We start from the raw sequence: 57,671 nt of genomic DNA on the forward strand, positions 1-57,671 counted from the left end.
GGGAAGCCGTTTGCAATTGTCCTATATTTGGATGGAGGTAAGCCGCGCCCGCTTACGGGATACGTCTTGAAAAACTGGGAGAGTGTGTTACCTGGCGCCGCTCCCTTCGAAATCCTGTCGATTAGGGAATTCTTAGAAGATCTTCGACATTACAGCAAAGAGAGCGAGGAATCATCAAGAACGTTCTTTGTGAGATTGCATACCTTGAGTGTTGGGCCTGTTCGAGCATTTGTTTCAGGGGCTTGCACGCTTGAGGACTTAGATACTATCTGTCCCATGTTGTTTGGGGTGGACGACTGCGGTCGCTTTTGGCGGGAGCGTTTTGATCCAATAAAGCCTCCGTCTATAGCATAATGTTTATTTTCTAGACGTTTAATTAATGATTGACTCATTTCAGGGCTTCCTAAGCCCAAGCGCAACATCAGCCCTGTTGCTGCAACGCTGACTGGCGTATCCAATGCAGCTCTCGGCTGGCCTGAACCACACACACGAGCCATCGTTGATTCACAACCTGCCTTTTGGCTTTCTGTCTTTGGGAGGCATTGAGTCTTTCGCCACGCCAGATCCTATCTACTCGGTCCTGACCTATATGCCAGTCTGCTCGCCGCAACAGAGCAGCGATGAGCGCTAGCCATCGCGACCATCGGTCTAGCCACGCCTGCTACTCATCCTGCCCAGGCATGGATGAAACCGCCTCTAACGCGAAGTCGGTGCACTCTCTGCCAATTATCCGCCAATTCTCGCTGTGCCCACAGGTAAACCAATATCGGTCATCTGTCGATAGTGACCGTAGGTGAGCCAGATATGCAGAAATTCCGCCCCCTTATTCGGACTACAAGTATCAAATTCGTCATCGCAATAGACAGTGTGCTAGCAGGGCTGCTCCTATCAACATTGCTTCTAGCTGGCTGTGGAACTGGTCTATCTACGCTACCAAGCTCTTCGACGGGAGGCTCAAATAGCTCCTCCGGAAGTAGCCCCTCACCGTCCGGGGGCAATTCTTCGCCGTCTGGCACCACTCCAGTTCCTTCCGTTATTGTGGTGCAGCCGACAAGCAGCTCCGTCTTAACAAACGGGATAGATATGTTCACCGCAATGCACAATGGTCAGCCGGTTCATGGAGGCCAATGGAATGTCTTGGGAGGGACAAATAATGGTTCCATCGATGCCAATGGCACCTTTCATGCGCCGGCCTCAGTGCCGAATCCGAATATCGTCTCGGTTGCGTTTACCACAGATAGCCAAACCTTTACTGGAACCGTTTCAATCGACAACCCGGTACCTACCATTACTTCCATCTCGCCAAGCTCACTTACCAAACTCACAACATCCATCCAGATAACTGGGTCGGGCTTTGTTCCTGATTCATTGGTCACGGCTAATTCTATCTCTGTCCCGACAACCTTTATCGATAGCACCCATCTGTCAGTAGTCATTACGCTGCCGAATCCTACCAGCACAACACTACAGATCGGAGTGTCAAATCCAGATTCCGGGGGGACAGGCGGCACTATCGCTTTGCAGGCACTCTTTCCGACAATAAACATTCAGCCTGCCACTTTGTCCGGAGGCCCCGTGACTCTATCAATAAGTGGGTCTAATTTTTCCGCAGGAGACGTCGTGTTCCTCGGCGGCAAGCCACTAATAACAACACTCAATTCATCAACGCTGATAACAGCAACCGGTTATCTCGCTCCATGGACGCAGGGAAATGTCATGGTGGAGATTACATCCGGCGATGGTGTTACGCCGATCGCAAATCAATCAGTGCCCATTGCGCCAACGGCAGTGACTTACGATGCGGCAGCTCGTTTCACGACGCAGGCGGCATTTGGACCAAATCCGACGCTAGTAGAGCATGTTCAGAAAATAGGCTTCGATGCATTCATCACTGAACAATTCCAGCTGGCACCGGTGTCTTTCATCTCAGATGCGCCTCACACGTATATTAGTGCCGCCACCAGCTCTGCTAATCAAGGCAATTCCTTACTTAGGCAGCGAGTTGCTTTAGCCCTTCAATCATTTATCGTGCCCCAGGGGCAAGCCGTTGATTCGTCAAGCACCTTCTTCGAAGACAAGCTAGAGGCTGATGCATCCGCCAATTTTAGGCAACTGTTAGATGACATATCTTTAGATTTAAACATTGCACATCTATTGAATCTTGCTGGCAATAACGCATCAACAGACCCTCTATATCAGCCAAATCAAAATTTTGCTCGTGAGCTGATGCAGCTCTTTTCAATAGGCCCATTCCTGCTCAACGATGATGGGACCTTACAACTAGACGCCAAAAAGAATCCCATTCCAACTTATGATCAAAACACTGTCATCGATATGACGCGTGCTCTGACCGGCTGGAATTATCCCAATCCTGTAAACCCGCAATATACTGCCTGGGGAGAAGACTTCTCGCAGCCACTAGTGGGCATTGACTCCAATCATGACCATGGCGCCAAGTTACTTTTCGGATCGGTAATTCTGCCTGCAGGTCAATCCATCGATGCGGATAGAGCTGCTGTCCTGAACGCAATTTTCAATCACCCTAATCTTCCCCCTTTTATTTCTCATCTATTAATTCAGCATCTGGTCAAAAGTAATCCGAGCCCTGCTTATATCCAGAGAATCTCTAGCGCTTTCGAGGATGACGGTAGAGGAACGCGAGGGAACATGGCGGCGGTTGTACGTGCAATACTTCTTGATCCCGAAGCAAGAAGCGGGGATGCGACGCCTTCCCCCAGCGATGGTTTTCTGCAAGAGCCTGTTCTATTCGAGCTCTTCGCAATGAATATTATGCAAAGCTACGGAACTGACGACCAGCCGAACTATGTCCCCAAATCTCTTGGCGAAACTTTGTGGAATGCTCCGACCGTCTTCGGGTTCATGAGTCCTTCCTATTCTATTCCAGGAACATCCATCAATAGTCCTGAGTTCGGGTTGTTCAACAACATAAGCGCACTTCAGAGAAGTGATGTCTTGTGGGGAATGGTAACAGGTCAACTTGGAGGATTTAGCTCAAGCTATACCCAAACGTCGTGGCTATTCACCCACTTCACCACTGTGCCTGATATGGTGGAAGCTCTTAATCATCTTGCATACCACGGTCAGATGCCGCAACAGTTGAAAACGAATATTATCAACTACTGTTCTCAACTAAATCGGTTTGACATTGATCTTCAACTCGAATCGGCACTTTTCCTGGCTCTAAATGCAGATTCATACAATGTGGCCCACTGAGGAGAGAGATAAGTATGATGATGTCCCGTCGTAAGTTTGCCAAACTTGCTGCGCAGGCTGGATTTGCAGCTGTGAGCGCACCTCTGTGGATGCATGAGACTAGTAAGCATGCGTTTGCTCAGCTATCCAATTCATATAAAGCTATTGTGGTAATCACACTGGTGGGCGGCAATGATGGCAATAATATGCTCATTCCTCTCGACAGTGTTGAGTATCAGCAATACGCCTCTCTGAGGCCGCCACTTGCTCTCTCTCGATCGACTTGTAATGTGTTGTCGTCAAGCTCATCCGGGTCTACGTTTGGACTTCATCCGGCACTGAGAAATGTGGCGTCACTTTATAACAGTGGTAAAGCACTCGTCGTTGCGAATGTGGGCCCACTAGCGCGGCCGGCTACGAAAGCTCAGCTATTGCAAGATACGTCGCTAATTCCAGAGGCTCTGTTGTCACATCCTGCGGCAACTGCTCAGTGGGAAAGCGCCTCCACAGTGGCCCTTCCTTCAACGGGGTGGGGAGGACGCATTGCAGATCTCATCGTTTCACAATCTGGCTCCTTGCCACCTGTGCTGAATGCCGGACCAGCAAGCATATTTACCGTTGGAAATGCTGTTCAGGGGATTGTTGTCCAAGGAGGACGCACGACGACAGCGTTTCCCGCAGGAATGATCCCAACAATTCTCGGTATCGCAGAAAACGATAGTCAATCCTCAAATTTGATTGTGGCTGAAGCCGCTAAGCTAAGGAGCCTTGCGATGAATCAGCAAGCATTGCTGACGCAGGCGCAGAGTGCTGGCTCTACTCTCAAAACACAATTCCCCAATACGGCATTCGGCGTGGCCCTCCAAACGATTGCCTCAACCATTTGTGGGAGGTCTGTCATCGGTGCGTCCCGGCAGATATTTTATTGTCAACAAGGAAACTATGATACTCATGCAAACCAACTTGGGACCCACAACATGATGCTTAGTGACCTGGACTCTTCACTAGAGGCTTTCATTCAAGCATTGGGGGAGATGGGATTGGCGGACCAAGTGCTAATTTGTACGCATTCTGATTTTAACCGCACAATGGTGTCAAACGGGTCAGCTGGTTCGGACCACGCTTGGGCGAATCATCAGTTAGTTATAGGGGGAGGAATTCGCGGAGGTCGCATCATTGGCAATTATCCGGATCTGGATATTAACGGCAGCTTAGATTTAAACGGCTATGGAACCTGGTTGCCGACACTCTCGGCGACTCAGATGACTGCTGGAATCGGTGCATGGATGGGACTGTCGAGTCCGCAACTGGCAACAGTTTTTCCTGATCTGGGTAATTTTCCTGATGGAGCAATAGGTCTGATTTGATCAGGGAAAGTACAAAGGCGGCTTCATAAATGCTTGAGCATGGTGCGTAGCCGTTTGAGTCACACGACAGTGCTGTCTGATGCGACAAGGCTTGTTGCGCGAGTTGGTGCGAGGGTGCTGGCGTTTGTTCAAGATCAAGGGCCAAGACTTCCGGGCGACGGAATTAAGGCATTCGTCGCAAATCAATGGGCGGCTGAACGGAGCTGTAGTGCATTTTCCATCACGCATATCTGGCGGTAAGTCCCAGTTGTATCCTTTGCGCCGGAACGCCGCCCGCTACCATCCAGGATGATTCGATTCGTCCGCGTAGGGTACCAACCTCTTGACCGTCGCCCTCCTGGTCGGGTCTTCGAGTGTCGGATGGTGAGCACGACACCCTCGCGGGTGATGCGCACGTCTTCCCTGTCCAGGCCAACCAACTCCGATCGACGCAGAGCGTTCTCAATCGTTGAAACATCGATTCGAGTCTGGGCGATGCATTTTGTGACAGGGCGGCGATTCACTGGAGAACCGGCAAAGTTTGGCACGAAAATTTGCTCGGAGCGCCGAACTAGGGGTATCATGAAGATTATTTTCAACTAGAGTATTGACGTGTTGATACATCCCGATTCTCTGCATCTTCCTTCAAAAGACCTCTCAAGAGTTCGCTTTCCCCCGCTTTATATTGTGCTCCTTGAGCAGGACGATCATTACCGAAAGATCTTCGAAAAGATAGCTAGCGGGCTGAGATTCATCGTCTCTAGCGCCAAAGACGCCGTGGCGGCTCGTGCCCTTTTCAAAAGGCAAACAGTAAACATATTGCTCGTTGATCCGTCTTGTCGAGCGGATCATGGGTATCCGTTTATTGAAGAAGTAAAGCATTTGCACCCCGACACCGAGATCGTCGCTGTGGCCCCTGAAGGCAGTTCTATGAATATGATGGACGCCATGCAACTGGGAGCAATCGACTATTTGATCAAGCCAATTGATCCCAAACATCTGGCTGCTGTCTTGGAGCGGACCCGCCAGCAACTTCATGCTGCAGTGAGTAGCAGAAGATTACGAGAGCGGCTTCGCTCACGGAGAGACAGGGGAATGTTGGTTGGCCAATCGCGGCCACTACAGAGCATCCGCCAATTTGTTTCGAGTGTAGCCAATTCGACCCATCCCGTCCTGATTTTGGGGGAAATGGGATCGGGTAAGAAACTGGTGGCTCAATCGATACACCTCAATAGCGATCGGGCTTCGAAGTCTTTTATCAGAATTGAATGCAACTCTCTGTCGCCGGCACTCCATGGCAGCGAGCTTTTTGGGCATGAGAAACTGGCCTTTCGCGAGGCTGATTCGGCTCAGAGCGGTTTGTTGGCCGCCGCCGAGAGCGGTACAGTGCTGCTCGATGAGATTACGGACCTTTCTGTCGAGATGCAATCGGCTCTGTTGCAAGCCTTGCGGCGGAAGATGGTCAGCCCGATCGGGTCAAGCCAATCGCGCCCAATATCGGTACGAGTTCTTGCTACAACATCCCGAGACATAAGGCTAATGGTCGACCGGGGACGTTTTCGAAAGGATCTCTTTTCCTTCTTAAATGTCTCCAGCTTGAGAATCACCCCGCTGAGAGAGCGAACCGAAGATATCCCCGAGACCGTGCAATACATTCTTGATCGAATTTCGCGTGGAGCGACTTCGCCGCATTTGGTCTCTCATGAAGTCCTCACGGCTATGACCCAGTACAATTGGCCCGGAAACGTTAGGGAGCTTGAGGATGTTCTTGAGTATGCATGTTCTCGTTGCTCCAACGGGTCGCTGAGTCTCCGGGATCTTCCTTTGCAGTTTCAGGAGCCGGGTAGCCGAGCGCATGCCGACTCCCAGTCTTATTTGGACAAGCAACGTCTTCCTCGTTCAGAAGACGTTGGTCCCTCCATTGCCGAGGCGGAAAAACGGGCGATTGTTTCAGCGTTGAAATACACTCACGGCGACAAAAACGAGGCTGCGCACAGGCTCGGTATTGGGAGAACGACTCTCTATCGGAAGCTCAGGGAATACGGATTGGACGAGGAGAAGGATGACCAGCGCTGAAACGAGTGGGAACGCCAGAATATTTTGGAAGCCTATAACTTGGGCGCTCAGCCCGAGGAACATTCGCCGACAGGACCTTCTCCTCGAATTTAAGGGTATTACATCGTCATCGGCAAAGAGCACAAGATCTCCGGTCACGACGAAGACGTCGCGGCCATTACGAGACTCCGGCGTCAGGACAAGTTTATTGACGCGCTTGAATATCTCCTGCTTGGCCCTCTTGGGATCTCCCAGGAACACCTCGACCAATTGCTCCGCGCGCCGAGACAGGAATTCCTTGATCTGTTCCCGGGAAACCGATGGACGATTCGGGACCTGAAAACCCTCTCTGACCATTCTCTGATCGGAGTGAGCGTCGCGATTTCGCTGCTGAATTCGGGGGCTATTGCACCGCTTCAGCAGCGGGGACGGGGACTGTCTCATCCTAACCCATGGGGCAGGAGCAAACTGGGACGCTCCACTTCTCGTAGCATTCGCGGATGCATTTTGCATCGCTGGGTTCACAATCCTCCGTTGCAATCTCCCGTTCCGCCAGGAGCGACCCCATGGTCCACCACCACGCACCAGCGCCGACCGTGATCAAAAGGGACTTCGAGCGGCAATTGCTTCTAATGTAGACGAGAGATCTCGGCCGTGTGTTCCTCGGCGGTCATTCCTATGGAGGAAGGCAGGCATCGATGCTGGCTTCTGCTGAACCTGGCCTTATTGACCGGCTACTGCTGCTCTCGTACTGGAACGGACCGTTCCTCCTTATCCTTAATCCTGAAGCCCATCTCCGGCTTCGACCGGACGGAGATCACCTTGCCCTTGAAGTCGACGTTACCCCACGTGCAGTACATGACCTCCTGTTCCCGGAAACCGGTGCCCAGGAAGAACGAACAGAATGCGCTCTTCCGGATTCGCGGCGGCAAACAACGATGCCAGCTCATCGCCGTCGTACGCCTCGACTTCCTTCTCGTCATATTTAGGTTTGTCTGCTGCCCTGAGCAGGCCAACGATGCCGTGCGCCTTCAGCAGTGTACCGATGCGCATGATGTGGTTATAGATAGAACGGTCACCCAGGCCCTTTTCCTGGAGAAAAAGACATATGCTCGAGCAGGTCCTCGCGGGCGACGTCCTTGATGGCCTTCCCGGGGAACCTCGACTCGAAGAGGTTCAGCATGTGTTCACACGCAGCTATGGGTTTGGGAGACCGGAATCCCCTATCTCCTCTAAGTAAGACTTGGTGGCATTTTTCAGAGAGATCGACGAAAGAGGGTCTGGTTTGGACGTGGTGCGGTCCGAAGCAATTGGCGCTTTCGGGCTTGTAACTGGCGTCGGAGTTGGGCGTCCCAAGGCAATCGACTGAAGGTCGTGTTCCGTATTGCGCAGGGCGGTGATCGCTGCATCCGGATCCTGGCCTACCTGCTGCCAGACACGGCTTGCCGCCACGAAGGAAGCGGAGATAGTAGGTACTTTCAGAGTGGTGTTCGGGCTGTCCCTCGACCAGGGCGTAGCTTGCCCGCAGAGTGCGATTCTTGTTCCAGACGGGATCCAGGAAGGCGTCACGTCCGTCGGGGAGACGAACTCGGATGTAAAGGCGAACCTTGGGCTTTCTCACTGCTCAGCTCCTCTAGGGGTAATACCAAGAAGGAGCGAGTGACACCGCCTATCTTTTTCGACCGTGGGGAAAACTGTCACAGTCAAGGTCAATGATGATTCGAAAGGATTTAGGAGGTCTGGCGGAGAGTGGGGGATTCGAACCCCCGATAGAGCTTTTGACCCTATAACGGTTTAGCAAACCGCCGCCTTCAGCCACTCGGCCAACTCTCCGTCCTGTTTTTCTGCGGCTCTCGTGATTATAACTTGGGGAGGGGCGATGTGGCCTGGCCGCCTCGATTTTAATCCCTCTAGCGCAGAGGAGAGAGGTGGAGGCAGGTTGGCGAGAGGCTCGGGCACTGCAACGAAGATGCGGCTTCTCCCCCTGATTGCAGCGACCTACTTCATGGTCTCCGGCGGCCCGTACGGGCTGGAAGACATCATCGGCAAAGCGGGCTACGGCCGCGCCCTCCTCATTCTTATGCTCGTGCCTCTGCTCTGGAGCCTGCCGACGAGCCTCATGGTCGGCGAGTTGGCCTCAGCGATACCCTGCGAGGGAGGCTTTTACCAATGGGTCCGACGGGCCATGGGACCGTTCTGGGGATTTCAGGAGGCATGGCTCAGCCTCGCCTCCAGCATCTTCGACATGGCGATCTACCCGACGACCTTTGTGCTCTACCTCTCGCATATCGCTCCCGTCCTCACTCAGGGCTCGCGCGGACTCCTCCTCAAGCTCGCGATCGTCGCCATCTCCGCCACATGGAACCTGCGCGGAGCAGTCGCCGTAGGGCGTGGCTCGCAGCGCATGATGGCCGTCTCGCTCTCGCCGTTCGTCGTTCTCATCGCGCTCGCTCTCTGGCATGGCCTTCGTCACGGCATCGCTCCTTCGTCGGGCGGACCTCCCGCGCAGGTTGATCTCGCAGGAGCCATCCTGGTCGCACTCTGGAACTACATGGGCTGGGACAACGCCTCCACCATCGCGCAGGAGGTCGAAGACCCACAGCGGAACTATCCCCGCGCCATGCTCAGTTCCGCGACGGTCGTCATGTTCGTCTACACGCTACCTCTGGCTGCAGTGTGGCTGGCGGGAATCCCTTCGGTCCGCTTCTCGACAGGAGCATGGGTGGATGCTGGGATGCGGTTGGGCGGCTCCTTGCTTGCGCTCACCGTCGTACTGGCGGGCTCGCTCGATGGCCTAGGCACCTTCAACGCGCTTACGCTCTCCTTGACCCGCCTTCCCTACGCGATGGCCGAGGACGGCCTTCTACCTCGCATTCTGACATTGCGATGGGCGAATGGGGTACCGTGGGTCAGCGTACTTGCCTGCTCACTAGGGTGGGCGCTCGCGCTGAGCTTCACCTTCGAGCGGCTCATCGCGATCGACCTCGTCCTCTACGGCGCCGCGCTCATGCTTGAGTTCGTGGCGCTGGTTGCGCTGCGCCTCCGGGAGCCCGCGATGCCTCGTCCCTATCGCGTTCCCGGAGGAATTGGAGCCACAATCGCCATCGGAATCGGCCCAGCACTCCTGATCGTATTTGCTCTCTGGGCAGCGCGCGACGAGAGAGTCGCCGGCCTCCCGGCCCTGGCCTTCGCGACGATGGTAGCGCTGGCCGGGCCCCTGGTCTATCTTCTGATGACCAGCGTCGCTCGCAGGCGGCAGCAAAAAGACAAAGGCCGCTGACGGCAGGAGCCATCAACGGCCTGTTGCTCTTTGAAACCCGAAATTACTTCTGCGCGCCAGCCAGGGCAGGCAACTTCGCCTTGTTGTCGATGAAGCGCTGCTGCGCCTCGAGCACTTTGTTCCGGGCAAAGGACGCGTCGCGCCACCCCTTTACCTCGACCCGCTTGCCTTCCAGGTCCTTGTAGATCGAGAAGAAGTGCGTGATCTCACGCAGCATATGCGGGTAGATCTCGGAGAAGTTCCAGACGTCCTTGTACCGCGGGTTGCCTTTGCCGACACAAAGAATCTTCTCGTCGCCCAAACCCTGATCCAACATATCAAGGAGACCTATGGGGCGCACTTCCATTACGCAGCCAGGAAAGCTCGGCGCATCGACGAGCACCAGCACATCGAGCGGGTCGCCGTCGTCGCCCAGCGTGCTCGGGATGAAGCCGTAGTCTCCCGGATAGTGCACCGGCGAGTAGAGGTTGCGGTCCAGACGAAATACGTGCAGTTCCTTGTCGTATTCGTACTTGTTGATGCCCTCATGGGGAATCTCGATGACCGCGTTGATCACCTCGGGTGACTCTGGGCCCACGGGTAACTCAAGATAGTTCAGCATAACGTTGGGTTCTCTTTTCGCTTCCTGATGGTTATGGAGCTTGCAGGGGTTTGGACCTTCCCTCGTTCAGGCCACTCAGTTGCCTTGGCAGATGCTCCCGGGCCTGACCGCGGGCAAATGCCGCGTCTTGTCTATAATCGGTCAAGATGAAGGCTCATGTCTATGTCACGCTCAAACGCACTGTGCTCGATGCTCAGGGGCAAACGATTAACGACGCTCTGCGCCGTATGCAATATCGCGGCGTCTCCGACGTCAGGCAGGGCAAGTACTTCGTATTGACCCTCGACCCTGGCCTTGATCGCGCCGCTGCCCAAGTGGAAGTCGAACGTATCACAAAAGAGGTATTGACCAATCCGGTTATCGAGGAATTCACTCTTCATTTAGAAGACTGAAAAAAAAGGTTCACGCGTGCCTCTTCCGGCTACACTGAAGAGGGCAAACGAACCCTCCGGGTTAGCATCTAACCAGCAATCCCTGTACGCAGGGAAAGCAAACTCCGGAAGCAACGCAGTCCGTTTGACGACTCAAGGCTCGACCTCATCCTTCGGGAGAGAAAGTGAAGTTACTGGGAGGATTTCCCGGATGCACACACGGCCAACCTTTAGCCGGTTTTTACTGTTTTTTGCGGCATTTTTAATACTTACTTCGCCGCTCACCCTCCATGCACAGGCAACCGCCGCAGCTTCCAAAAAAGGAGACCTCTCGGTCTACTCTGGCTATTCCGCGGTCTGGCCCCAGTATCTCAATGCACCCAACATAAACAGTGGCGTCTCTTTTGGAGTGGAGTACACCCGCCATCTGCGCTGGTACCTCTTGCCGTCCTTGGTGGCCCGCGGCAAAGTCGCGCCCGGCAATACAGTCGGCGAAAGGACATGGGGCGGAGGCATCAAGGTGGAGCACGAGTTCAGATCCTTTCGCCCTTACGCCAGCTTCATCCTCAGCTCTGGAAACATCACGTTTACGCACCCGGTCATCGATTACCGTGGCAAGCGCTATACCTCTGACAACTCCATCGTCTATGCCCCTGGTGGAGGCGTCGATGTCGACATCACAGAGAAATGGTCGGGGCGCGTCGACTATCAGTACGAGTACTGGAACATCGGAACCAATCAGTCGTTCTATCCCAGCGTCCTGAGCTTTGGCGTCGTCTATCGGATTCCCTTCCATCCCTTCTAGCGCGAAGGCCACAGACTCGCAGAAGACAAGGGGCAGGTGCTACGCTCGAAAGGGAGAACCTCTTGAGCAACGCATCTGTAAAACACGTCACTGCCCAATCCCCTGCTGGAACCCCGACGGTGGGCAGCCGTTTTGTCCGGGCCTGTCTCCGCCGACCTGTCGACCGCACTCCCGTCTGGCTTCTCCGCCAGGCTGGCCGCTACATGCCCGAGTACATGGCCGTCCGCAAGCACCACTCACTGCTTGAGATCTGCCGGACCCCCGAGATCGCCGCCGAGGTCACCATCACCGCCGCAGAGCGGCTCGGCGTCGACGCCGCCATCATCTTCGCGGACCTTCTGCTTCCCTTCACTCCCATGGGACTCGAGTTCGAGTTCCTCGCTGGCGAAGGCCCCATCGTACACACTCCTATTCGCTCTGCCGATCAGGTCCGCGCCCTGCGCACCGACCGCGCCGACGAGCTGAACTACGTCGCTCGCGCCATCGAAAAGGTTGCCGCCCACTTTGCCGCGCCGCGCGTAGACGGCGCCCGCGGCCCTGACAATCAGGATCAGCTCGGCATCATCGGATTCTGCGGCGCCCCATTCACGCTGGCCAGCTACATGATCGAAGGCGGCTCTTCGCGCAATTACATCGAAACCAAGCGCATGATGTACGGCGACTCCGTGGCCTGGCCGTTGCTGATGGAGAAACTCGTTGCTGTGCTCACCGCCTTCGCGCGCCAGCAGGTCGAGGCCGGCGCCGATGTCATTCAGGTCTTCGATAGCTGGGCCGGCGCTCTCAGCGTGCCGGACTATCGCCAATACTGCCTCGCGCCGACCACGGAGCTCGTGCGCCGCATCCAGGCCATGGGAGTTCCGGTCATCTACTTCGGCGTCGACACTGCAACGCTTCTGCCCTCCATGCGCGAGACCGGCGCCGACGTGATCGGCCTCGACTGGCGCACTCCCCTCGACGCGGGCTGGGAGGCCGTCGGCGAAGGCTGCGCTGTGCAGGGCAACCTCGATCCCATCACTCTCTTCGCTCCCGACGACGTCCTTCGTGCGCGAACCCGCGAGATCCTCTCAGCGGCGGCAGGCAGACCCGGCCATATCTTCAACCTCGGCCACGGCATCGTCCCTGGCACTCCGGTCGAAAACGTCATCAAGCTCGTCGAGTGGGTCAAGGAGTACGGAGCGCAATGAACACGAACAGCGCGGTTCTTCTGCTCGCACACGGTACGCCGAACGTACTGGGCGAGATGGCCGAATATCTCAGCCGCGTCACCGGAGGCCGCGCCCTTCCGCACGACGTCGTTGAGGAGTTGCAGCACCGCTACGCTCAGATCGGCCTCGGCGAAACCCCAGGTGCCGAGCCCCCTCCGCTTACAAAGTGGACGCTCGCGCAAGGCCGCCTCCTCGAGGGCTTGCTCGACGGCACGCCGGTCTACGTGGCCATGCGCAACTGGCACCCCTTTATCGCCGATGTCGTCGCGAAAATGCGGGCAGACGGAATCACGCACATCAAAGCCATCTGCCTGGCGCCGCAGAACTCACGCACGAGCATAGGCCTCTATCGCCAAGCCCTTCTCTCTGCCACCGCTGACATGGAGGTCGACTTCGTCCCAGCCTGGGCCGACCATCCCCTGCTCGTGCAGGCCTTTGCGGAGAAGCTCTGGCCCGTCTGGGCGCTCGCCTGCGCTCAGTCCGGCCGCCGCGTCCCAATCCTCTTCACAGCGCACAGTGTCCCTTGCCGCACTGTGATGACGGGCGAGGCCTCCATTGAAGGAGCCCGCCCGGGAACCCTCGCGCAAAGCACGCCCGACCCCTACGCCGTTGAAGCCAGGCGCACCGCGGCCCTCGTCGCCGAGCGCCTCTCCGTCGTCGGCCTAACCGAGCGCGACTGGCACTTCGCTTTCCAGAGCCAGGGCATGAGCGGCGGCCCATGGCTTGGCCCGACCGTCGAAGACACCCTCAACGCCCTCAAAGATGAGGGCCACGTCGGTGTTGTCATGCAACCCATCGGCTTCCTCTGCGATCACGTCGAGATCCTCTACGACATCGACATCGCCTTCCGCGAGATCGCCGGCGAGCTTGGCCTGCAGCTCTGGCGCGCCGAGAGCCTCAACGACTCCCCCGTCCTCGCCCAGGCGCTCGCCCAGATCGCCTCCGCCAACACCTCCGCGACCTCTGCCAACCAGGATGAAGCCGCGACACCGAACGCTGTATGATGCTGCACCATCAGGCGGAGCTCATGGCCGATATCTCAGTTCTCTCGTCCGACCCCATCTCCGCGAGGATGCGATGAAGCGCGTCGCGATTGCTGGCGGTGGAATCGCGGGGTTGGCAGCAGCCTATGAACTCGCGCAGCTTGCCCGCCGCGGAGAGCCTGTGCAGGCCGTGCTGTTTGAGTCTTCGCAGCGCTTGGGCGGCATCGTCGAGACAGTGCGCGAAGCTGGCTTCGTCATCGAAGGCGGCCCCGACGGCTGGGTAAGCGAAAAGCCCTGGGCGCGCCAGCTCGCAGAGGAGCTCAACCTCTCGAGCGAACTGATCCACTCCAACGACACCACCCGCAAGACCTACGTCCTCCGCGACGGCGATCTCAAAGCAATGCCGGACGGCATGCGCATGATGGTTCCTTCTGACCTGACTGCACTCGATACGTCGGACCTCTTCAGCCCGCGGGCCCGGCAGTACTTCCGCGACGAACCCTCCCGTGCCGCCGAGCTGCGCGCCTCCGCACCGATGCACGACGAGAGCGTCGCCGAGTTTGTGCGGCGGCACTTCGGCAATGAAGTGCTCGAGACCATCGGCGCCCCGTTGCTGAGCGGTGTCTTCGGAGGCGATGTCGCCACACTCAGCGTTCGCGCCGTCATGGCTCCCTTCGTCACAATGGAGCGCGAGTACGGCAGCCTCGTCACCGCGCTACAGGCACGCGCCGGGAACTCAACCCCTGCCCTCTTCACAACGCTGCGCAGCGGTCTTGGCACGCTCATCGACCGCATTGTCGCCTCCATCCCGCAGCAGTGGATTCACCTCAACACCGAGGTCTCCGCCGTCGCGCGCACAGTCGAAGGCTGGCACCTCACCACCAACCGAGGCGACGAGAGCTTCGACGCCCTCTTCATGGCAGCCCCCGTTCACATCGCACAATCGCTGCTTAGCCCCATCGACGCCCGCGCCGCCGAACTGATGCAAATGGACGCCAGCTCAGCCGTTGTCGTCGGATTCGCCTTTGCCGACGCCACTCACTCCCTCAAGCTGCCCCCTGGCTTCGGCTTCCTTGTCCCGCAAGGCTCAGGCAGTCTTCTCCTCGCATGCACTTTCATGGATCAGAAGTTCCCCGACCGCGTCCCTGAAGGCGGGCGCCTGCTCCGCGCCTTCTTCGGCGGTGAATCGGCCCTGCGCCTGATGCGCTGCCGCAACGACGAGATCGCCGCCATTGCGCGACTTGAACTCGCCCGTATCCTCGGCCCGCTGCCCGAGCCGCAGGTCACGGTCATCCGCCACTTGCCCCGCTCGCTCCCGCAGTACGCCGTGGGCCATCTCGAACGCATGGCAGAACTCAACGAGCGCGTGCGCGCCCTGGGCTCACTGTGGCTGCTCGGAAACGCGTATCGCGGCGTCGGCCTGCCCGACCTCATTCGAGACGCCCGCGCCGCGGCTCAGTCGCTCGTCGCCTGCGCCGTCTCCTGAATGGCGCCGTCAGTCTAACTACTCGCCACCACCGAAGTGATACGTGATGCCTGTGCTGATACGCAGATTGTTCTGCGTATTGTTCACAGCATTGGGAATGCGCGTGTAGACGTAGTCCACCTGGATGATGTTGGCCCCGAGCCGGGGCTTGATCCTCGTTCTCACGCCTCCGCCGGCCAGCACGCCAAACGACTGGCGATTGATCGTGAACTGAAAGTTCACATCCTCCTTCGCTCCACCCAGGAGGACTTCGCCATAGGGCACATACCTGCTCGGGTTGCGGTACGTAAACCGTGGGCCGAACAGATAGTTGATGATCAGAATATTCTGCCCGCTATTGTTCACATTGCTTGCATGGGCAACGGTAATGTCTGCCAGCGCGCTCCACTTCCGCGTGACGTTCATCAGGAAGGTGCCGCTGCCTCCGTACATGGAGAAGCAGCCGCAGTGGCCCGGAGGGGCGTTCGCGTGGAGGTAGTCGAAGTTACCTCCCACCTCGAACCTCTTGATGTCATCGAAGCGCAGCATCATCTGAGCATGGAGCGCCCACGGAAGAGCCAGGAACAACAGCAGCAGAGCGGCCTTTACGAGTTTCATCCTTCTTCTCCTACTCGACCATCAGGGTCGCGGTGGCTGCGTGCTGAACCGTGCTCTCGGTTCCTGTCACCGTCACTGTATAAGGTTTCGGATCGAGCGCGAAGTAACCACCTGCGCACCCACTCAATGCAGCAACCGGCAGGAGTGAACCAGCAAGCAACAGCAGCATCATCAGCAAGCGCGGCATTCTGCGCCTGTACTTACGTGCTGCGCCAAGGCCAGCAAGGCCAAGCATTCCCAGTGCAACCGGTACGTCACGCTGCGCTGGCCACGGGCCTTGCGGCTGGTGGTTCCGCGCGCTCAGCGAGCTGCTCGTCTTGACGTTCAGCGTCACGGTCGTGCTGCCCGCGCCCGCGGCTGCCTTGGAGGGCGTGAACGTGTAGGTCGATCCTGCCGGCAGGCCCGTCACCGTCAGGTTCACGTCGCTCATGAAGGTAGTCGAACCCACAGGTGCCAACGTGAACGTGTAGCTGGTCGAGTCACCGGGGAAGACCTTCTGGGTCGTCGCCCCACTGTTCTTGTTCGTGAAGTCCTGAACGATGTTCGTCACCGGAGCCGACGAGCTCGTCGAGAAGATGGTGTCGCCCGAGTACACCGCCGTGATCTGGTGCGTTCCCGTCGCTAGATTGTTCAGCGTCACAGCCGCGTTGCCGCTCAGATCAAACCCCACCGAGACAGACCCGTTCGTGCTCAACGGCGCAGTTCCCAGCACCGTCGTCCCGTCCATGAAGGACACAGTGCCCGTCGGAGTTGGCACCGGCGCTGCAACCGTCGCGGTAAACGTCACTGCGGTTCCCACAAGCTCGGTCGGCGTGCTCTGCGTCAGCATGATCGTCGTCGCAACATGGCCGATCACCTGGTTCAGAGGAGCTGACTTCGCTGCGCTGTAGCTCGTATCGCCGCTGTAGCTCGCGGTGATTGTGTGCGTCCCGGTCGCAAGCGTCGACGTCGTCATCGTCGCAATCCCAGACGAGTTCACAGTCCCTGTTCCGATTGCAGTCGTTCCGTCAAGGAAGGTGACCGTGCCGGTCGCGCCCGCCGGCACCGTCGCAGTGAAAATCACCGACTGGCCCGGGTTCGCGGGATTCGTCGAGGATGTCAGTGTCACCGTCGGAGCTCCCTGCGTTACCGTCACCGTCGTCGCTGGCGAGGTCGCAGGATTGTTGTTTGCATCGCCAGGAGTGCTCGCCGTAATCGGATTGCTGCCCACCGGCAGATTCGTCACAACAATCGTGGCGACACCGCCGACAATGGGAGCCGTCCCGATCACCGTCGTGCCATTCGTGAAGGTCACCGGCCCGGAGACGCCGCTTGGCACCGTCTCCGTGATCGTCTCGCTTCCGCCCACTGTGATCGTCGGCGCCGACACCACGGGAGGCGGCAACACAGGAGTCGCCTTATTCACTATCTGCGTCAACGGAGCCGAAGTCGCCGCGTTGTAGTTGCTGTCTCCGCCATAACTCGCGGTAATCGTGTGCGTTCCTGAGGTCAGCGTGGACACCGTCACCGACGCAACGCCGTTCGTCACCGTCGCCGTGCCCAGCGTCGTCGCTCCGTCAGTAAACGTCACCGTCCCGGTCACGCCCGTCGGCAGAGTCGCCGTGAAGGTCACTGCCTGATTCGCCGCCGAAGGATTGAGTGAGGAGGTAAGCCCAACCGTCGGAGTCCCCTTCGTCACCGTCACCGTCGTCGCCGGCGAGGTCGCTGGATTGTTGTTCGCGTCGCCCGGAGTGCTCGCCGTAATCGGATCGCTGCCCACAGGCAGATTCGTCACAACAATCGTGGCGACACCGCCGACAACGGGAGCTGTCCCAATCGTTGTGCCGCCGTTTGAGAACGTCACCGGCCCGGAGACGCCGCTTGGCACCGTCTCGGTTATCGTCTCGCTTCCGCCCGCTGTGATCGTCGGCGCCGACACCACTGGAGGCGGCAGCACCGGAGTCACCTTATTCACCGTCTGCGTCAGAGGCGACGACGTTGCAGCGCCATTGTTCGTATCGCCACCATAGCTTGCCGTGATCGTATGCGTCCCGCCTGTCAGGGTCGAAGTCGTCACGCTCGCTGTGCCACTCACAATCGTTCCGCTGCCGATCGTTGTCGTGCCATCGAGGAACATAATCGTTCCCGTCGCACTTGCCGGCACTGTCGCCGTGAAGGTCACTGCCTGGCCCACTGTCGATGGGTTATTCGACGAGGTCAGCGTCACCGTCGGAGTCAGCCTGTTCACAACCTGCGTCGTCGTTCCCGTGGCCGGATTGTTGTTCGAGTCGCCACCATAGGTCGCCGTGATCGGATCACTGCCGACAGGGAGCGTTGACGTCGTAATCGACGTCGTTCCCGTCGTCGGGTTGACTGTTCCTGTCCCGATCGTCGTTCCGCCGCTCGTCAACGTCACAGAGCCCGTGGTTCCGGGAGGCAGCGTGACCGTGATCGTCACCGGATCGCCAGAGTTACTCGGACCCGAGGTCGAGACCGTCACCGTTGGCGTGTTCTTCGTGACCGTCTGCGTTGTCGTTCCGGTCGCCGGATTGTCGTTCGTGTCGCCGCTGTAGCTTGCCGTAATCGTGTCCGTGCCCACCGGAAGCGAGCCCGTCGTCACCACGACCGTGCCTGCCGTCGACACCGTTCCGGATCCCAGCGCCGTACCGCCGCTGGTCAGCGTGATCGTTCCTGTCGCGCCCGCCGGAACGCTCGCCGTAATCGTCACTGTCTGGCCATACGTGCTCGGATTCGGAGACGACGACATCGTCACCGCCGGCGATGCCTTGTTGATCGTCTCCGTCAGGCTGGCCGTCGCGCTGCCGTTGTTGCTATCGCCGCCATAGGTCGCGACAATCGCGTCGCTTCCCAACGCCAGGGTTGAGGTCGTCACCGTTGCAACACCATTCGTAATGGTGCTTGTTCCCAACGGCGCTCCATTGCTGGTGAACGTCACCGAACCGGTAACATTCGTCGGCAACGTCGCCGTAAAGGTGACAGGCTGATTCGCCTGCGCCGGATTCAACGACGAATTCAGCGCCATCGAAGGCGAAACCTTCGAGACCGTCTCGACCGTCGTTCCGGTCGCGGCATTGTATGTCGCGTCACCACCGTAGCTCGCTGTAATCGTGTCTGAGCCTACCGGCAGCGTCGTCGTAGCAAACGACGCCACTCCCGAGCCGTTCAGCGTCCCCGAGCCTAGCGTCACTCCACCGCTCGTGAAGGTCACAGTCCCCGTGGCTCCGGCCGCAACCGTCGCCGTGATCGTAACCGAACCTCCGAACGTGCTCGGATTCGGAGCCGCCGACACCGTCACCGTCGGCGTGATCTTCGTAACCGTCTGGGTCAGCGTCGCAACCGACGTGTTGTAGTTGCTGTCGCCGCTATAGGTCGCCGTGATCGTATCGCTGCCACCAGGCAACGACGACGTCGAGACGCTCGCAACACCATTTGTCACCGTCGAAGTTCCCAGCGTCGTCCCTCCGCTGGTGAACGTCACCGTTCCTGTCACTCCCGTCGGCAGCGTGTCCGTGAAGGTCACCGAAGCGCCCGGAGCAGACGGGTTCTGCGATGAAGTTAGCGTCGAGGTGGCAGTCGCCTTGCCGACGCTCTCTACCACCGACCCTGTTCCTGCATCATTGTTCGCATCGCCGCTGTAGCTCGCGGTGATCGTATCGCTTCCCACAGGCAGCGACGAAGTCGTCACCACAACCGTCCCCGCCGCGCCCACTGTCCCCGAGCCCAGCGTCGCTCCGCCGCTGGTGATCGTGATTGTGCCCGTGTCTCCTGCAGGCACGCTCGCCGTAATTGTCACCGACTGGCCATACGTGCTCGGATTCGGAGTCGCCGTTACCGTCACCGTCGTCACGGCCTTTTTCACCGTCTGGTTCAGCGTCGTCGATGCCGCGTTGTAATTCCCGTCGCCGCCGTAGCTGGCCGTGATCGTGTCGGTCCCGATCGGTAGGACCGTAGTCGCCACCGATGCCGTTCCATTCGTCACCGTCGCCGTTCCCAGCGTCGTACCGCCGCTGGTAAACGTCACTGTTCCGGTGGCCGCTGTAGGCAGCGTCGCCGTGAAGGTCACCGACTGATTGAGCGCCGAAGGATTCAGCGATGAAGTCAGCGTGATCGTCGGCGTGGTCGTGCCAACAGTCTGCGACGTCGTCCCGGTCGCTGCACTGTGCGTCGCATCGCCGCCGTAGCTTGCGGTAATGGTATCCGTTCCGACAGGCAGGGCTGTCGTCGTGACGACCACGGTTCCACCAGCGCTCACTGTCCCCGAGCCCAGCGTCACTCCGCCGCTCGTGACCGTGATTGTCCCCGTGTCCCCTGCAGGCACGCTCGCAGTAATCGTTACAGACGAGCCAAACGTGCTTGGATTCGGAGTCGACGACACCGTCACCGTCGTCGTAGCCTTGTTCACCGTCTGGTTCAGCGTCGTCGATGCCGTGTTGTAATTCCCGTCGCCGCCGTAGCTGGCCGTGATCGTATCCGTCCCGACCGGCAGGACCGTGGTCGAAACCGATGCCGTTCCGTTCGTCACAGTCGCCGTTCCCAGCGTCGAACCGCCGCTGGTAAATGTCACCGTCCCGGTGACCGCTGTGGGAAGCGTCGCCGTGAAAGTCACCGACTGATTGACCGCCGAGGGATTCAGCGTTGAAGTCAGCGTGATCGCCGGCGTGGTCTTGCCAACAGTCTCGGATGTCGTCCCGGTCGCTGCATTATTATTCGAGTCACCGCCATAACTAGCCGTGATGGTGTCGGTCCCTACAGGCAGCGCCGTCGTCGTCACGACCACGGTTCCGCCCGCGTTCACCGTCCCCGAGCCCAGCGTCACTCCACCACTCGTGATCGTGATTGTGCCCGTATCTCCCGAAGGCACGCTCGCAGTAATCGTTACAGAAGAGCCATACGTGCTCGGATTCGGAGTCGACGACACCGTCACCGTCGTCGCAGCCTTGTTCACCGTCTGGTTCAGCGTCGTCGATGCCGTGCTGTAGTTACCGTCGCCGTTGTAAGTTGCCGTGACCGTATCGGTGCCGACCGGCAGGGCCGAGCTCGAAACAGACGCTGTTCCGTTCGTCACCGTCGCCGTTCCCAGCGTCGTACCGCCGCTGGTAAACGTCACCGTTCCGGTGGCCGCCGTCGGCAGAGTCGCCGTAAAGGTCACCGACTGATTGACCGCCGAGGGATTCAGCGATGATGTCAGCGTGATCGTCGGCGTCGCTTTGCTCACTGTCTGCGACGTCGTCCCGGTTGCTGCATTGTTCGTCGTGTCGCCGCCGTAGCTCGCCGTAATGGTGTCGGTCCCTACAGGCAGCGCCGTCGTCGTGACGACCACGGTTCCACCGGCGCTCACCGTCCCCGAGCCCAGAGTCACTCCGCCGCTCGTGATCGTGATCGTGCCCTTGTCTCCCGCGGGCACGCTCGCCGTAATTGTCACCGACTGGCCATATGTGCTCGGATTCGGAGTCGACGACACCGTCACCGTCGGGTTCAGCTTCGCAATCGTCTCTGTCGCCGTCGCAACCGAGGTGTTGTTGTTGGAGTCGCCATTGTAGGTCGCCGTGACCGTGTCAGTGCCCAATGGCAGCACTGTGGTAGAGACCGTGGCGACGCCATTGTTCACAGTGCCGGTTCCGAGAACCGTAGTCCCATTTGTAAAGGTCACCGTGCCTGTGACGTTGCTCGGCAGCGTATCAGTAAGGGTCACCGAAGCTCCCGGAACCGCTGGATTCGGCGACACCGTCAGCGTGGAGCTCGGGCTTGCCTTCGTGATCGTCTCCTGTGTTGTGGCCGAGGCCGGCGTATAGTTATTGTCGCTGCCATAGCTTGCCGTGATCGTATCGGTGCCAGCCGGCAGGACCGTAGTTGTAATCGACGCCAGGCCGGATCCTTTCACCGTCGCGCTGCCCAGCGTGACTCCGCCGCTCGTGAAGGTCACTGTCCCGGTGGCCCCTTGCGTCAACGTCGCGCTGATTGTAACTGTGTTGCCATAGGGGCTCGGGTTTGGGGCCGCAACGACTGAGATCGTTGGCGTCGCCTGGGTCACAACCTGAACCACCACAGGCGAAGTCCCCGCACTGTGACTGCCATCGCCGCTGTACACCGCGGTAAGGTTATGTGAACCGGCCGTGAGTGTTGTGGTTGAGATAGTCGCCGCCGTGCCGGAGATCGTCGCCACTCCCAGCGTGATCGCGCCATCCATGAATGTCACTGACCCGGTCGCCCCCGAGGGCGTCGTCGAGGTCAGAGTCACGGCCTGGCTATACGTCGACGGGTTCGGGTTCGAAGTCAGCAGAACCGCCGCCACCGTCACGCTGATTACGCTTGAAGTGCTTGGGTTGTAGTTGGTATCTCCCGGATAGATCGCCTTCAGCGAATCGCTGCCCACCGGCAGATTCGTCGTCACCAGAGTCGCAACGCCGTTGTTCAGCGTGCCCGTGCCAATCAGCGTTGAGCCGCTGTAAAAGTTCACGCTCTCCCCGTTGGTGGTTGTCGTAGGCGGCCCAACAGTATATGGACTCAGTGTCGCCGTCAGGGTCACCGCCTGCCCGCTGAGCGTCGCCGTCACCGGCGAGACACCAAGCGCCAGCGTCGTCGGCGTTGGAGCCGCCATCAGGGCCACCGTCGACGAAACGCTCGGCAGGTAGATCGAGTCGCCCGAGTAGCTTGCGTCCACATTGTGAATACCGCTGCCCAGCGGAAACACCGCCACTCCGGCCAGCGCGCCTGAGTTGCCATTCTGCGAAACTTCGCTCAGCGAGACCGCTGCCCGCGGACTGCTCGCATCCGTGCCCGACAGATCGGCGTTACCGTCATTATTGAAGTCGCCCGCGCTTACTGCGTACGTCAGCGAAAACCCGCCGATCACCGGCTCGTTGTAAGCTTGAAATGTTCCGTCACCGTTGCCCAGATACACCAACGCGCCATAGCTTCCACCCGCAATGATGTCCGGTTTTCCGTCGCCATTCACGTCTGTGAGCGACGGGTCCGAAGGAATGTCAGATGTATACTTCACTGGCGCCTGGAACGATCCAGTTCCATTGCCGAGCAACACGAACATCCAAGGCCCGATGTGCGTGCTTCCCGTGATTGTGGTCGAAACCACATCAGGGATGCCATCGGCATTCAGGTCGCCCGAAGTCAGAAACTCACCGATCTGCGAGGCAACCTTGGTGGCCCCTTGAAAAGTGCCATCGCCGTTCCCAAGAGCCACATACAGATCCGACAGATTGCTACCCGCCGCCGCGGTCGCGGTCGCAAACGCAATGTCGTCTTTGCCGTCCTGGTTGAAATCCCCTACCACGATGTCGTTCGCATTCTTCGATGTCGTCGCCACAACATTCCCGGCCTGGAATGTGCCGTCGCCCTTACCAAGAAAGACAGTTACATTCTTCGCAGTCTGGTCCGTCACCACGACGTCCAGCAAGCCGTCGCCGTTGAAGTCCCCCATCGCCAGGCCTTCTACATCGCCCGAGGTGTACTCCACCGGCGCCTGAAAGCTCCCGTCGCCATTGCCCAGCAGAATCACCAGCCCGCCCGTGCTTCCAGTCGAGCAGCCCAGAGCGATGTCGGTGTTGCCGTCGCGGTTGAAGTCTGCAAGCAGCATCTTCAACGCCTTGCCAGCTGAGCAACCCGGGTAGTTCACCTTCGGCTGAAATGTACCATCGCCATTGCCCAGCAGCACTGTGATGATCTGGTTGGCATCTCCAGTCACCAGGTCGAGGTTGTTGTCCCCGTTCAGGTACGCCGATGCAATTACAACCGACCGGTTCGTCGTATTTCCGTTGCCGCTGATCGCAAAGGGCGAGCCTGACGCCGTAGTGAAATTATCCGTCAGCACCGCTGGGCCCAGCGTCTGCGTGCCCAGCACATTGTTCCCTGCGCTTGTATCGAGGAACGAAATCGTGCCAGTCGGCCCCGTCGTCAACGAGCCAACGCCAGTCACCGTTGAGCTGAGCGTGTAGTTACCCACCGTGCCCGACGACGCAATAGCGCTCGACGACGAATACGTCCCCTGCACCGTATAGCTCACCGTGTTCGACGTGCTCGACGCATAGCTGTTATTCGCGCGATACACCGCCTTGTAGGTATGCACGCCCAGCGGGCCGCTGCCGATCTTGACAACCGCGGTCGCATTCGGCGAGGTCAACTGCACCGACGCCAGCGACGAATTGGTCTCGCAGTTCGTCGTCGTCACTGCGCAGAACATCACCAGGCCGGAGCTCACAGGCGATCCTCCCGAAGTGACCTTCGCCGTCAGGATGATAGGAGTCTGATAGGGCACCGACGTCGCTGAGATCGTCAGCGATGTCGTCGTAGGCGCCGCCGCGGCGTGCGCGAGCGCAGCCGCCGTCAGTAGACTGAGTGGAGCAAGCCTGCGCAGATAGTTGCCTACGTACGTTAGTGCACGAGTGCGGAGGGAACGAGACATTGGGGAGGTCATGAGGTTCCTTTGGGGCACGGTAACCGAGTTTGAGTCGCCTGCTTAAAGTAACTGTCCTGTTTCGGTCCGACCTATTACCCGAAAGTTGCACCCTTCCTTCTCGAGCCTTTCGCTCGTTTGGCACACCAAACCTGCCGCAGTTACAAAAAGTTCTCGTGCATTGGCCTTACCTCGATGAGTGAGCGTTTCGTGCTTTGAAGTCACCACGCGCAATTACCAGGTGATTAACGCTCTAAAGGCGTAGGAGTCTAGAGTCTCCTAATCTTTCGCGCACGCGGATCGCTGGATACACTAGCGTGGCGTACGCAATCGATCTTCGAAAAGAACCGGATGTCTGAGAAGCGCACCGGCATCATCATGAACGGCGTCACCGGACGCATGGGCCTCAACCAGCACCTCGTCCGTTCCATCCTCGCCATCCGCAAGAAAGGCGGCCTCACCCTTCGCGACGGCTCGCGCCTCATGCCCGACCCCATCCTTGTCGGCAGAAACGAGCAGATGCTTCGCGAGATCGCCGAAGCCCACAGCGTCCCCCGCTGGACCACCGACCTCGAAGCCGCCCTCGCCAACTCAGGCGACTCTATCTACTTCGACGCGCAGCTCACCAACCTCCGCGCCGCCGCCGTCGAAAGGGTCATCGCCCACGGCAAGCTTCCAAGAGATGTTGACGTCCAAGTAGGATTCTGGGACATCGATTAGTATCGGTTTTGAAGCCGCGGTTTCCAGTCGACGGAGCGGCCGCCCCGCCGACCTTCTTCGCCCCTTCCCAGACATCAGATGAAGGCAGCAAGGGAGCTCAATCCAGCCGTCAACAACGTCCGCAACTAGGGCCCCGAGATGCTGAGCTTGAAGTGACACGATTGCTTGCCAATCGTGTACACATACAACTGTCTGGCTTGTCAGGCTGCAAGAAATCTGTTCTGTTGCGTGCGGGTGTCAGGTCTGACGGACAGTTTTCCGGGTGCCGACCTTGAGCAAAACGAATTTCTGCGACGGGAGTTTTTGCTTAGGAAACATGTGAGTTGGAACGTTTCTCTTTATTGAATTGAGAGAGCAAGATGATCCTCTTTGTGCTCAAAGAAGCTTACTTTCCCAGCACGACGCAATAGGCGATTGTCTCTGCGCGAGGTCACAACAAGAAAAGCAGGCACCCGCTACAGTCAATTTCCAAGAGGGTGCGTGAGTACGCTAAGTGATTGATTCAATGGTCGGCCCTAGTGGACGATTTTCGAACTCTTGCCGCTTTTGCAGGGGGCGATTGGACCTTGGCGTGATTTGGAACGAGCCCAGTCGAACATAAATGAGGCCCGTAATAGCCCTGTCATCGACTAGATCGCGCGCCCGAGTATCTACGGCGAGAGCTATGTTGATTAGGGATTTCCCCAGTTGTTCAGTGCAAAAAAGCCATATATAGTCCAGCAAAACGTCTTTTCCCAGGACTCAGCGCGGTACGGCCACGATTATCGCGAAGATCACGCCGGGGACAGAATGTTGCTGATGTCGTTTCAGATCGCCCAACTCAGCGGTTTTTGGATCAAAACCTGAGATCGAGTGACCGGCATCACACGCTCATCCCGTGATTCGATCTAATGGCAGACGATTCGAAGAATCGTTCCAGACTATTCGAAGTTGAGGAGGGGATAGTCATGGCGAAGTTGATGAGCCACGCTCCAGCAGAGACAATGCCGACGCGTGTGTCCGTGTGGCCCCGATACCCAAGCGTGTATGAGATCAACACCTGGGTCTGGCTCTCAGAACTGAGCCAGAAATACGGAAAGAAAGTCACCTTGGCTTCGATTCCCGCAGCCGAGTGGGATGCCATCGCCGCTTATGGCTTCGATGCAGTGTGGTTGATGGGGGTTTGGGAACGGAGTCCTGCAGGTATCGCGATTGCGAATCAAAACCAGACTCTGCTAGACGATTTTCGGCGAGCGCTCCCTGACTTTCGCCCGGAGGACAATGTAGGATCGCCCTATTGCGTTCGACGCTACGTTGTTGACGAGCATCTCGGGGGGCCTCAAGGTTTGGCTGTTGCTCGAGAGGAACTCTCGAATCGGGGCATGAACCTGATCCTTGACTTTGTGCCCAACCATGTTGCCATCGATCATCCGTGGGTCGCAGAACATCCCGAGTATTTCATCCAGAGCAATTCTGACGACGCCAGGAAGGACCCTTCTTCCTTCATTGAAAGAGAGGGAACAATTTTCGCTCGGGGACGGGATCCCTTCTTCCCGGCCTGGCCGGACGTTCTGCAGTTGAACGCCTTTGCCCCGGGGCTTCGACAGGCTGTGATCGAAACCGTATCAGGCATTGCCCAGCAATGCGATGGCATTCGCTGCGACATGGCCATGCTTTTACTGAACTTGATCTTCCAACGTACGTGGGGTAGCCGTGCCGGACAGCAACCCGCAACGGAGTACTGGGACGATGTAATCTCCGCCGTCAAGAAAAGCTATCCCGGTTTCATCTTCATCGCCGAGGTTTACTGGGATCTGGAATGGGAACTTCAGCAGCGCGGATTTGACTTCTGCTACGACAAGAAGCTTTACGATCGCCTGGAACACGACAACGCGGAGAATATCCGTCTTCATCTTTGTGCAGAGCTGGCTTATCAGGGAAAGCTGGTCCGTTTCATCGAAAACCATGACGAACCGCGGGCTGCGGCTACTTTTTTGCAGGCGAAGCAGCAGGCCGCTGCGCTGACGATGACCACGCTCCCGGGAATTAAGCTTTTTCATGAAGGCCAGTTCGAGGGACGCATGGTGAGACTGCCCGTGTTTCTGGGTAGGCGTCCGCAGGAACCTGTGGATCAGAGCCTCCAGGGTTTCTACAAAAAGCTTCTCTCTGCGATAGATAAGCCCGTTTTTCGCGATGGCCAGTGGAGCCTGTGTGAACGAACGGGCTGGTCCGATAACACGACCTTTCAGAATCTGGTGGCCTGGAGTTGGATAAGAGGCAACGAGCGATACCTGATCATCATCAATCTCAGCAACTGTCCCGCGCAGAGCCGGGTACGAGTCCCGTGGGCGGATGCAGGCGGTGGAGAGTGGCACTTGCTGGACGCGATATCAGGTGCGATCTATGAGCGTGCTGGAGATGAGATGAGCTCGCCGGGCCTGTACGTGGAACTCGACCCATGGAACTACCACTTCTTCGAGTGTCTGCGTATGAACAAGACATAGAACGAGGCGGCTTGGGAAGTCGGCCAGGGATCATACGAGCCAGTGTGGCGCGCACAAAGGAGAGGACCAATGGAATCAACTCCCAAGTCTCCAATTGACTACATCGAAACCGCCGAGCAGAAACGCCTGAACGACGCTCGTGAACAGGGTATTCCCTGGAAGAAGTGGGGACCGTACCTCAGTGAGCGACAGTGGGGCACAGTGCGCGAAGATTACAGCGCCGACGGAAACGCCTGGGACTACTTCTCGCACGATCAGTCCCGATCGCGTGCCTACCGCTGGGGCGAAGATGGGTTAGCCGGGATCTCGGACGACAAGCAACAGCTATGCTTCGCGCTGACGCTGTGGAACGGTTGCGACCCAATTCTGAAAGAACGCTTGTTTGGCCTGACGAACAGCGAGTCCAACCACGGTGAAGACGTCAAGGAATACTATTTCTATATCGACAGTACTCCTACGCACTCGTACATGAAGTACCTGTACAAGTACCCGCAGGGAGAATATCCCTATTGGAATCTGGTGGAGACCAACCGGCGACGCTCGCGCGAAGAGATGGAGTACGAACTTCTCGATACGGGTATTTTCGATGAGAATCGATACTTCGATGTCTTTGTGGAGTATGCCAAGGCCGATTCGGAAGACGTGCTGGTCCGGATCTCAGTCCACAATCGAGGTCCAGAAGCAGCCCATCTTCACGTGCTTCCGACCCTGTGGTTTCGCAACACCTGGTCCTGGGCAGCTGGCAAACCGAAGCCTGTTTTGGGTCAGATCGATGAGAACAAGATACGCGCTTCTCACCTGCAGCTTGGCGATTACACCTTGCAATGTGAGGGCGCGGGGGAGCTTCTCTTTACCGAGAACGAATCCAATGCCAGCCGTCTTTGGGGACAGCCCAATCCCTCGCCTTACGTCAAAGATGCCTTTCATCAATACGTAATCTCCGGGGCGCGGGATGCGGTCAATCCTTCGAAGACAGGAACCAAAGCTGCTGTCCATTACGTGCTTGAAGTTCCGGCCGGAGGAAGCAAGGCTGTGCGTTTGCGGCTGAGCGCGAGGCCAGCGAGCGACGCATTCGGTACGTTTGACAAGATATTCGACAGCCGCCTCTCGGATGCGAATGAGTTCTATGAGCGCATCACTCCTAAGCAGTTGAGCGAAGATGAACGGCGCGTCCACCGCCAGGCCCTTGCCGGAATGCTGTGGTCCAAGCAGTACTACTACTTCGATCTCGATAGGTGGCTCATCGAGCACGACTCGCACCCTATGGTTGGCTCCGGCAAGGGAAGCACTCGCAACGCTGACTGGTTCCACATGCTCAACAGCGACGTCATCTCCATGCCCGACAAGTGGGAGTACCCCTGGTATGCCGCGTGGGACTTGGCCTTTCACACCATTGCCCTCTCGCTGGTCGACTTCGACTTCGCCAAAGAGCAGCTCCTGCTCATGCTCAGAAACCTCTACGCCCATCCCAACGGCCAGATCCCGGCATACGAGTGGAACTTCGGCGACGTCAACCCACCAGTGCACGCCTGGGCCACCTTATTCCTCTACAGAATTGAGACAGAACTTGGCCGCGCCGACATCCGCTTTTTGGAACGCTCCTTCCAGGGACTGATGTTGAACTTCAACTGGTGGGTCAACCGCAAGGATCCGCAGGGGCGCAACGTCTTTGCCGGCGGCTTCCTCGGACTCGACAACATCGGTGTCTTCGATCGCAGCGCGCCACTGCCGACGGGCGGATACCTGGATCAGGCCGACGGTACCGCATGGATGGCTTTCTACTGTCAGTGCATGCTTGAGATTGCGCTCATTCTAAGCGACTACGACCCAATGTACGAGGAGATTGCCTACCGTTTCTTTGAGCATTTCGCCTGGATCGCCTATGCCATGGACCGCGTTGGCGCGCACCACGACGAGATGTGGGATGAAGGGGACGGATTTTTCTACGATCTGCTCCATTTCCCGAACGGCGACACCATGCGCCTCAGAATTCGCTCGATGGTCGGACTGCTACCCCTATGCGCGTCGACCGTAGTTGACCGGGAAAGCCTTTTACTAAAACATCCACGCTTTATTGAAATGATTTCGTTGTTCCGTAAGCGTCATCCGGAAGTGATCCAAAAGATCGCTTCAGCCGAGGACCTGGATAAAGGCGGATATATGGGGCGCAGGCTGTTGACGACTTGCAATAGGCCAAAGCTATTGCGCGTTCTGAGGTACATGCTCGACGAGAACGAGTTTCTCAGTCCGTACGGCATACGTTCGCTGTCGAAATATCACCTGGAGCATCCCTTCGTGTTTTACCTGCAAGGACAGGAATATAAGGTTCAGTACCTCCCCGCAGAGTCGAATACCGGCATGTTTGGTGGCAACTCCAACTGGCGGGGACCGATCTGGATGCCGGTGAACGGGCTGATCATTCGCGCCTTGCTGCAAATGTATCCATTCTATGGACCTGACTTTAAAGTTGAATGTCCCACTGGCTCGGGCAATTACATGACGCTGTTTGAAGTGGCGAAGGAAATCGCCCGCCGGAACGCAAGCATGTTTCTGCGCGATGCCAATGGACACCGCCCGGTCTACGGAGGAACCAGGAAGTTCCAGGACGATCCTCACTGGAAGGATTACATCCTCTTCTACGAATATTTCCACGGCGAGAATGGCGCCGGGCTGGGGGCCAGCCATCAGACAGGCTGGACTGGCCTTGTCGCGCGCGGGCTTGATCTATTCGTGCGGCTAAAGGCGGAAGATTTGCTGAGTGCCGCTAAAGGAGAGGTTGCTGCTAAGTTGACCCGGCAGCAGGTGGCAGGGCAGAAAGTGTGAGCCATGGAGAATCGGAGCGAGCGGCAATTTACTGAAGAAGCCGCACGAATCCGCCGGAGTCTGAGGACACCACGTGCCGCAGCTATCGCTGGCATCATTTTCTCGCTGTTGCTGATTACCAGCCAGGTGCTTATCCGGCTCTCAATTCCATCCGATCCCTTGGCATCGCCGCTGGAGGTTGTCCGACACTCGAAGGCTGTCGCTATCGCTTTGAGCCTCACGCCATTCGCTGGCATTTCATTCCTGTGGTTCATTGCTGTTGTACGCGACCACCTGGGAGAATTGGAGGATCGTTTTTTTGCCACTGTCTTCCTGGGTAGTGGGTTGCTGTACGTAGCAATGATCTTCATTGCGGTGGCGATCGCTGAAGCACTCATCGGACTCCTCGCCACCGACTCGGGCAGCCTGATAACATCTGGCACCTATGCGTTGGCCCGTGCAGAGATCTATCGAATCATGAACGTATTCTCAATCAGGATGTCCGGAGTATTCATGATCTCGACCTCCACGATCTTTGCGCAGACCCGGATTCTTCCGAGGTGGATAGCGTTTCTCGGCTATGCACTAGCGGTAATCCTCTTACTGGGCGTGGGAAGCGTGAATTGGATCGTCATTGTCTTTCCGCTCTGGGTGGCGCTGATCAGCGGATGCATCCTGATCCAAGATCGGCAATCGCGCCTGTAGCGATCGGAGGCGCGGAACGGATAACCACGCGTAAGCACTTCGACGAAAACTTGTAATCGTCTACCCCATGACACTGGCAGCCGGGCTCTCGACGCTCAAAGAATCTTCGAACTCGCGAATAACACTGTATGTTTCGCAAGATTCGACCGAAAAGGCCAAATTGCTGAAAATGCTATTTTCGAACTGCTCTGTAGGCGCCGTAAGTCTAACGCCTACATACAGAAAGCCCTTTGACATGATCTTCAAAAGGACTCAATCGGAAGAATGGTCGGGGCGGAGGGATTCGAAGACTAGCCTCCGTGGTCCGGCATGTTTCTGAATTCACGGTATTTCTGTCGCAACTCGCTGAAACTAAGCTATTTCCATGAAGTCTCTGCTTTCCCCTGTTGTCTATGAAGTGTGCCCAGTGGGGACCGTATCGATCTCATGAGAAGGCGACTCGAAGCAAGTGTGCTGCTGATCAAAGCAATAGGTGGAGGATGGGATATCTGTAGCCTGCCGCGCTCCTGCATGGATCACACAATGCGTTTCCGTGTCTCAGTAAGAATCTCCTGAGCAAACTCGTTATCATTCACAGCCCGGGCAAGGATAAGAGCCCCCACCATAGACGCAAACATATGGATCGCATCGCCGCGCGCGGAGCGACGAGAGCGCCAGGGGAAGCGGATCGCGATTTTTTGAATGAAATCTCTTAGCTTGTCCGTAAAGGCACCTTGCACATGCTGTTCCTGGCGAACCTCAGAAGCCAGAGCGGCAACGGCACATCCTCCACCCGAATCGGTCATGTGCTTTTTGCTCAAGTAGTCGTCCACGTATCGAGCTTTACCTTGCTGAGTCGGAGGCAACTTATCCAAGTCGCCCGTGGCTCGCTCCATCTCACGTGTGAGAGCTTCGGACATGAGAGATTCTTTCGAGGCAAAATGATTGTAAAAGGGACCATGGGTCAGGCCGGCCGCGCTCATCACTTCGCTGACACTGACTCCTGAAAACCCCCATTCTCGAAATAGCCGAATCGACTCATCGAGAATCCGCTCATGTTTTTTGGCGGTTTCTGCTGCTGAGTACCCCATGTGCTTCTCCGTTCCTTGATCAACGAGATCAATGCCAGGCAGCACGTACCGATATGCACCACAATATTTTCGAAATTTGTGAATCCGTATGTGCGCCATCAGCATTATGTATATCATGTTCGAGCATGATTGGCATCATGCTAAATCAGGAGAAGGAGCCTGCCAATGAAGATTCGCGATTCAGTCGCATTCGTAACAGGCGCAAACCGGGGAATTGGTCTGGTATTTGCACAAGAGCTGCTCGCCGCCGGGGCACGAAAAGTCTATGCCGCAGCACGAAACCCAGAAAGCATTCCACTCAGCGGGGTCGAGCGGGTGCGTCTGGACGTAACGAATCCCGAAGCCGTTGCTTCTGCCGCGAGGGCGAGTGGGGACGTGAACCGGCTCATCAACAACGCAGGGATTGCACTTTGGACAGGCTTTTTAGCACCCGGTTCCGTCGAAGCTGCACGGTCAGAAATGGAGACCAACTATTTTGGGCCGCTCTACCTCAGTCGTGCGTTTGCTCCGGCCCTGGCGAAGAACAGTGGAGGAGCCATCGTCAACGTTCTCTCTATCCTGAGTTGGGTAGCCGTTCCCTCGGCCGGAACGTACAGTGCCTCCAAAACAGCCGCCTGGGCTCTGACAAATTGGCTGCGGACTGGCTTGCGTGAGCAGGGAACACAGGTGCTGGGTGTACATGCCGGTCCTGTGGACACGGACATGGCTAGTGGGCTGACTCTTCCGAAGGTGACGCCTGTCGATGTAGTTCGGCAGGTACTAAACGCACTCGAAGCCGGCCGCGATGAGGTGCTCGTCGATGACATGACCCGACAGGTGAAGGCCGGCCTATCCGACGAGCCGGGCATCTACCTCAACTTCGATCCTGAAGCCGCCCTTCCTGCAGCGAACTAAGCCGCTCCGGACAGAGCACGGTAGAGCGAAACTCTGGTGCCTGAGTCGCAGTATGGCTCGTAGCTTTCTAAAGAAATAAAAGGAGCAGTCCATGGGGAAATTAGACGGAAAGACAGCACTCGTTACGGGCGCCAATAGCGGGATCGGGTTGGCGACAGCAAAACAATTTGTCAATGAAGGAGCCTACGTTTTCATCACAGGACGGAGACAGGCCGAGCTGGACGCCGCCGTGAAGGAAATTGGCAAAAACGTCACCGCCATCCAGGGAGACGTATCGAATCTCTCCGACCTTGATCGCCTCTTTGCACAAATCAAGCGCGACAAAGCCCGGCTCGATATTATCTTCGCAAACGCCGGTGTCGCGCAGTACTCCCCCTTCGGCCAGATCACCGAAGAGCACTACGAATTCCACTTCAATATCAATGTAAAAGGCGTGCTCTTCACTGTGCAGAAAGCCCTGCCGCTGTTGCCCGACGGCGCTTCGGTCATCCTGAACGGATCGATCGTCGGCAGCAAGGGGATGTCCTCCAACAGCGTCTACAGCGCGACAAAAGCCGCTCTTCGCTCCTTTGCACGAACCTGGACCACCGATCTCAAGAGCCGCCGCATTCGGGTCAATGTGGTAAGCCCCGGCCCCATTGATACGCCCGGCCTGGATAAGCTCCTGGCGTCCGGGCAGGTCGGGGAAGAGCGCCGCAAAGCCATTCACGCCGCTGTTCCTCTCGGCCGCATTGGAACACCCGACGAAATCGCAAAAGCCGTGGTCTTCCTCGCGTCCCACGATAGCAGCTTCGTCACGGGAACAGAGTTATTCGTGGACGGCGGTTTTGCGCAGGTCTGAGCCAGATCTCCGGAGCGGCGGCCGATCGTCGCTCCGTCCCACAATGAAGGACGATGATCAATGACTCCGGAACAAGCTTTCCTCGATGCCGCCCTCCGCAGTTGGCGATCCAACATGGATCGAGCCAGCAAATTCTTCAGCTCTTTGAAAAGCGAAGAGCTGGAATTGGAGGTCGCGCCGGCTCGAAACCGAATTGTCTACATTTGGGGCCATCTGACTGCGGTGAACGACGCAATTCTTCCGCTCTTCGGGTTTGGCCAACGGCGATATCCAGAACTGGATAACACGTTCGTCTCACCGGTTGACCATGCCGTTTTGCAGATTCCCAGCGGCTCGTCGCCATCATGATGCTGGTTGACAAAGCTAACCTCAAACTCAATGGCGTAGTTGGAGATTACTTACCGTCTTTCCCGCACTCAAATGTCTGCGTCTCGGGCGATGATGACGAAACCATCTCGCGCGCCGCTGAGCGACAGATAACCATCCTAGATATGCTGACGCATACTTCCGGTCTGATCTATGAATTCACGGGAACTACCCGGTTCATCGTTACTATCGGCGTCACGGTGTAATGCGTAGCAGCGCCGTACTAGCGCGGCCACCACAGTGAAAATCTAAATGGCACACTAGGGAGCCGACAAAAGTCGGCTCCCTTTGTTTGCGAATTTAAGACAGAAACGCGCTTCGGTGCGCCTCAAGGTATTCAGGCAGCCCGATTGGTCGTTGTCCTCCGATCTTTTTAACCAGATCGTTTGTTCCAGCAAATACTCCATTCTGGTGGTCTTTCGCAATCTCCTCGAAGTGCTGCCAGAGTGTATCGGTAACAACTTGTTCTCGGCCTTGGTAATTTCGACGAGGGATGTTGGCAGTCAACTTCTTTAGCGTCCAGGCATCCACTTGTTCATAGCCCAGGGGTCTGCCGATGACCTTTCCGATCTCGGCAGCAATTTCGGCAAAGCTGTACTCTTTCTCTCCATAGAGCCGGTACACTTGTCCCTTGTGCTCTTGCGGGGTGAGCAGGATTTTCGCTATCACCCGGGCCTGATCCTCCGCCGCGATCGGCGCATGCTTTCCGGTCCCGAAGGGCAACCGTAAGGTTCCCGTCTTGATTTGATCGATCCAGTAGAGAGCCCATTCCGCGAATAGGGTTGGACGAAGATGCGTCGTGGGCACGCCGGACCAGTTAAAGACCTGTTCCGAAATCCAGTGATTCTGGGCAGCGTGACTCTTGGCCTCCCGGCGCGCCGAAATCTGGGACATGTTCACCACGATCTCGATGCCAGCCTCCTTCGCTGCCTGAGCGAAATAGGCCGATGCCTGCAGGATGCCGGGCCTGATGGGGTAAACAAAATACGCGCCCTGAGCTCCTTCAAGTGCAGAGCGGACGGCTTCGAAATCCAGCAGATCGCCCCTCACAATTTCGGCACCCTGGGCGGCCAAAGCCGCCGAACGCTCATCCTCGTTGTGAACGAATGCTCGCACGCGAACTCCTGTATCGAGCAGGAATTTCACGGTTTTGCTTCCCGTCGATCCAGTCGATCCCGTTACCAAAAACATCTTCGACATACTCCTCCTTTTGCGCTTCGATTCGCGATGCGCTCCATTTTAGATGTCGTCCACACTCTAAATGGTTCAGGCGGGCCCAGGAGAAAAAACCCATTTGGAGGCTTATTATCATCTAATAACGGATAAGAGTCTCGAGGACAAATGTAGATTCCGGTCCAGCATAGTACGAACCATGAAATGTCCTTAGCCCAAGTGGAGTCGCGCGGTCGCCGGTGATGCGGCTGCCTCGTAAGGCAATCAACGCAATCAGCCATCCTTTCTGGAGAACCCTCATGACCGATACGACCACCAAAGTACAGGAGCATTACAGTGGCACTGGCCTCACCGACCGCATTAAGTCGGCCCTCGCGAGCTTCGCGCCCGAGGATCAGACAGTGACCATCGCTCAACTCGCTCCACTCGACCAGTTCCACACTCGCGGTATCCTCGCCACGGCCGACCTTGCCAAGGCGGCTGGCATTGAGCCCGCAACCCGCGTGTTGGATCTTGGTTGTGGCATCGGCGGCCCCGCGCGCTATCTCGCCGCCACTTTCGGCTGTAAGGTTACGGGTGTTGACCTGAGCCCTGCCTTTATCGACGCAGCCAACTACCTGACGGCGCGCACCGGAATGTCAGACCGCCTTACGTTCCAGGTAGGCAATGCTTTAGATCTGCCCTTCGCCGACGGGAATTTCGATGTAGTGTTCCTACAGCACGTGGCGATGAACATTGAGCACCGTTCCGCCCTCTATAGCGAGGTGTGCCGCATCCTTACCTCTGGCGGACGATTTGCAACTTACGATCTGGTTCTGCGCGAGGGCGGTGTCCTTTATCCCGTCCCCTGGGCGCGCGATGCCTCGACCAGTTTCCTGCTTAGCGAACTCGACACACGCACGACACTTGAACAAGTTGGGTTCAAGACAATCCTCTGGCGCGACGACACCCAAATCGCTCTCAACTGGTTTAAGGAGGCGATGGCCGGTGCGCCGCCGACCGGACCGAGCCTCGGCTTTGTGATGGGTACCGATTTCCAGGAAATGATCGGCAACCTAGCTCGCAACCTGCGCGAGAGGCGTCTTGGGCTCTTGTCCGCGGTTCTAACAAAGAAGTGAGACATTCGGCTTCACTTCACAGGTGCTGAGTTTCCGCATTTGCGGTTCCCAACGAGCGCATCGTCAGAACGATGCGCTCGTTGAGAAAAATCTATTCTCGTAATAGCCACAGCTCTCCCGGTCTGTGAAGTAGCTTGTATGAACTCTTTGAAAGTCACCGCATCGAACGCTCTTGTCTTTAATGCTTCAGAACGAAGGCTTTGGTGTCACGCAGAAGACTGTCGGAGAGCTTCGGATCGGTCACGATGCGAGACAGCATCATGCCGCCAATCATCGCGGCTGCGATCCCATGAGCGCGAGCCTTCGCTTCCTTCGGGGGGAGTTCAGGAAGATGGGACGCGATGATCGTGATGATTTGCTCGACGCCCTTCGAGGCTATCTGGCGAGTATCTTGATCGGCGTGACGCAACTCGGAGCCCACAGATGCCAGCGGACACGCTTCTTCGGAATTGTCGCGGTGTTTCTTCGACAGGTACACTCCAACTGTTTCTTCTAGGGAGCGATTGGCTTTTGGACTCTGCATCGAATCCGCGATACGTTCAAGAGCGGCCTCGACAGCTTCAGCGACAAGCTGGTCCTTCGATGAGAAATGCTTATAGAAGCCGCCATGGGTGAGACCCGCGGCAGCCATAATCTCGGTCAGGCCAGTGCTCTGGATTCCGCTTTCATTGAACTCGCGAGCGGCGACCTTGACGATCCGCTCGCGGGTCTCCGCTGCTTCTTGGCGAGACTTCCTCATTGTTTGCTCCAAGGGGTGCCCAATAGAGAGACGCCCATGATAGATGTTATCAAACATCTATCATGGGCGCAGCATCCCGAGCCATTTCCGTTGGGAATAGGTTGCCCTATTCGGTTGAGACTGTCACAAGCCTTGGAAAGGCGGGTTAGACGACGACGATTCCGCCATCGACCGGAAGGTCAATACCTGTGATATAGCTGCTCTCGTCTGACGCGAGGAATAGCGCGATCGAGGCGATCTCTTCCGGACGGCCTACACGGCCAAGCGGCGGGATGGAAGCAAAGTACCCACGGATTTGGTCCGCAGCTGCCTTGTCCGGGAACTGTGCTTCAATGATCGGCGTTTCGATCAGGCTAGGGCTGATGATATTCGCGCGGATCTTCCTTCCCTTGAGCTCATTCGTCCGCGTCCTCACGTAGAGGCGCAGCGCCGCCTTGGTTACAGCGAGCTGAAATCTCTGCCTAGCGAGGCATCGGCTCAACTTGTGTGGATCTGACTGTGAGCGAGCCATTCAGAGGGAGAAAGTCCGAGGCGTTGCGTGAAGACTCGCGTGAGGGCCGTGGCATTGGCATACCTACACCACTCGCGATAAGTTTCAGCGAGCTCCCTCGCCGCAACATGGTTTGCGCAACCCCCAGTCGCCAGTTTGTCAGGTAATCAAATGGCGTCATGCCGACAACTTGCCGAAAATAGACCGCGAAGCGCGCGCGAGACATACCCGCAAGTTGAGCCAGATGCTCCAGCGACCAGGAGGTTTCAGGGTGTTGATGCATCGCCTCGACCGCCCTGCTCAGACGCGCATCGCCGAGTCCCATCAAAATGCCGCTGTCAATCAGGCGTGCATTCATTGCGGATCGTATGAGAAGCACAAAGAGATATTCGAACAATCGATCCAGCGCAGCGTGACGATCGCACCCGCGTCCTCTGCCTTGCAGACCTCTGCCCATAGGCGACGGCGGACGGTTCGAAGCCAACCGATGGTCTCCCCCTATGCGGGATCTTGGCTTGAAACGCGACTCACTCGAACGGTTCGGGCAACGCCCCTAAGGTCTCGGCGTGTTTACCCACCGTCTTCATCATGGATTCAAGATATAATCGCTGATCTTCATTCAAGCGTTCCAGCAAGCGCTCAAGAAGGGCGGCGTCGCGTTCATAAACCAGAAGCAGATGTCTATGGATTGGTGGTCCTCCACAGCCGATCGAATGGACGAAGCGGTCCCTCGTCAACTCCCCGCCTCGAGATCTCGATCCACAATAACCGCCACCTTGCCCAGCGTGCTACGACCCGACTTGAGCGACTGTAGCCCGGCATTGATGGCCTCGACGGTGCTGTCGATAGTTCCGCCGATATGCGGCACCACCAGCCCTTGTACTGCCCACTCCATCGCCAGAGTCATGCCGCGGTGGAGGAAGGCTTTCGCCTCGTCGTCCAAGATAGCGGGTTCGGAGAAGTAGCGCAGTATGTTGACGTTGATATGCTTGGCGCCGCGCTCGGCCAAGATGGAGTCGACCGGGCTTTCGGTTTCGACCAGGCGGGTCGTTTTTCCGGGGCCAACGCCAAGCACGACCCAGCTACCGCCCCGGCGTACTGTCTTCGCCGTCTCAACGAAGCCCGCCTCGCTGTAAGTGGCATCGAAGACGACGTCGGCTCCCCGGCCGCCGGTCAACCGCGCAATTTCGGCGGCGATATCGTCGCGCTTATAGTCAAAAACGTGATGCGCGCCAGACTGCCGGGCAAGCGCGATCGATTGCGGCGTGCTGCCGCTGCTGATCACGAGTCCTGCCCGCAGGACACGCGCGGCCATCTGCACTGCGAGATGCCCGACGCCGCCCCCGCCGCCTGGGACGTAGACCGTGTCGCCGGCTTGGACAGTGCCACGGAGGCTCGCGAAGGCCGAAAGGAAGCACATCGGCAGAGCTGCCCCAAGGAGAAAGCTCAGGGATTCCGGCTTGGGGACGGTCAGGAACTCCCTGGCGAGCGCATAGCCCCCTTCGCCCCCACTGCCGGCGACCCAGCCGCCATCGCCATTTAGATCAGCCATCGCCACTACGCTGTCTCCAACGGCTATGCCGCGCACGGCGCTGCCTATGGCCACGACGATGCCGGACAGGTCGAGGCCGAGGACAACGGGGGGTGTCCGCCCAAAGAAGTTAAGGTCGGCGAGCTTATATTCCAGCGGGTTGAGCGACGAGGCGGCGACGCGGATTAGAACCTGGCCGGTCCCCGGCTGCGGGACAGGCACACGCACCGCCTCCAGTGGAAGTCCGGCCCGGTCTTTCGTATAGCCGACGCCAAGAAACGTCTTCGGGATTGCAAGCGTATTTTTCATAAGTGTCTGTCGCATGAAATTAGATGTCTCATGCCCCTTCTCATTTGCGGAATGCTCGGCAGAGTCGTCGTTCGCGGTCCAAATCTCTACGCCACCTGGCGTTTTGTTTCTTGTTCCAGAAGCCGGCAGGTATCAACGGCCTCAAACAGCCACCCAGACATCGAGCTTGAGCCCCATGTCTCGTTGAGACATGGGGCACCAACAACGGTTGCTTCGCGACATTTACTCTCGTTACTCTTTGAACAAGTGCGTCGCGTGCGTGATCGACGCGCCTGCGCGCATCGCGGCCGCGACTATCGCTGCTTCCGTCAGCATCGCGTCATTTGCGCCGGCTTGACGGGCTGCTCTTACATGCAACTCAATGCAGTATGGGCACTGCGTAGTCAGCGCAACTGCCACAGCCATCAACTGCTTGTGCAAGACATCAATGGCACCGTCTTTGAACGCCTCTTTGTCAAAAGCCCAAAAGGCTTTCATCGTTTCAGGTGCATTCTCATCGAGCTTCTTCAGCCGAGTGAGATTTTTCATATCAAACATGTGGGTGACTCCATTTTGGTTTGGGTAAGGCGCTTCCGACGATGAGAGGTATGGGAAGCGCGTTTGGTTACACGTCTCAGGGCTTCAATAGTGACTCCCCAAAACGCACGGAATGGCAAAGTCGATTGAAAAGGTTCTCCAACTTCATCCTCTGAGAATCGACTTGGCGGCTCTCTGGCATCCTTTGCGCGTTCAAAGGCTCCGCATATAAAGGCAGATGCACGTTATTGCGCCTGTTAATCCGATGACCAAGGTGATGCAAATCCCGACAAGCGTGCCGGCGTCTTCTCCGGTTCTTTCAGCACATAAATCTGGATCCAGGTACCGAATCGCCCACGTGATCTCGGCGTCAGTCAAATGTTCGTTGAGCTTCATCAGTTCGCGGTTTTCCTGCATGAGATGTTCCTCTAAACAAGCGTGCTCTGACTCTCCTCGCTAAGGCGGAGCCGCTCCCAAAGCGAGAACAGCTTTGATTCCCTCGCGATAGTCAGTTGAAACCTCGTATCCAGAGTCTTTCAACATAGAGACGAGAGTTGCTCTCAGAGCGTCGTCAAAGTCCACTACTAACAATTTCCCAGTTTGGTCGTTCATAGCTAATATCCGTTCTCGGTGCAGCCGAACAGAATTTCGGGTTACAGCAACGTGGCCGACGCCGATGTGCTCGGCGCCGAGCCACGGTCCACCCGGACTTTTCCTATTTCTCTTCACGCAATCTTGGCATCAAGCGTGATTTTGGCAACTTCAGCATCAAGCGCGGCTCCGGCAAGATCCTGCTTCAGCAGGTAGATCGATACCGCCAGTAGAACCACATCCTTCATCAAGAAAGCGACGTTTCCGACCATTGCCGGGAATCCGCCTGCGGATGGCGCCCAGCCGTCCGGCATGAAGGGGATGATGGTGACTGTCGTGATGAAGGTGACCATCGAGCCGAGAGCGCCCAGGACTCCGAGTTTCTTCTTCCAGAAGCCTGCGAACAAGAGCGCCCCAAACAGCCATTCCGAAACACCCAGGAAGTACGAGGAGCCTTTGATACCGAAGACCGGGTACATCCAGAAGATGAGTGGCCCGTGAGTGAAGAATGGGATCAGACCCTGCGCCTCATAATCAAACCACTTCTGGTATCCGAAGAAGAAGTAGATGAGCACCATCGACGCGCGGATGACATGGTAGTCGAGATCTCCTTTAAGGAGACGTGCTTTCGCAAGAGCATTGATGAGCCAGTTCATGAGTTTATCCTTTCGCTTCTGCATGCAATGCTTTCAATTTCTTGTTGCCAGGGAAGCTGCTTCGGTCTCGACCTCGACGACCGGGAAGTCGATCTCCGGATCGGCGAGGCGATTGGCGTAGTTGGTCAATGTATTCAGTGCGACATTGGCAACGATTTCCAACATGAGGCCGTCATCGATCCCAGCCTTCCGCACCAGGTCCAGGTCCTGACCTGAAGCGAGTCCACGACTACGAATGATATTTTTAGCGAAAGATACCAAAGCGCGGTCAAAGGGATCATCGGGGATCATCGTTGTTTCCCTCGCGCGCTTTGACGACATCTGCCGCGCTGAGACCGCCAGCCTTCGCTGATGCTGTATGGGCGGAAAGGCAGTACTGGCACTCGTTTTCCTGAGCGATAGCCAGGGCGAGGATTTCGCGTTGATGGCCTGAGAGGCGACCACGCGAAAGCGCCTTTGACAGCGACAGGTATCCATCCAGAGCGACGGGAGCATTTGCCAGCGTGGCAAAAGTATTTGGGACTTTGCCGAGGCTCGCTTTCACCTGGGACAGGGTGGCAGCAACTTTGTTATCGAGGTTTGAGGGAGCTGCGGGGGCAATTCGGGCCATGATCTTCTCCAATCTTTCCGGCGGCTTTTCTGCACCACACGAAAACCATTCTGGAAGATAGGATGAGACGCATTGCAACTGAAAGTCTCGTTTAGATACCTTATAGTCTCAAATGGATCCTCTGGGTCCCTCTTTCGAAAGATTCTCCCTGTCAGCCCGGATGTTTTTTCGGGAAGACTGTGCGGGAGAACTGGAAATCAAGACGAACAGGCCGGCTATCTTCATGTGCTCAGAAAAGGGACACTGAAGCCGCACAAGCAGGTTAGTCAGATATTGGTTACTTCCTGTGTCCCAAGGCTACGAGCGAGCCATTCAGATGGAGACATTCCTACACGTTGTGTAAAGACTCGCGTTAGAGCTATAGCACATGGAGATGGCCGGCCCGTTCAGATTCATGATCGCCGGTGATTCCGCACAGTCGTCCCGAATAAAACATCTGGGCCGAGAGAGAGAATCTTTCAAAGAATGGCGCTAGTGGATCCATGACGAGACTAGAAGATATACCAACGGTACTCTAGGTCAGCAATGCGTATCGTCTCATTTTCAGAATGTCTCCTGTGTGGTGCAGAAGCGCCGCCAGAGATTGGAGAAGAATATGCCCCGCATTGCTCCCGTTGGTTCCACAAACGTCGACTCCAAAGTTGCTGCCGCACTTTTTCTTTTGCAGGTGAAGGCGAGCCTTGATCTCAGCACGGCGGAGGCCCGCAAAGCGCGCACCGGAAATAGCGACGATTTCTTCGAGCGCGCTTTGACATCTTTCGCGAAAGACATCGTTCGTGACGGTGGCCTTGTTTCAGACCAGGATCTCGCGATCGCTCGGAAAGCTGGGATCGATGACAGCCTCATGTTGGAAATCGTTGCCAACATCGCGCTGAATACTTTGACCAACTATGCCAATCGCCTTGCCGACCCGGAGATCGACTTCCCTGTCGTTCAGGTCAATCTCTAAAGCAGAGTCACTGGCAAAAGGGAAATTGAAAACACTCGTATTCAGGAACGAAAGGATAGAACCATGAACTGGCTTATCAATTTCCTTGCGAAAATGCGGCTCTTCAAGGGAGACCTTGACAACCATCTCGTTCGCGCATCGATGGTGATCATCAAGTCATAGGAATCAACTTTGCGACGGTACGTGACTTCGAGGTGTCAAATTTTTGCCATTCCCGTGCGTTTTGAGGAGTCACTCTTGAAGCCCTAAGACGCCCGCTGTTCGGCGCGAGAGATGGCTAAGAAAGGAGGGACCAATAGGTCCGGACGGTATCGGTCCCAAAAACAAAATGCATTGTGAGTAGAAAATGAAACGCCGACAAATGAAACGCAGTGTAGACCTGTCGAACACTCTATTCGATTCCAACCTGGCCGACCTCAAAGATGTGCCTATGAGCACGTCACCCGCACAAAGTCGCAAACATCGGATTCTGTGCGTAGACGACGAGATTGCAGGCACCAGAATTCGCGGACAAATTCTTGAAGAACACGGTTACTCAGTAGCTCTCTATCATTACCCATTGGCAGTCCTCCAGTGCGACCTTTCCCTGTTTGATCTCGCGGTTTTAGATTTCCAGATGCCTGGATTAAGTGGCCGGGATCTACTTCTGCGCATGCGGGCCTTGGGAGCACGATTTCCCGTAGTGCTGCTCACTGGAGCCGTCGATGCCCTTTCATGTGAAGATCGCGTTCTATTTGCGCGCTGCATCGACAAAGGTAGACCTATCCAGCACCTGCTCGAGACTATCGCGGAATTTCTGGATCCGAATCAAACTCCTGACTACGGCACATAAGAACGCACGTCAATGGCGCGTCGTGGCAGAGCATCGAGGCGAGGCGGTCACAAAAATGAACGCCCTCGCCCTCGGTGGGTCATTCGAGCGAAACTTGGACTGCGTCTGCTCGGGAACCCGGGCATTTGGACGAATGATCTTCAGTGTTCCTTTCTTGAACACATGAAGATGACCGGCCTGTTCAGACTCATGATCGCCGGAGATTCCGCACAGTCGTCCCGAATAGGACCGCCGAGCCGTGAGGGAAAACCTTTCGAAGAAGGGTGGGAGTCGATCCATTTGAGACTATAAGGTATTTCAATGAGATTTTATGTGACAATCTGTCTCATATTATCTCCAAAGAAGTTTCCTGCGCAGTGCAGAAGCGCTGCCCGGATTGGAGAAGAGTATGTCCCGTATCGCTCCCGGAACCGCACCCAACATCGACAGCCACGTTGCCGCCACGCTTTCTCAGGTTTCTTCGGCTGGGCCTTCCAAATCAGCTAAAAGTAGCCTGACCAGATTGGCGGCATGGATCAACGATCATAATGTCCCTTTCCTTGTAACCAGCATTGGCATGATTGTTATGCTTCTTTGGGCCGGGTCCTATAAGATGACCGCTCCCGGCGCCGAAGGTATCGTTCCTCTGGTTTCCAACAGTCCGCTGATCTGGTGGCACTTCAAATTGTTCGGTCCCTATATCGGCTCCGATATCATCGGACTCACTGAGTGGGCCGGAGCCCTGTTTTATATCGCAGGCTATTTCAAGCCTAAAGCCGGCGTCATAGGTGGCCTCATTACCATAGTGATGTTCTTTATCACCAGCACTATGGTAATCACTACACCCGGCTCGACGATTTCGGTTCACGGCATAAGGTACATGAGTTTTTTGGGCCTGTTTCTCTACAAGGATGTCATCTCGCTCGGGGTATCGTTCTACCTGATCAGCTATTTCGGCAACAAGGCTATCCTCTTGGAAAACAGAGGCGAGTAAATGAAGGGAGGACAAGGTGGCACATTCCAACCCAGTGTGCTTGCAGTGTCCTTCTATCTACTACTGAGACGGGACGTTGTTCGGTATTCACAAAAGGCGAACTGCGCTCTCTCCGGGGTTCCCTTTGAGACTTCGAATTCTTCAACAGCTCGTGCTCCTGGCCTTGCCCGTGACTCTGAGCATGCACGCGCAGGACTCGCAGCCCTACACTCTCCGCACCCAGTCCAACGTGGTTCTCGTCCCCGCCACCGTCCAGACCAAACACGGTGAGATGATCTACGCGCTCAAACCGGAGCAGTTCGTAGTCGAGGACAACGGCGTTCCGCAAACCATCCACCTCGACGAGGACACTGATTCGCTCGGCCTTACGATGGTCGTGCTCCTGCAATGCAGCCGCTCGGCTGTGATGGAGTCGGCGCACATCGCCGGACTCGCCACTATGATCGATTCGATCGTCGGCGGAGCACCACACCAGATCGCCGTCGTCTCTTACAGTGAAGACCCTACGCTGCTCGGCAACTTCTCAAGCGATACCGCCGAGACAGCGGAGACCCTCGCGCAGCTCACTCCATGCGATGGCTCTGCCGCAGCCACCTTTGACGCCGTCGCCTACGCAACCAAACTTCTGGAAGCCCGCGACGACCACAACCGCCACGTCATCCTGCTGGTCAGCGAGACGCGTGATCACGGCAGCAAGACCAAGGCCGCGGAGGTGATCGCCGCGCTCGGCCGCACCAACACTGTCGTCGACTCGGTGGCCTTCTCACCGGGCAAGACCGAAATCCTAAATGATCTCCACTACGGCGGAGGCTCCGGTCCCATCGGTCTGCTCGTGATGGCCGTCAACGCTCTTAAGAAGAACGTATCGCATGAACTGGCCGCACTCTCCGGAGGCGAGTACATCAACTTCACCACCCGCAACAGCTTCGATGAAGGCATGCTTCAACTCACGAATCACATTCACAACTACTATCTGTTAAGCTTCCAGCCTAAATCCGGTCCGGACGGCAATCCCTCGCCCGGAATGCACTCCATCCGCGTCAGTGCCCCTGATTATCCAAGTGCGCGTCTCCGTTTCCGCGAGAGCTACTTCAGCGGTGCGCTCGATACGGTGCCGCCCGAAGCACAGTAGCCAAGAAAGGCAAAGAGGCCGGCTAAGGAAACTGGTCTTCAACAATCCCACCGAATGGAGAATCCATCGGCGGTCCGACACGTCGCTCTTGCGGCCAGGAACATTCTTTACGTATTGCGCATTTACAAGAAATATCTGGAAGCCACGCGTCTCCAGAATGGTGCTCCCAAAATAAGCCGCTTCATGTCTATTTCGAGGGGCCACCGTTGCGGCCCTGCGACTCCGCCAACCGCACGTGGTCCTTCATAATCGTGTAGCCGGCGTGAAGCCGTGCTCAGCAAGTAAGAAACTAAGTCCACCGCCGCACGTCGGTCGCGGCAGCGTCTACGATCCGGGTCGAACCGTAGGTCTTCCGTCGGCGCCGCACGTGCTAGGCTAGGGGGCCAAAGCCCATGCCAACTGCGAGCATCATCGGCTCAGGTCCCAACGGTCTTTCAGCGGCGATCGTTCTCGCTGCCGCTGGTTTTGCAACCACTGTCTTTGAACGTAATGTTCAAATCGGCGGCGCGTGCTCCAGCGCAGAGACCACACTGCCGAATTTCCGTCAGGACTTAGGATCCTCTGTCTATCCGATGGGCGTAGCGAGCCCCTTCTTTCGCTCACTTCCCATAGAAATTCCTTGGATCGAACCAACCGCGCCATGCGCCCACCCGCTCGACGATGGAACGGCCGTTATGCTTGAACATTCCATCGAAGCTACCGTCGCCACTCTGGATGCAAGCGACGGTAGCCGATATCGTTCCTTGATAGCGCCCCTGGCGTCGGAATTTGCGGAATTATCTGAAGAGATTCTTGGGCCAATTCTGCATATCCCACGACACCCATTTGTCCTCGCGCGCTTCGGTTCGTCGGCACTTCTACCTGCAGCATCTCTGGCCCGTTCTCGTTTCGCTGGAAAACGCGCCAAAGCCTTTTTTGCCGGCATGGCAACTCATTCCGTGCTTTCATTAGAAGCCCCAGCTTCTGCAGCCGTTGGTTTGACTCTCATAGCTGCCGGTCACGCAACTGGCTGGCCTATTTTGCGCGGCGGCGCTCAAGCTCTCCCAGATGCCCTCGCCCGTTATCTGAAAGACCTTGGCGGCCGTATTGAAATCAATCATGAAGTTACTCAACTCCCAGAAACTGATCTCATTCTCGCCGACATCACTCCCCGACAGCTTCTTCGCATCGCGGGCTCTCAATTGCCATCGCATTACTGCAAGCAGCTGAAAAGTTTCCGATACGGCGCCGGCGCCTTCAAGATTGACTATGCATTGAGTGCCCCCATTCCCTGGACTGCTCCTGAATGTTCGCGGGCCGCGACCGTTCACATTGGGGGCTGGCTTGAAGAGATTGCCGAGTCGGAGCGAACTTTCACCTCCGACCGGCCCTTCGTACTTCTCGGTCAACCGTCGCTCTTTGACCCGAGTCGAGCCCCGGTTGGCCAGCATACCGCCTGGGCCTACTGCCACGTACCTAACGGAAGCACAAAAGACTGTACCGAATCCATCGAACGCCAGATCACACGTTTCGCACCGGATTTCCGCGATTGCATTTTGGCCCGCTCCATTTCCTCACCCGTGGCGCTTGAGCGGTGGAACCCGAATTTGATCGGCGGCGATTTCTTGGGGGGCGCCATGGATATTCGACAGCTTCTCTTCCGCCCCACACGTTCACTCTATCGCACACCACGGTCCAATCTTTATCTCTGCGGAGCATCCACTCCCCCTGGTGGAGGTGTCCACGGAATGGCCGGTTATTATGCCGCGACCACAGCGCTTGCGACCATGTAGATGCGAGAATGTCGAGTAGCCGGGCAGCCCATGTAAGCTAACAGCAGTCAACAGATAATCCTTGAGGTGGGATTTGGGCTGGGGTATGATGCAGGCGTTTTCCAATTGCTTTGCTGCGCTCCTCCCTGCTGCAGCGCGATCGTATGCGCGGAGAGAAAGGTCCTCCCCTTGGCTGCTCTTCGGTTTTCCGGTTCTGGTCTTATGCTGGGGCTTCTGGCACTAACAGGCTGCTCCCTCTCGCCTACGAAACCAGGCAGCAGTGTTCCGCGGCTGAAGGGGATTGGCGGTAATATCCATGGTGGTCAGCAGCCTGTCTCGGGCGCGACGATTCAGCTTTATACCGTGGGGACGACAGGGGATGGGTCGGCGGCTACGCCGATGCTGACCAGTACGGTCAAGTCGGATGCGAACGGGAACTTCCTCTTCGGTGGGCTGTTTTCGTGTACGAATGCAACGATGGTGTACCTGACGGCGACGGGCGGAGATCCGGGGCTGGGTACGAATAACCCGAACCTGTCGATGATGACGGCGATCGGGCCATGCTCGTCGATCATGTCGAATACGTTCGTTATGATCAACGAGCTGACGACGGTGGCGGCGGTCTCGACGCTGGCTCCGTTTATGGGCGCTTCGGGTTCGGCTGCGAATATCGGGTCGTCTCCGACGGATGTGTCATCGCTAACGGCGGCGTTCACGTTGTCCTCGGAGCTCGTCGACCCGACAACCGGGGAGACGCCGGGGCAGATGGTACCGACGGGGATGACGGTTCCGTCGGCAGAGATTGACACACTGGCGGATGTGCTCTCGACGTGCATAAACTCGGCGGGAGGAACTGCGGGCGACTCGTCGGCTTGCGGCCACCTGTTTTCTCTGATGACTCCTGCCACCGCCGCGGCGCCAACGAATACAATTGCTGCACTGCTGAATCTGGCTAACAATCCCACGTTGAACACGACTGCGGTGTATAGCCTGGCCCCGGCTGCGGCGGCGCCGTTCCAGCCGGGACTGACGACGGCTCCGCCAGACTTTCAGATCCGGCTTATGGCACCGGCCAGCTCGATGACGTTACAGCTTAGCCCGACAAGCGTGACGTTTCCTGCGGAGTCGGTTGGACTTACATCAGTTGCGGTGCCGGTAACGATTACGAACACCGGTTCGGCGGCGGTAACGATCAGCTCGATAGGAGTGGTCGGGCCGAATGCGGCAGATTTTACCGAGACGAATAATTGCACATCGACCGTGCAGCCGACCGTTACATGTTTTGTTGAGGTGACGATGAAGCCGAGTGCGCTGGGTGCACGGAATGGCTACCTGAGCGTTGTTTCCAATACGTCCGACTCGCCACAGTACGTTGCGCTGACAGGAGCCGGCGTCACGCCCAGCGCAGGACCCGTAACGGTGAGCGCAACCAGTCTTTCGTTCAGTCTGGCAGGCTCCTCGCAGGACATTACTCTTTCCAACTATGGCACCACTCCCCTGACGATTGCGAGCATCACCTCCGGCAATTCCAGCTTCCTGCCCACGAGCAACTGCGGCACGATGCTTCCCGCGCAGTCTGTCTGCACAATTTCGGTCCAGTCAATCGGATTCCTCTATCAGTTTGGCAACTACCAGCCTTTCGGCGGTCTCCTGACCATAGACGACGATGCATCGGCGGGCCCTCAAACTGTCCAGCTCGGGTCGCTGAACAACGCGGAGGTCTCAAACCCTGCCGGAAATGCAACCAACATTCGCTTCAACTTTGATCTTGGAACCTGGGCGATTGGAGACTCCGCAAGTGGGACCTTTGTCTACTCAGTTGACATAGCTGCTAACCCTCTCTCCTTTGGAGGGACGTTTACAGGTCCGGCTGCGAGCGACTTTTCCACCTCGGGATGCTCTCTCCCTTATGGAGTCCAGTGCAGCTTTACGGTGACGTTTACGCCGTCAGCCACTGGGGTTCGCACCGCAAGCATTAACGGGGTTAAATTCACCGGGACAGGTCAGGCCGCCGGGCCTTCATTCATTACCAGCACCGACGCGAACCAATTTGTGTATTTGAGCAATACCAATGTTGCCAACAGCACGAACACTGTGGGCATTACAAACAACGGCACAACTCCGTTGAATTTTTCTTTTTCGTTCTCCGGTGCGAACGCGGGAAACTTTGGCGCGCAGTCACCGGGCTGCACCTCCCTTGCACCTCGCGCAACCTGCTCTGCGAGTTATGGGTTCACAGCGAACAGTTTAGGGACCTATTCCGCGTTGCTGAAGATCACGGACACGAATTCCTCGTTTTCGCAGACGGTTCCCCTGACATTCCATGTGAGCTACTGGGATCCCCTCGTCTCTCCTTATAGCTTGAATTTCGGGACCGAGCCTCTTGGTACTACAAGCTCCGCCCAGACGTTTACTGTCTCCGATGGCAATTTGCAGCCTCTGGGCCATCCCATCTCCGTATCGCTTCAGCCTTCGAGCAATTTCACGCTGCCCCAGGGTTCAAGCTGTCCCGCCAGCACGACCCAGGTGTGCACGTTAAGCATCGCCTTCGACCCTCATGATATAGGTGCGATCCACGAGTACCTTACGGTCACCGACCTGACAAGCGGAAAGACCAACACGGTGCAAGTATCAGGCACCGGCGGGTCTCCAGCAGTGTCGCTCTCTCCTGGCTCCATCACTTTTCCAGCTCGCTCTGTGGGCACAACATCTGTTCCTACGATCGTCACACTCACCAATACCGGCACAACGTCTCTAACGGTGAGCCAGATCAATGTGCTAGGTGCCGTGAACGGGAACTTTACCGAGACGAATAACTGCACGACCGTAGCGCCGAGCGGGACCTGCTCGATTAATGTCACCTTCGCGCCGACCGCAGCAGGTCCGCAGTCGGCGACCATCCAGATATTGAGCAATGCGGCGAGTTCTCCCGACACTATCTCCTTGTCGGGAACGGCGAACTGATCGGTTGCTGCGAAGATCCTGACCTGTCTCGGCCTTCTCACGCGACTTGGGTGGCCGGCTGCGATGCTTGGACCCTAGCGCAGATTGCGGGACATTCTTCCATAGCTATGTCCGCCCGTTACGTCCACCCAAGCCAAGATGCAGTGATGAACGTTTTTTCGCGGCTTCATACATCGAAAGAACTTCCCAGCACCACGCAATAGCGACTGGTGGCTCCGTCCAAAAAGCAGTCACCCGCTACAGTATTCGCTACAGTGCTTTTTCGAGGGGATGCGCGAACGCGCTAAGTGATTGAATCATTGGTCGGGGCGGAGGGATTCGAACCCCCGACCCTCTGCTCCCAAAGCAGATGCGCTACCAGACTGCGCTACGCCCCGACTCCTTCCAGTCTACCGCATCGTCCCGCGCTGCATCCCTCACAACCAGGTGTGGAAGTGCACATTCACCCCGAAGATCGAGTGCATCATCCCCGTCGCCATCCACGTCAGCAGCAGCATGGGCAGCAGCACCAGCACCATCAACACCGCGCACACCGCTCCCAGAAAAATCCAGCTTTGGATCGTGTACTTCCGCGGCTCCAGAAGGCTGTTGGTCAACAGCGCATAGTTCCGCCGGTTCGCCCGCCACGCGATATCGAACATATCCCCCAGCACCGGAACCGCGCCCACCACTACCTCGATCCCCACATTCGCAATCATCCGCGCCAGCACCACATACGACACTCCGCGAAACCACGCCGCAATAATGATGACGCACGAAGCAATCCCACCCAGCACATCGCCGATCCCCGGAACCACTCCCATGATCCCGTCCAGCCCAAAACGGATCGGGAGCCCCGGGATCTTGATGAAGTCGTCCAGAACGTGCGACAGCAGGTCCAGATTCTCATCGTCGAACATCCTGCCGCCCAGCTTCGCACGCGGCGAAAGAATCTCGGGCTTGACGGCTGACTGCATCGCACTCCCCGCATCCTCCCGCGGCAGTTTCCTTTCCGCCGGGAGCCAATGCTATAATCTTCAGTATACGGCGGCTATAGTTCAGTGGCAGAACGCCGCTCTGTGGCAGCGGATGTCGTGGGTTCGAACCCCACTAGCCGCCCCAAACATCCTCCTAAGCTCCACCGAGCACCTGCGGAACAGTGCCCCGCACACCTCAATCCCCCCCACCTTCGCCCGAGATAGCCGCCAGCGCCGCAGCCTCGCGCATCTTCGCCGGAACCTCCGGCTGGGCCTATCCCACCTGGAAGCCAGCCTTCTACCCCGCCTCAACCCCCGTAAAAAAATTCCTCGAGTTTTACTCCACGCAGCTCAGCTCCGTCGAGGTCAACTACACCTTCCGCGCACTTCCCACGGCAAAGATGCTCGAAGACTGGCTTGCCGCCACGCGGCCTTTCTTCCGCTTCAGTTTCAAGGCCTCGCAGCGCATCACCCACATCAAGCGCTTAGCCAACTGCGCCGACGACGTCGCCTACCTTATCTCGGTACTCGAACCCGTCCGCCAGGCCGGCAAGCTCGGCCTCATCCTCTTCCAGCTCCCGCCGAACCTCAAGGCCGACACCGCTCGCCTGACTACCTTCCTCGAAGCCCCCGCCCTGCGCGCCGCAGGAGCCCCGCCCATCGCCTTCGAGTTCCGCCACGCGTCCTGGTTCACCGAAGAGACCTATGCCATCCTCCGCGCCCATAACGCCGCGCTCTGCATAGCCGAGAGCGACGACCTCGCCACCCCCGAGGTCCACACCGCCGCCACACACACCAGCTTCCGCCTCCGCCGCACCGGAGCCTACACTCCCGCCGAGATCGCCGCCTTCGTCCAGCGCTTCACCACTCTCGCGCGCGACCGCGACGTCTATATCTACTTCAAGCACGAAGACGAGCCCAGCGGAGCCCTCAACGCTGTCTCCTTCCTCGCCGAAGTCGCGACCCACACCCAAAAGGCAGGCACCCGGTAGAGATGTCCACCACCTTAGAATCCCTCGCGACCCACACCACTGACTTCATTCCCCGCCGCTTCCTCTCCAACGGCCATCTCCAGACTATCGTCGGCAACTTCCTCCCTCGCCACAACACCCTCCCGCATGCCGAGCCCACACTCGTCGAGGTCTCTCCCGCAACCGAGGACCAGATCTCCAGCCAGATCCGCTGCGACTGCCACTGGCAACCCCTCGACGTCCGCGCCTCGCACCACACGGCCATCATCGTCCACGGCCTTGAAGGCTCCTCCTCCTCGCAGTACGTCGTCGGCAACGCCAACAAACTCTGGCAGGCCGGAGCCAACGTTGTCCGCATGAACATGCGCAACTGTGGCGGAACCGAAGCCCTCACGCCCACGCTCTACCACTCCGGACTCTCGGGAGATGTGGACGCCGTCATGCGCCACTTCACCTCGCTCTACGGACTCACCTCCGTCTCACTCATCGGCTACTCCATGGGCGGCAATCTCGTCCTCAAGCTCGCGGGCGAACTCAGTACCTCAGCCCCGCCCCAGCTTCGCTCTGTCATCGGAGTCTCCCCCGCAATCGACCTCGGCCCCTCCGCCGACACACTTCACGCCCCGCAGAATCGCCTCTACGAGTCCAGATTCCTCAGCGCCCTCCTGCGCCGCTTCCGTCGCAAGGCCGCTCTCTTCCCCCGCGCCTACGACCCCGCGCGTGCCGACGCCGTCCGCTCCATCCGCGACTTCGACCAGCGCATCACCGCCCTCTACTCAGGCTTCTCGGGTGCCGACGATTACTACTACCGCGCCGCCTCCGCCCGCGTCCTCGACCGTATCGCCGTCCCCACCCTCATCCTCAACGCCGCCGACGACCCCTTCATCCGCCTCCTGCCGGCGAGCCGCGTCCTCATCGCCGCCAACCCGCACGTCACCTTGCTCGAACCCGCCCACGGAGGCCACTGCGCCTTCCTCGCCACTCCCAACCGAGCCACACACTACGACGGCTACTGGGCCGAACACACCCTTCTGCGCTTCCTCTTCGACCACGCCTGATATAAGAGCGTGCTCGCACTTAGCCTCATCGAACAAAGCCGCTAAGATAAAGAGATGCTCTCCGAGTGGTCCGCCGAATGTGGCCCCGACGATCCCGTCCTCGTCGTCCCATGGTCGGACCCTGCGCACCCTGAGATCCACTTCATCGATCTCCGCGAGAACCCCTACGACCTCGACCATCTCCCCGAGGCCGAGCAGCACCCTACGCTCCTGCAAGTCCTCCGCGCCCTCAACGCCCCGCGCTCCCCAGTCTTCACGGCCAAATGTGACGCCTGGACCGTCGCAGCCACCAACGCCGACGACACCTACGCCCAAAGTGAGCTCGCCTATCTCCACCTCCATCTCCAGCAAGGGGCAGAGGAGACTCCCGTCGCCTTCGCCAGCTACATCGACCTCCTCTGGCGCGACCGCACCGTCTTCGCCTCCCTTCACCGCCACGAGCAGCTTCTAGACCGTCTCACCCGCCGCGCAGTTCCGCTCGACCACCCCTACGCGATGCTCGAGCTAGTCCTCCGCCCCGCACTCGTCGACCTCGCCGGGGCCCAGGAGGGCTTCGCCGTCAGCCTCTACATCAAGGCCCTCGGCTACGGCCCTGAAAGCGCGAACCAAAACTGGTCGCGCGCTTTCAACGACGTCGTCGCCCTTCTCCGCAACAAGGCCTTCGCCTCATAACTTGCAGCTCCCGGGATTTATTTTTCTCAAAAATCACGCCGTCGGTGCAGAATGATCCTGTATTCCCTCCGCTGCAGCGCTTTTGCCACGGTGAAAAATGGCCTCAGCCTCGCAACCAGCAACCCCAACGCGGCCCGCCATCCGGCTCCCCCAAAGCCTGCACCGTCCTGCCCTTGTCTTACTTCTGATCGCCGTTGTGGTTGCGCCGCTCTGGCATCTCCACGTGATGAATCGCTGGATGCACGGTCGAACGGACCTGCTTCCGCCGTGGCTGGCAACCCGCGTCGTTCTGGAAGGCGGCGATCCATACTCCGACGTAACGACGAAGCAGATTCAGCTCAGCTACTACGGGCATATCCTCTCGCCATCCGAGACGGAGAAAGATGAGCAGGCCTTCGCCTATCCGATCTACACGGCGATACTCCTCGCTCCGCTCGCCTACCTCAATTGGGGCGTTGCCCGCGCTCTGTACTTCTGCGCGGCGACAGTCATGATCACTCTCAGCGTGCCAATATGGCTGCAGCTCACCGGGCTCAGGATCAGGGCAAACCAAATGGCCCTTCTAATCGTCCTTGTCCTTGCGAGTTGGCCCGTGATGGTCGCTCTGCGCCACCAGCAGCTCAGTATCCTGGTCTTCGCATTGATTACCGCAGGGTGTGTTCTCCTGCGGCATAAGCGGGAGACAAGCGCCGCCATTCTCTTTGCTCTCTCCACGATCAAGCCGCAACTTACAGTGGCTCTGATTGCATGGCTGCTCCTCTGGGCCATCTCCGGCCGCCGCTGGCGGTTTCTCGCTTCGCTGCTCGCAGCACTCTGCGGATTGTTCCTCGCCGGCGAGTGGATGTTGCATGGGTGGATCAGAGAGTGGCTCGCCGCCATGATCCACTACACGCATTACACGCACAGCACGTTTTTAGTTCCAATCCTGTTCATCCTGATTCCGGTCATTGGCCAGTGGGTCGGCGACGCGTTTCTGCTACTGCTGGCCTTGGCCGTGTGCCTCTGTCTCTGGAAGCTGAGACGCTGCAGGGCTGCTTCGGCCGAGTTTGGCATCGCCGTGAGCCTTTGCCTGGCCATCATGGTCACCCTCAGCCCCGCCACCCTTGTCTGGGTCTATAACCAGGTGGACCTTCTTCCAGGCTTTCTGATCCTGCTTTATGCCAGGTCCGCGAATCGCCCTGCGTATCTCGCGCGCCAGATCGCCCTCGGATTCCTCGCACTCAACTTCGCCCTGGTCTTTTTAGCGGTCCTGGGCGAAACCGCCTCCGGACCTTCGAAGTCCTGGGATCTGCTCCCCTACTGGAATGTTTTGCTCCCAGCCGTTGTCACCGTCGCCCTGTGTCTGAGGTTCAAGGTTGGAGGTGACACCCCAGATAACCTGCAGCCTGCTCTGCTACTCCCTTAATTCGTCCTCATCCCGCTACAATCAAGACAGGAACAGGCAACATCAGGGCGAGTAGCTCAATCGGATAGAGCACGAGCCTTCTAAGCTCGGGGTTGCAGGTTCGATCCCTGCCTCGCTCACCACCCTCCTAGCCTCTTCCTCCCCGCAGAATTCTTTCCACTACCTGTCGAAGTACCCGGGCCCCGGGCGTCATTGTAGTGACGGGCCATCCCGCCCGCCTAAAATCCACGATAGAGGTTTCCCATGAAATATCTACTGACGCTCTACGCAGAAGAGGCCGGTTGGTCACGTATGACCGAGGCCCAGAAGCAGCAAGGAGTGGCCGCCTACAACGCCTACAGCGAGGCCCTCAAGAAGGCAGGCGCCTATGTCGCTGCGAACCGCCTCCAGCCGATCGCCACTGCAACAACGGTCCGCGTCGCCGACGGCAAGCCGCAGGTGCTCAATGGCCCTTACGCCGACACAAAAGAGCAGTTGGGCGGCTTCTACCTCATCGACGTCCCCGATCTCGACGGCGCGCTCTCCTGGGCAGCTCGTTGCCCTGGAGCAAGCCATGGCACCGTCGAAGTGCGACCCATCTGGGAGTACACGACAAGCTAGCGGCCTCTAGCTCCTCCAACAACGCCTGCAGCAAGCCGGCGTCGTTGGAGGAGTAGCCGCCTCAGGCCATGGAACACAGTAGCCACTGTGCGGAGAATAAGCAGATGGACTCGCATGAAGTCGATGCGCAGGCGCACAGCACAGCGGAAGCAGTCGCACGCCGCAGCTACGGCAAGCTCGTCGCCTTTCTCGCCGCGCGCACACGCGACGTAGCTGCCGCCGAGGACGCCCTCTCCGAAGCATTTGCCTCGGCTCTCACCGATTGGCCGCGCAACGGCTGCCCTGGGAACCCTGAAGCCTGGCTCCTTACCGTCGCCCGCCGAAAGATGATCGATAGCATCCGTCGCAGGCAAAGCGGCGAGCTCGCGGCCGAGCAGCTTCTCCACGAAGCCGAAACCTTCGGCCCTGACCCCGCCGACGCCGAGATCCCCGACCGCCGGCTCGCCCTCATGTTTGCCTGTGCGCACCCTGCCATCGAAGCCGGAATTCGCGCTCCCCTGATGCTTCAGGTCGTGCTCGGGCTCGACGCTGAGATGATCGCCTCGGCCTTCCTCATGTCTCCCGCCGCCATGGGCCAGCGCCTCGTCCGCGCCAAGAACAAGATCCGGCAGGCGGGCATCCCCTTCCGCATTCCTGGCCGCGAAGACCTCCGCGACCGCCTCGAGACCGTGCTCGACGCCATCTACGCCGCCTTCACCGAAGGCTGGATCGACGCCGCCGGAACCGATGTCGCCCGCCGAGACCTCGCCGGCGAGGCTATCTTCCTCGGCCAGTTGGTCACCGCGCTGCTGCCGGCCGAACCCGAGGCATTGGGGCTGCTCGCCCTCATGTTTTACGCCGAAGCCCGCCGCCACGCCCGCCGCAACCCTCAGGGCGACTACATACCGCTCGCCGAACAGGATTCCGCGCTCTGGAACCAGCAGATGATCGACGACGCCGAAGCTCTCCTCCTCCGCGCCTGCGCCCTCGGCTCCATCGGCCGCTACCAGCTCGAAGCCGCGATCCAGTCGGCGCACGTCGCCCGCTGCCGAACCGGCCAGGCCAACTGGCCCGCGGTCGTGGAGCTTTACGATGCTCTGCTCTCCGTCTCCAACAACTCACCGGTCGTCACCATCAACCGCGCTCTCGCAATCGCCGAGACGCTAGGCGCCACCGCCGCACTCGATGCACTGCCAAAGACAGCCGCCGACGCGCGGCTCACCGAATACCAGCCTTACTGGGCCGCCCGCGCCGAGTTGCTTGCCAGAACCGGTGCCCGAGACGAAGCCCTGCAAGCCTACGAGATCGCCATCGGTCTCGAACGCGACCCCTCCGTCCGCCGCTTCCTCCAGGATCGTCAGTCCTCGCTGGAAAATTGCCCTGCTCGCTCCAAACACAGCCGCCGCCCCGGCTGCTGACTAGAAGCTGGCTTGCTGACCTGATTCCCCAGCTCACATAGAGAGCCG

General features: G+C 57.8%; 47 protein-coding genes, 4 tRNA genes and 1 pseudogene. 31 read left to right on the top strand and 21 right to left on the bottom strand.

What is annotated here, in order from left to right:
* The first annotated feature begins 1,083 nt into the window (after positions 1 to 1,083).
* The 3 genes from OHL16_RS14230 to OHL16_RS14240 all read left to right on the top strand — a co-directional run bounded on the left by OHL16_RS14230 (position 1,084) and on the right by OHL16_RS14240 (position 6,635).
* Positions 1,084 to 3,234 carry a DUF1800 family protein gene (locus tag OHL16_RS14230; protein ID WP_263367839.1) on the top strand — a complete coding sequence of 717 codons (2,151 nt, stop codon included), beginning with the start codon at positions 1,084 to 1,086 and terminating at the stop codon, positions 3,232 to 3,234.
* A gap of 14 nt (positions 3,235 to 3,248) precedes the next feature.
* Entirely contained in the window at positions 3,249 to 4,580 is a 1,332-nt protein-coding gene (locus OHL16_RS14235) for a DUF1501 domain-containing protein (RefSeq protein ID WP_263367840.1), read from the top strand.
* Positions 4,581 to 5,171: 591 nt separating this feature from the next.
* Entirely contained in the window at positions 5,172 to 6,635 is a 1,464-nt protein-coding gene (locus tag OHL16_RS14240) for a sigma-54-dependent transcriptional regulator (RefSeq protein ID WP_263367841.1), read from the top strand.
* A 713-nt stretch (positions 6,636 to 7,348) separates the two neighbouring features.
* Here OHL16_RS14240 and OHL16_RS14245 read toward each other — a convergent pair.
* From OHL16_RS14245 to OHL16_RS14255, 3 genes are all read right to left on the bottom strand, one after another.
* Complete coding sequence (locus OHL16_RS14245; RefSeq protein WP_263367842.1) at positions 7,349 to 7,474, bottom strand: hypothetical protein; 126 nt, start codon at positions 7,472 to 7,474, stop codon at positions 7,349 to 7,351.
* Positions 7,455 to 7,667, bottom strand: a complete 213-nt coding sequence (locus OHL16_RS14250; protein WP_263367843.1) for a hypothetical protein — start codon at positions 7,665 to 7,667, stop codon at positions 7,455 to 7,457. Before OHL16_RS14250 ends, OHL16_RS14245 begins: the two co-directional genes overlap by 20 nt.
* Before the next feature lie 687 nt (positions 7,668 to 8,354).
* Positions 8,355 to 8,447: transfer RNA gene (locus OHL16_RS14255), tRNA-Ser, on the bottom strand.
* A gap of 106 nt (positions 8,448 to 8,553) precedes the next feature.
* Here OHL16_RS14255 and OHL16_RS14260 point away from each other — a divergent pair.
* The gene (locus tag OHL16_RS14260) at positions 8,554 to 9,894 is read left to right on the top strand and encodes an APC family permease (protein WP_263367844.1); all 1,341 of its coding nucleotides are present in this window, start codon (positions 8,554 to 8,556) and stop codon (positions 9,892 to 9,894) included.
* Positions 9,895 to 9,937: 43 nt separating this feature from the next.
* On the opposite strand, the gene OHL16_RS14265 is transcribed toward OHL16_RS14260, so the two are convergent.
* Positions 9,938 to 10,495, bottom strand: coding sequence for an inorganic diphosphatase (locus tag OHL16_RS14265; protein ID WP_263367845.1), 558 nt, complete (start codon positions 10,493 to 10,495; stop codon positions 9,938 to 9,940).
* Positions 10,496 to 10,641: 146 nt separating this feature from the next.
* Here OHL16_RS14265 and purS point away from each other — a divergent pair, with 146 nt between their 5' ends.
* From purS to hemG, 5 genes are all read left to right on the top strand, one after another.
* Positions 10,642 to 10,887: a phosphoribosylformylglycinamidine synthase subunit PurS gene (purS, locus tag OHL16_RS14270; RefSeq protein ID WP_263367846.1), complete on the top strand. Its 246-nt coding sequence runs from the start codon at positions 10,642 to 10,644 to the stop codon at positions 10,885 to 10,887.
* A gap of 190 nt (positions 10,888 to 11,077) precedes the next feature.
* Positions 11,078 to 11,671, top strand: a complete 594-nt coding sequence (locus tag OHL16_RS14275; protein WP_263367848.1) for a porin family protein — start codon at positions 11,078 to 11,080, stop codon at positions 11,669 to 11,671.
* A 62-nt stretch (positions 11,672 to 11,733) separates the two neighbouring features.
* The gene (gene hemE, locus OHL16_RS14280; protein WP_396127201.1) at positions 11,734 to 12,855 is read left to right on the top strand and encodes a uroporphyrinogen decarboxylase; all 1,122 of its coding nucleotides are present in this window, start codon (positions 11,734 to 11,736) and stop codon (positions 12,853 to 12,855) included.
* Positions 12,852 to 13,880 (top strand): ferrochelatase, encoded by a 1,029-nt coding sequence (hemH, locus tag OHL16_RS14285; RefSeq protein WP_263367849.1) that lies wholly within the window; start codon positions 12,852 to 12,854, stop codon positions 13,878 to 13,880. The genes hemE and hemH overlap by 4 nt, the downstream gene beginning before the upstream one ends.
* 73 nt (positions 13,881 to 13,953) lie before the next feature.
* On the top strand, positions 13,954 to 15,345 hold the full coding sequence (gene hemG / locus OHL16_RS14290; RefSeq protein WP_263367850.1) for a protoporphyrinogen oxidase: 1,392 nt from the start codon (positions 13,954 to 13,956) through the stop codon (positions 15,343 to 15,345).
* An 18-nt stretch (positions 15,346 to 15,363) separates the two neighbouring features.
* Here hemG and OHL16_RS14295 read toward each other — a convergent pair whose 3' ends face one another.
* Together OHL16_RS14295 and OHL16_RS14300 are read right to left on the bottom strand one after the other, a co-directional pair.
* The gene (locus OHL16_RS14295; RefSeq protein WP_263367851.1) at positions 15,364 to 15,942 is read right to left on the bottom strand and encodes a hypothetical protein; all 579 of its coding nucleotides are present in this window, start codon (positions 15,940 to 15,942) and stop codon (positions 15,364 to 15,366) included.
* Between the two features lie 10 nt (positions 15,943 to 15,952).
* Positions 15,953 to 24,370, bottom strand: coding sequence for an Ig-like domain repeat protein (locus OHL16_RS14300; protein WP_263367852.1), 8,418 nt, complete (start codon positions 24,368 to 24,370; stop codon positions 15,953 to 15,955).
* A gap of 330 nt (positions 24,371 to 24,700) precedes the next feature.
* On the opposite strand from OHL16_RS14300, the gene OHL16_RS14305 reads away from it, so the two are divergent.
* The 4 genes from OHL16_RS14305 to OHL16_RS14320 all read left to right on the top strand — a co-directional run bounded on the left by OHL16_RS14305 (position 24,701) and on the right by OHL16_RS14320 (position 31,059).
* Entirely contained in the window at positions 24,701 to 25,069 is a 369-nt protein-coding gene (locus OHL16_RS14305) for a hypothetical protein (RefSeq protein WP_263367853.1), read from the top strand.
* Positions 25,070 to 26,016: 947 nt separating this feature from the next.
* Positions 26,017 to 27,552: an alpha-amylase family glycosyl hydrolase gene (locus tag OHL16_RS14310; RefSeq protein WP_263367854.1), complete on the top strand. Its 1,536-nt coding sequence runs from the start codon at positions 26,017 to 26,019 to the stop codon at positions 27,550 to 27,552.
* 42 nt (positions 27,553 to 27,594) lie between these two features.
* Positions 27,595 to 30,375, top strand: a complete 2,781-nt coding sequence (locus OHL16_RS14315; RefSeq protein ID WP_317891069.1) for an MGH1-like glycoside hydrolase domain-containing protein — start codon at positions 27,595 to 27,597, stop codon at positions 30,373 to 30,375.
* Positions 30,376 to 30,378: 3 nt separating this feature from the next.
* Entirely contained in the window at positions 30,379 to 31,059 is a 681-nt protein-coding gene (locus OHL16_RS14320; RefSeq protein WP_263367855.1) for a hypothetical protein, read from the top strand.
* A 515-nt stretch (positions 31,060 to 31,574) separates the two neighbouring features.
* Here the strand turns inward: OHL16_RS14320 and OHL16_RS14325 are convergent.
* Positions 31,575 to 32,234: a TetR/AcrR family transcriptional regulator gene (locus tag OHL16_RS14325; protein ID WP_263367856.1), complete on the bottom strand. Its 660-nt coding sequence runs from the start codon at positions 32,232 to 32,234 to the stop codon at positions 31,575 to 31,577.
* A gap of 60 nt (positions 32,235 to 32,294) precedes the next feature.
* On the opposite strand from OHL16_RS14325, the gene OHL16_RS14330 reads away from it, so the two are divergent.
* The 3 genes from OHL16_RS14330 to OHL16_RS14340 all read left to right on the top strand — a co-directional run bounded on the left by OHL16_RS14330 (position 32,295) and on the right by OHL16_RS14340 (position 34,436).
* On the top strand, positions 32,295 to 33,023 hold the full coding sequence (locus OHL16_RS14330; protein ID WP_263367857.1) for an SDR family oxidoreductase: 729 nt from the start codon (positions 32,295 to 32,297) through the stop codon (positions 33,021 to 33,023).
* Between the two features lie 91 nt (positions 33,024 to 33,114).
* Positions 33,115 to 33,864 (top strand): SDR family oxidoreductase, encoded by a 750-nt coding sequence (locus OHL16_RS14335; RefSeq protein WP_263367858.1) that lies wholly within the window; start codon positions 33,115 to 33,117, stop codon positions 33,862 to 33,864.
* A 344-nt stretch (positions 33,865 to 34,208) separates the two neighbouring features.
* On the top strand, positions 34,209 to 34,436 hold the full coding sequence (locus OHL16_RS14340; protein WP_263367859.1) for a serine hydrolase: 228 nt from the start codon (positions 34,209 to 34,211) through the stop codon (positions 34,434 to 34,436).
* A 94-nt stretch (positions 34,437 to 34,530) separates the two neighbouring features.
* Here the strand turns inward: OHL16_RS14340 and OHL16_RS14345 are convergent, their stop codons facing one another.
* The gene (locus OHL16_RS14345; RefSeq protein ID WP_263367860.1) at positions 34,531 to 35,430 is read right to left on the bottom strand and encodes an NmrA family NAD(P)-binding protein; all 900 of its coding nucleotides are present in this window, start codon (positions 35,428 to 35,430) and stop codon (positions 34,531 to 34,533) included.
* 272 nt (positions 35,431 to 35,702) lie between these two features.
* Here OHL16_RS14345 and OHL16_RS14350 point away from each other — a divergent pair, with 272 nt between their 5' ends.
* A complete protein-coding gene (locus OHL16_RS14350) occupies positions 35,703 to 36,521 on the top strand; it encodes an SAM-dependent methyltransferase (protein ID WP_263367861.1) in 819 nt (272 codons plus the stop codon).
* A gap of 178 nt (positions 36,522 to 36,699) precedes the next feature.
* Here the strand turns inward: OHL16_RS14350 and OHL16_RS14355 are convergent, their stop codons facing one another.
* The 10 genes from OHL16_RS14355 to OHL16_RS14400 all read right to left on the bottom strand — a co-directional run bounded on the left by OHL16_RS14355 (position 36,700) and on the right by OHL16_RS14400 (position 41,963).
* Positions 36,700 to 37,317, bottom strand: a complete 618-nt coding sequence (locus tag OHL16_RS14355; protein WP_263367862.1) for a TetR/AcrR family transcriptional regulator — start codon at positions 37,315 to 37,317, stop codon at positions 36,700 to 36,702.
* A gap of 88 nt (positions 37,318 to 37,405) precedes the next feature.
* A complete protein-coding gene (locus OHL16_RS14360) occupies positions 37,406 to 37,741 on the bottom strand; it encodes an SDR family NAD(P)-dependent oxidoreductase (protein WP_263367864.1) in 336 nt (111 codons plus the stop codon).
* Positions 37,722 to 38,108 carry a helix-turn-helix domain-containing protein gene (locus tag OHL16_RS14365; protein WP_263367865.1) on the bottom strand — a complete coding sequence of 129 codons (387 nt, stop codon included), beginning with the start codon at positions 38,106 to 38,108 and terminating at the stop codon, positions 37,722 to 37,724. The genes OHL16_RS14360 and OHL16_RS14365 overlap by 20 nt, the downstream gene beginning before the upstream one ends.
* A 169-nt stretch (positions 38,109 to 38,277) precedes the next feature.
* The gene (locus OHL16_RS14370) at positions 38,278 to 38,487 is read right to left on the bottom strand and encodes a hypothetical protein (RefSeq protein ID WP_263367866.1); all 210 of its coding nucleotides are present in this window, start codon (positions 38,485 to 38,487) and stop codon (positions 38,278 to 38,280) included.
* Positions 38,484 to 39,605: a quinone oxidoreductase family protein gene (locus tag OHL16_RS14375; protein ID WP_263367867.1), complete on the bottom strand. Its 1,122-nt coding sequence runs from the start codon at positions 39,603 to 39,605 to the stop codon at positions 38,484 to 38,486. Before OHL16_RS14375 ends, OHL16_RS14370 begins: the two co-directional genes overlap by 4 nt.
* Positions 39,606 to 39,821: 216 nt before the next feature.
* Positions 39,822 to 40,127 (bottom strand): carboxymuconolactone decarboxylase family protein, encoded by a 306-nt coding sequence (locus OHL16_RS14380; protein WP_263367868.1) that lies wholly within the window; start codon positions 40,125 to 40,127, stop codon positions 39,822 to 39,824.
* A gap of 192 nt (positions 40,128 to 40,319) precedes the next feature.
* The gene (locus OHL16_RS14385; RefSeq protein WP_263367869.1) at positions 40,320 to 40,523 is read right to left on the bottom strand and encodes a hypothetical protein; all 204 of its coding nucleotides are present in this window, start codon (positions 40,521 to 40,523) and stop codon (positions 40,320 to 40,322) included.
* Positions 40,524 to 40,831: 308 nt separating this feature from the next.
* Positions 40,832 to 41,353 (bottom strand): YkgB family protein, encoded by a 522-nt coding sequence (locus OHL16_RS14390; protein WP_263367870.1) that lies wholly within the window; start codon positions 41,351 to 41,353, stop codon positions 40,832 to 40,834.
* Between the two features lie 33 nt (positions 41,354 to 41,386).
* Complete coding sequence (locus OHL16_RS14395; protein ID WP_263367871.1) at positions 41,387 to 41,644, bottom strand: carboxymuconolactone decarboxylase family protein; 258 nt, start codon at positions 41,642 to 41,644, stop codon at positions 41,387 to 41,389.
* Positions 41,631 to 41,963, bottom strand: coding sequence for a carboxymuconolactone decarboxylase family protein (locus OHL16_RS14400; protein WP_263367872.1), 333 nt, complete (start codon positions 41,961 to 41,963; stop codon positions 41,631 to 41,633). Before OHL16_RS14400 ends, OHL16_RS14395 begins: the two co-directional genes overlap by 14 nt.
* A gap of 595 nt (positions 41,964 to 42,558) precedes the next feature.
* Here OHL16_RS14400 and OHL16_RS14405 point away from each other — a divergent pair.
* The 4 genes from OHL16_RS14405 to OHL16_RS14420 all read left to right on the top strand — a co-directional run bounded on the left by OHL16_RS14405 (position 42,559) and on the right by OHL16_RS14420 (position 45,849).
* Complete coding sequence (locus OHL16_RS14405) at positions 42,559 to 42,912, top strand: carboxymuconolactone decarboxylase family protein (RefSeq protein ID WP_263367873.1); 354 nt, start codon at positions 42,559 to 42,561, stop codon at positions 42,910 to 42,912.
* Positions 42,913 to 43,258: 346 nt separating this feature from the next.
* Positions 43,259 to 43,744 (top strand): response regulator, encoded by a 486-nt coding sequence (locus OHL16_RS14410; RefSeq protein ID WP_263367874.1) that lies wholly within the window; start codon positions 43,259 to 43,261, stop codon positions 43,742 to 43,744.
* A 388-nt stretch (positions 43,745 to 44,132) separates the two neighbouring features.
* Positions 44,133 to 44,717 carry a DUF417 family protein gene (locus OHL16_RS14415; protein ID WP_263367875.1) on the top strand — a complete coding sequence of 195 codons (585 nt, stop codon included), beginning with the start codon at positions 44,133 to 44,135 and terminating at the stop codon, positions 44,715 to 44,717.
* A 169-nt stretch (positions 44,718 to 44,886) separates the two neighbouring features.
* Positions 44,887 to 45,849, top strand: a complete 963-nt coding sequence (locus OHL16_RS14420; protein ID WP_263367981.1) for a VWA domain-containing protein — start codon at positions 44,887 to 44,889, stop codon at positions 45,847 to 45,849.
* 27 nt (positions 45,850 to 45,876) lie between these two features.
* On the opposite strand, the pseudogene OHL16_RS14425 reads toward OHL16_RS14420, so the two are convergent.
* Positions 45,877 to 46,008, bottom strand: a pseudogene (locus tag OHL16_RS14425) (IS110 family transposase); the annotation flags it as partial.
* Between the two features lie 233 nt (positions 46,009 to 46,241).
* Between OHL16_RS14425 and OHL16_RS14430 the strand changes: the two are divergent.
* Together OHL16_RS14430 and OHL16_RS14435 are read left to right on the top strand one after the other, a co-directional pair.
* Positions 46,242 to 47,621 (top strand): phytoene desaturase family protein, encoded by a 1,380-nt coding sequence (locus OHL16_RS14430; protein ID WP_263367876.1) that lies wholly within the window; start codon positions 46,242 to 46,244, stop codon positions 47,619 to 47,621.
* Positions 47,622 to 47,789: 168 nt separating this feature from the next.
* Entirely contained in the window at positions 47,790 to 50,564 is a 2,775-nt protein-coding gene (locus OHL16_RS14435; protein ID WP_263367877.1) for a choice-of-anchor D domain-containing protein, read from the top strand.
* Between the two features lie 300 nt (positions 50,565 to 50,864).
* Here OHL16_RS14435 and OHL16_RS14440 read toward each other — a convergent pair.
* Positions 50,865 to 50,941, bottom strand: a tRNA-Pro gene (locus OHL16_RS14440).
* A gap of 39 nt (positions 50,942 to 50,980) precedes the next feature.
* Positions 50,981 to 51,520: a DUF4112 domain-containing protein gene (locus OHL16_RS14445; protein ID WP_263367878.1), complete on the bottom strand. Its 540-nt coding sequence runs from the start codon at positions 51,518 to 51,520 to the stop codon at positions 50,981 to 50,983.
* A gap of 70 nt (positions 51,521 to 51,590) precedes the next feature.
* Here OHL16_RS14445 and OHL16_RS14450 point away from each other — a divergent pair.
* From OHL16_RS14450 to OHL16_RS14485, 8 genes are all read left to right on the top strand, one after another.
* Positions 51,591 to 51,665: transfer RNA gene (locus tag OHL16_RS14450), tRNA-His, on the top strand.
* 37 nt (positions 51,666 to 51,702) lie between these two features.
* Entirely contained in the window at positions 51,703 to 52,512 is an 810-nt protein-coding gene (locus tag OHL16_RS14455; protein WP_263367879.1) for a DUF72 domain-containing protein, read from the top strand.
* A gap of 2 nt (positions 52,513 to 52,514) precedes the next feature.
* Positions 52,515 to 53,549: a YheT family hydrolase gene (locus OHL16_RS14460; protein ID WP_263367880.1), complete on the top strand. Its 1,035-nt coding sequence runs from the start codon at positions 52,515 to 52,517 to the stop codon at positions 53,547 to 53,549.
* A gap of 54 nt (positions 53,550 to 53,603) precedes the next feature.
* On the top strand, positions 53,604 to 54,221 hold the full coding sequence (locus OHL16_RS14465) for a hypothetical protein (protein WP_263367881.1): 618 nt from the start codon (positions 53,604 to 53,606) through the stop codon (positions 54,219 to 54,221).
* A gap of 97 nt (positions 54,222 to 54,318) precedes the next feature.
* Entirely contained in the window at positions 54,319 to 55,626 is a 1,308-nt protein-coding gene (locus OHL16_RS14470; RefSeq protein ID WP_263367882.1) for a glycosyltransferase family 87 protein, read from the top strand.
* A gap of 45 nt (positions 55,627 to 55,671) precedes the next feature.
* Positions 55,672 to 55,748 (top strand) — tRNA-Arg (locus tag OHL16_RS14475).
* A 121-nt stretch (positions 55,749 to 55,869) separates the two neighbouring features.
* The gene (locus OHL16_RS14480) at positions 55,870 to 56,226 is read left to right on the top strand and encodes a YciI family protein (protein WP_263367883.1); all 357 of its coding nucleotides are present in this window, start codon (positions 55,870 to 55,872) and stop codon (positions 56,224 to 56,226) included.
* Positions 56,227 to 56,330: 104 nt separating this feature from the next.
* The gene (locus OHL16_RS14485; RefSeq protein WP_263367884.1) at positions 56,331 to 57,623 is read left to right on the top strand and encodes an RNA polymerase sigma factor; all 1,293 of its coding nucleotides are present in this window, start codon (positions 56,331 to 56,333) and stop codon (positions 57,621 to 57,623) included.
* Positions 57,624 to 57,671: the final 48 nt, after the last annotated feature.

This window comes from Edaphobacter bradus (genome assembly GCF_025685645.1).
In the GTDB taxonomy this organism is placed as follows: domain Bacteria; phylum Acidobacteriota; class Terriglobia; order Terriglobales; family Acidobacteriaceae; genus Edaphobacter; species Edaphobacter bradus.

Bases quoted from the DNA above. Each gene is read 5' to 3' on its own strand.
- OHL16_RS14390 (WP_263367870.1), bottom strand. From the start codon at position 41,353: ATGAACTGGCTCATCAATGCTCTTGCGAAAGCACGTCTCCTTAAAGGA.
- OHL16_RS14300 (WP_263367852.1), bottom strand. From the start codon at position 24,370: ATGACCTCCCCAATGTCTCGTTCCCTCCGCACTCGTGCACTAACGTAC.
- OHL16_RS14405 (WP_263367873.1), top strand. From the start codon at position 42,559: ATGCCCCGCATTGCTCCCGTTGGTTCCACAAACGTCGACTCCAAAGTT.
- OHL16_RS14445 (WP_263367878.1), bottom strand. From the start codon at position 51,520: ATGCAGTCAGCCGTCAAGCCCGAGATTCTTTCGCCGCGTGCGAAGCTG.
- OHL16_RS14485 (WP_263367884.1), top strand. From the start codon at position 56,331: ATGGACTCGCATGAAGTCGATGCGCAGGCGCACAGCACAGCGGAAGCA.
- OHL16_RS14250 (WP_263367843.1), bottom strand. From the start codon at position 7,667: ATGCGCATCGGTACACTGCTGAAGGCGCACGGCATCGTTGGCCTGCTC.
- OHL16_RS14265 (WP_263367845.1), bottom strand. From the start codon at position 10,495: ATGCTGAACTATCTTGAGTTACCCGTGGGCCCAGAGTCACCCGAGGTG.
- hemH (WP_263367849.1), top strand. From the start codon at position 12,852: ATGAACACGAACAGCGCGGTTCTTCTGCTCGCACACGGTACGCCGAAC.
- OHL16_RS14400 (WP_263367872.1), bottom strand. From the start codon at position 41,963: ATGGCCCGAATTGCCCCCGCAGCTCCCTCAAACCTCGATAACAAAGTT.
- OHL16_RS14395 (WP_263367871.1), bottom strand. From the start codon at position 41,644: ATGATCCCCGATGATCCCTTTGACCGCGCTTTGGTATCTTTCGCTAAA.
- OHL16_RS14375 (WP_263367867.1), bottom strand. From the start codon at position 39,605: ATGCGACAGACACTTATGAAAAATACGCTTGCAATCCCGAAGACGTTT.
- OHL16_RS14295 (WP_263367851.1), bottom strand. From the start codon at position 15,942: ATGAAACTCGTAAAGGCCGCTCTGCTGCTGTTGTTCCTGGCTCTTCCG.
- OHL16_RS14460 (WP_263367880.1), top strand. From the start codon at position 52,515: ATGTCCACCACCTTAGAATCCCTCGCGACCCACACCACTGACTTCATT.
- OHL16_RS14235 (WP_263367840.1), top strand. From the start codon at position 3,249: ATGATGATGTCCCGTCGTAAGTTTGCCAAACTTGCTGCGCAGGCTGGA.
- OHL16_RS14410 (WP_263367874.1), top strand. From the start codon at position 43,259: ATGAAACGCCGACAAATGAAACGCAGTGTAGACCTGTCGAACACTCTA.
- OHL16_RS14345 (WP_263367860.1), bottom strand. From the start codon at position 35,430: ATGTCGAAGATGTTTTTGGTAACGGGATCGACTGGATCGACGGGAAGC.
- OHL16_RS14380 (WP_263367868.1), bottom strand. From the start codon at position 40,127: ATGTTTGATATGAAAAATCTCACTCGGCTGAAGAAGCTCGATGAGAAT.
- OHL16_RS14480 (WP_263367883.1), top strand. From the start codon at position 55,870: ATGAAATATCTACTGACGCTCTACGCAGAAGAGGCCGGTTGGTCACGT.
- OHL16_RS14470 (WP_263367882.1), top strand. From the start codon at position 54,319: ATGGCCTCAGCCTCGCAACCAGCAACCCCAACGCGGCCCGCCATCCGG.
- OHL16_RS14305 (WP_263367853.1), top strand. From the start codon at position 24,701: ATGTCTGAGAAGCGCACCGGCATCATCATGAACGGCGTCACCGGACGC.
- OHL16_RS14320 (WP_263367855.1), top strand. From the start codon at position 30,379: ATGGAGAATCGGAGCGAGCGGCAATTTACTGAAGAAGCCGCACGAATC.
- OHL16_RS14335 (WP_263367858.1), top strand. From the start codon at position 33,115: ATGGGGAAATTAGACGGAAAGACAGCACTCGTTACGGGCGCCAATAGC.
- OHL16_RS14430 (WP_263367876.1), top strand. From the start codon at position 46,242: ATGCCAACTGCGAGCATCATCGGCTCAGGTCCCAACGGTCTTTCAGCG.
- OHL16_RS14325 (WP_263367856.1), bottom strand. From the start codon at position 32,234: ATGCTGATGGCGCACATACGGATTCACAAATTTCGAAAATATTGTGGT.
- OHL16_RS14415 (WP_263367875.1), top strand. From the start codon at position 44,133: ATGTCCCGTATCGCTCCCGGAACCGCACCCAACATCGACAGCCACGTT.
- OHL16_RS14340 (WP_263367859.1), top strand. From the start codon at position 34,209: ATGATGCTGGTTGACAAAGCTAACCTCAAACTCAATGGCGTAGTTGGA.
- OHL16_RS14245 (WP_263367842.1), bottom strand. From the start codon at position 7,474: ATGTACTGCACGTGGGGTAACGTCGACTTCAAGGGCAAGGTGATCTCC.
- OHL16_RS14330 (WP_263367857.1), top strand. From the start codon at position 32,295: ATGAAGATTCGCGATTCAGTCGCATTCGTAACAGGCGCAAACCGGGGA.
- hemG (WP_263367850.1), top strand. From the start codon at position 13,954: ATGAAGCGCGTCGCGATTGCTGGCGGTGGAATCGCGGGGTTGGCAGCA.
- OHL16_RS14350 (WP_263367861.1), top strand. From the start codon at position 35,703: ATGACCGATACGACCACCAAAGTACAGGAGCATTACAGTGGCACTGGC.
- OHL16_RS14365 (WP_263367865.1), bottom strand. From the start codon at position 38,108: ATGAATGCACGCCTGATTGACAGCGGCATTTTGATGGGACTCGGCGAT.
- OHL16_RS14275 (WP_263367848.1), top strand. From the start codon at position 11,078: ATGCACACACGGCCAACCTTTAGCCGGTTTTTACTGTTTTTTGCGGCA.
- OHL16_RS14465 (WP_263367881.1), top strand. From the start codon at position 53,604: ATGCTCTCCGAGTGGTCCGCCGAATGTGGCCCCGACGATCCCGTCCTC.
- OHL16_RS14385 (WP_263367869.1), bottom strand. From the start codon at position 40,523: ATGCAGGAAAACCGCGAACTGATGAAGCTCAACGAACATTTGACTGAC.
- purS (WP_263367846.1), top strand. From the start codon at position 10,642: ATGAAGGCTCATGTCTATGTCACGCTCAAACGCACTGTGCTCGATGCT.
- OHL16_RS14355 (WP_263367862.1), bottom strand. From the start codon at position 37,317: ATGTTTGATAACATCTATCATGGGCGTCTCTCTATTGGGCACCCCTTG.
- OHL16_RS14310 (WP_263367854.1), top strand. From the start codon at position 26,017: ATGGCGAAGTTGATGAGCCACGCTCCAGCAGAGACAATGCCGACGCGT.
- OHL16_RS14230 (WP_263367839.1), top strand. From the start codon at position 1,084: ATGTTCACCGCAATGCACAATGGTCAGCCGGTTCATGGAGGCCAATGG.